Origin of the sequence: Trichodesmium erythraeum IMS101 (assembly GCF_000014265.1) — a bacterium.
Classification (GTDB): domain Bacteria; phylum Cyanobacteriota; class Cyanobacteriia; order Cyanobacteriales; family Microcoleaceae; genus Trichodesmium; species Trichodesmium erythraeum.
The window spans coordinates 57,672-115,342 of record NC_008312.1; the positions used below are offsets into that span (position 1 = coordinate 57,672).

Consider the following 57,671-nt stretch of genomic DNA (forward strand, 5'->3'; position numbering starts at 1 on the left):
ATCGGGGGTAAATTTATCGGAGAATTTAATCAGATTTCCCTTTCTATAAAATAAGCTATAGCAATCCGTGGGTAGGTTGCGACAAAATTCTATACTGAAAAAGTTTTGGGAAATTGGATATTTTACCATCTGCAAAAAACTTTAAATAACTTAACTACTTTAAAATAACTGCAAAGATAATAAAAATATCTAATAAATTTTTTGGCTTGTAACCAAATATCTTCAACAGGATTTTGCTCCGGAGCATTTGGAGCAAATGAGCGTACAGTTTATCAAGCATTCTTCTTCCGATAAGTCTTGATTAATTGTCATTAAATATTCTCTATATGCTTGAAAGTTATAATAAGTTACTCCATCCCAAAATATTGCCAATTTATTACCTGGTCTTTGCTTCTGCAAATATTTAATAAATTCCATAGTTTTTAGTATTTCCACTTCTTTAATTCTTGCACAATAAATTATTTAGTTTGATAGTCTAAAACTCGATAATAAAGTCTGTTTTTCTTTTTCATTTTTCATCGTAATTTATATTCTTTCATATGTTTTTACCTAAGTATAACCTAATATATCTCCCCATAGAAGATGACATTCATAAATCATAAATACTGTAAGCTTTTCAGCTTCTATTGCTGGTTACTATTTATTTAGCTAACAATTCCTCTATTTTTTTCTTTCAGCTTGTACTAATTTATCATTTGTAGCAGTTTTTGAATTTTTTTTCAGCTTATTTATGCTTCTTTTAAGAATTTAAAATAACTTTAGATATACTCAAAAAAAATCTCATATTGATTCTGTAAATAGCTTTTTTGACCTGATAAAATTAGGTAATATTGTTCCCTAAAATACTGATTTTTTTTTCTTCCTTTGCGACAGCCTTTAAGTCACCTTTTTCCCAATATATAGTCGTTTTAATTAAGATTTAAATAAAAATTGAGTATAATAAAATCAAGTCAAATATAAACTATTTTGAACTATGCCTTACAGTTTATAATTCAGACAAAAAGTAATAAGTTTTGTAGAAAATGGCGGTACGATTACCAAAGCAGCTCATACATTTGGGATAGCAAGATCTTCGATATATAGATGGTTATCTCGCCCAAAATTGTCAGCAACTAAGGTAAAAAGTCGTCAAAGAAAATTAGATTGGAAAGCATTAGAAAAAGATGTAAAACCAAATCCAGAGTCGCTCATTGTCAGACAGAGCTAAAAAATTTGGAGTTAATCAATCAGCTATATTTTATGCTTTAAAAATAATGGATTTTCCTTGAAAAAAAACAACTTCGTTATAGAGAAAAAAATAGAGAAGAAAGGATAAAATATTATCAGCTTTCCCTTGAAATTTTATCAAAAAATTTGGAAGTAAAAGCCTTGTATTTATTGATAAATCAGAATTTGAAGATAATCAAGACTGTATTTATGCCTGGTCAAAAAAAAGGGAAAAAAGTTTATGGTGAGCAAGAGGGAAAACGAGGTAAAAGAGGAAATTTAGTAGCCGGGAGAAGAAAAAAGGAAAAAGATTTAATAGCACCAATTATATTTAAAGGAACCCTAAATGCTGTGGGATTTGAACAATGGTTATACCAATTTCCTAAAGTCCGACTACACATAATGCTTCAAGAATAAAATCATATCCTGTACAAGAAGCAATATCTTTTTGACTAAATCCAGTTAATATATTTCTCAGGATTCTGCGTCAGAAATCTAAGGAATCGAAAACTCGATTTTTCAAGAATTTTTTCACCTCTTTCCACAGTCTTTCAATGGGATTAACTTCGGGACAATAAGGAGGTTGAAATAATAAAATGATGTGATCAGGGATAGATAAATCATTCCCTAGATGCCCTCGCCCGTTATCTAGTTGAATAATATGAATCTCTTCAGGATATGTTTGAGAAAAAAGCTCTAAAAATCTTTCAAAGCAAGGAGTATCTAGATGACTAAATTCATAAAAAAAGGAATCTCCTGTTTTTGGTTCTACTAAACCATAAAGCCATAGATATTTAAATAGCCATTGATATAAACCAATGGGCTTAACACCGCAAGCAGTAATGACTTTACCTGTTATAGTTTTTAATCCAATTCTAGTCTCGTCTTGACACCAATAGCGAATTGGCAGTTGATTTTCCGAATATTTATTAATTAACTTAATTTTCTCTTCTAGTTGAGATGAGAGTTTTTTTTAAAGTTTTCTTGAGCTTCTTTATTTTGTTTTATGTGATTTGGACGTGGAACTTTTAATTTACTTTTTAATTTATATCTGACTAATTGATGAACTGTTCGATAAGACAGCTCGATGTCAAAACAAGTCGTTAACCACTGTTGAATTTCACCATAGCTTTGGAAACCTTCCGGGTTTTGCAATTCTGCTTCTAATTTCTCGATTACATTTGGTGGAATTGAACTTGGCCTCCCTCCTAGATTTTTCTTTGGTTCTAGTAAAAGATTCAGTCCACCTGTACGATATTTCCCTAACCATTTTTGTACTGTGACTCGATTGCGTCCTAACATTATCGCAATTTCTTTTACTGTTTCTACTGTTTGAGTTTTCAACCAGTAAATAGTTTGAAGTCTTTCCTTTTCTTGAGCTGTACTCGCACTTTTTAAAAGTTTTTTGAGAGTTTCTACCGATTCATTTATCTCAATTTTTACTACTCCTGACATGGGGACATTTTCTATAATAGGTTACTTCTAAAAGTGTAGCTTAAGTTTATGAAATTAGTATTAGATAAACATTTATGACCATCATTAAAAATTCCCAGTGTACTGCTGCACGGATAATTCACCATTAATTACGAAAAAAAGTTATTATAGAATTAGTAGAAGCAGGGGGTCACCAATTACTATTTTTGCCAAAATACTCTCCTGATTTAAATGACTAAGAACATGATTTTAGTGCATTAAAAAGAGCTAGAATGTATTCACCTATCAATACATCTCTTGATAAAATTATTCGTAATTATTGCGCCAGATAGTGTCTCATTCTTATTTAAAAGAACTATATCTGAAGCATTAAACTTTCTAAACCATGAAATAATACTTAGTTTTTCCATTCGCTTTCTAAACTGCTGAGTTACATTTAATAATTATTTGTTTTCATGGCATAATTTTTTATGAAAAGATCATTTTTACTGCCAAGGCTATTTTAATTTCAAGGCTATTTTAATTTCTTTGAGCTCTTTTTTTTGATTAATAAAATCATCTAGTTCATCTATAATTTTCCTTTGTTTTCTTTTTCTTATACCTGTTATTTTTACTATTATATCTGTTGCAACCAATATGGGATTGCTATATTTTTATGGGACCAAAATGTCTTGCATAAAAGGTTAAAAAATAATGTTACAAATAATCAGGGGGATAAATCAAGAGGACTTAATCAGATTTCCCTTTCACTAAAAAAGGATATTCAAACCTTTATGATGATTTTTAATGCTAGGGGAGAAAAAATAATGCTTAACCTGGATGAAACTTCAATTATTAAGAATTAACACTCTACTAATAGCTTTTTTTAATAATTAGTATCCCAAAAGAATGTTGATTTTATAAATATTGTACGGGTTACCCTTACTGAAGAAAATGTAACAAATATTGGCGTTGCTGAATTATGGAATGAATCTGATTGAAACGGAAACATCCTGAAAATGTAGCTAGTGAATCAACAACCAAATATCATACCCCTGCATGTCCAGAGATTTAAAATAATATAATGTTTTTCGGTACAATCAGGCCAAGTAGTGTCGCAAACGCATATTTTCCCCTTCCACTCTAGTCCTGTAGGTCTTGATCAAGATTTGGTCTCGATCAGGAATAAACTGAGGGTAGACTTTATAGCGATCTTTGAGATAGAACAAGCAAGGCCATTGTCCAACTCTTGACCATAGGGAAGGGTCGGTTCAGTCACTATAGCCACCCAGCACCCAATCCAAAATTCCAGCCTTAAAATGGTTTATAGCCATCCAAACCCAGACTTTTTTTTTGAGCCTACAAAAGTTTGTAGTTCATCGAGTTCTCCTAGCTCTGGAACTGTGCCTTGTTCATAAGCATCAGGTAACTGATTACCCATCTGCAGTACTCAGCCAATCACAGTAGTGTGATATACCTTTGTGATTTCCTAAATCCCTCGAAAGCTCATGCCATTCACAGATATCTTCAGGCAAGTTCGACCAACTTCATCGCTTTAACTTTTGTGAAGCTTAGGGTTGCCTACAAACTGGCAAGAAAAACTGACACAGATATGATTTTTGTTTACCTGGTCTAATGCCATTTGGTATTCTGGACTTTATTGTATAGGAGAATCTTGAATCATTTACTCTTATATTTTGTGATTCATCCCCTATTTCAGTAACGCCGAATTATTTGTATAATATTTAATGCTAGTCTAAATAATTCAAATGTCGTTGCACAGTGACAAATGATTAGGAATATTGAGGAATGTGCTGATTTTTCAAATAATAGATAAGCAAAAAAATTGACTTGCATAACATGTCAATTGACTTGGAGTAGCATAAAGTTTTACTATGTAAGCTGGCTAAGTATTGTCAATTACGGTAGTTTTCTCCTTATACTCAGGTCATAGCTGTTTTACTGACCTTGCGCTCGCAATTCTCAATTAAGTAAGGATAAACGTTGTAGCCATAAGTAATATAAAGAAAACAAGCCCAATCTTGAATCATCTGCCACAATATTGTGAAAGTAACGGTCCAGCGATCGCCTATCACAAACTTAAGAATTCCTGACATTTGGCTATTTACGACCGTCCAAACCCAAAGTTGTTTTTTTTTGAGCGGATAAAAGTCTATAGTTCATCTATTTGAGTAGTTTCAGGATATCAAAGTTTTCTTCAAGAATCTGTGTCCCAGCAAGTCGTAACCAGTTAAGCACTGTCCAACAGAGAAATACCAGTCACTTTCTCAATAGCTCGGAATGCCATGCCGTTAAGGGACATTTTGACACACAGCTCTTTAATATCAGAACTGTAGCCCATAATGTTATGACTCCTGAGTAAAGCCTCCTGACTCAATAGTGGTCGCCTAAATTATCAGTAAAATATTAATTTTCACCTTAGCTATACTAGCCTACACTTCAATTAGGAAAGTATAGGCTTTGATTAAATATAGGGTCGCTATTGCTATTACCATTACTAGCGTAGACTTTCTCAGGCCTCTCAAACTTAGTCACAGCAACAATTTAATTGTTGACTTCTGACTTTAGTTATGGCTTTTCTAAGTAAATATACTTAAAATCCGACGAAAAAGTATATTTACTTAGCTAAAACTTAAGCAATTACCTTTTCTAAGTTTTCTTGAGTTAAGCTCATTAAAACAAATACTTTTTAATAGGACAATGGAGTATATTTACTTGGCCAAGACTTGAGTGATTACCTTCTCTAAGTTTTCTTGAGTTAAGCTCGTTAAAATAAATACTTCTTAATAGGACAATGGAGTATATTTACTTGGCCAAGACTTGAGTGATTAACTTTTCTAAGTCTTCTTGAGTTAAGCTCGTTAAAATAAATACTTCTTGAACTGTCTTTCCTTGTCTGGCAATAAGTTTAAAACCACCACGAATAGGCACTGATATTTTTAGCTTTATGTGGGGAATATGACTTTTGGATCTGCCGATAACCCCTGGAGTAACAGTTTCAATACCCTTATGTTGGGTTAATTTATCTAAAATTCGTATTAAGCCTTCAATATGGGTTGAATGATTCCAAACCAGACGACCTTTAGATTTAGATGATTTTCTCATCGGATTTTCTCCTTCTCTACATACCTAGTTTAATCTAGGGTTTGCTGAAAAAGCTGAAGAGTGAGGGCAGAAAATGGGCAATAGTTGCAGCAGATTAACTTTTTCCACTCAGATCAAGGAAAATCTAAAGTGGCCATATTAATTTATTAATTTTTTGTCGCTTTTCTCAAAGTAATATCAAGTCTGATTACGGGGCGATAACTACTTCAAAACCATTGTGGGATAAAAAAATCAGGATAAATGCATAGGAATAAAATCATTTTTTTTTGTTTTTAATAATAATAATTATTTATATGAAAAGGGGTACATTTCCTCAACATAGATAACCATTATGACTTCATTTAAATTCATTTTTATGTCAATTATTAATACTAGCTAATTGTTGGTTTTTATATGATTTGAATACTTACTTATTACTCAGTTTATTTTTATCTATTATATTTGTTGCTAATATAAATATCCTTACTTTCATTTTTTCCGTAACTATAACTTCTTCTTTTGTTTCTATTTCACTTTTTACTTGATATTTTATTTCAACTTAAAAAAATCATAATTATAAAATCTACTTTAATCTCTGCGGAATCTGGGTTAGGATTAAGATTTTTTTAATTAACTGAAATTAAATTTTCTGACGGCTATTTTGTTGAAAAATCAATCAATAAAATTTGATAGTGCGGGTGAGCAAAGCAACATTTTTGCTAAGAATAATTATCATTTTTAGGCGAACCGTAAGTTTATAAAAGAGTGAATCTTCTTTAAAACTTTTCTTTAAAACCTTATCTAGTAATAGTTTTGAGGTGCTTATAAACCCGTGTTCTTACGTACTTATTTTTAGTCCAAGAGACATAGAAATAAAGTGTTTTTTAGCTATCAAATAAAACAGGACTTCTTTGAAGATATTGTAGAAAAGTCCGACTTTAGAAGTTCGGTTGCACTGACTAGAGTAATTCCAAAATATCTTGTTAATATATAACTAATCTTAAATAGTTGTATTTATTGGAGGTAAATATTATGAATAATATTCCCGGCAGTCCTTCCAAAAATTTTTTCAGTCAATCAAATAGTAGTAATTTACTATGGCAATATGTTCAATCTATGAATCCAGAAACTGTTGCTCAACTTTCTAAGCCAGCTCCAGAAGTAGCTCAAATTATGGAACAAAATTTAAGAGGAATTTTGGGGAATTTGCCACCTGAAAATTTTTCTATGGCAATAACTACAAGTCGAGAAAACCTTGGTCAACTTCTAGCTTCTGCAATGATGAGCGGTTATTTTTTAAATCAAGCTAAACAAAGAATGGAACTTGAAAATCTGTCGATTCCTTTCACAAACGATAAAAATGAATAAGTATTCAACTTAAGATAATAATTATTCTGATTTTATGTTGTAATATTTTAGTATAAATAGATAAATAGATAATTAGTTTTTCTAGATTCAAAGCTTTGTTTTTTTTCTAGTTGACTAAGAACAATAGTATAAATATATAGAGTAGGGATAGGTTTAACTGTCAAAATAGAAATTATTATTCATCTATTATTACCTATCCCAGTAAATTTTTGTGAATTAATACTATTTTTTGATTATCACAACATTTCTAATGCTTACTTTAATTGTTTATAGAATTAAAATATTGCTGGAAAAATTGATTAACTTATCCCCAAATTCTTGGTTCGTTGGCATAACATTCCCTACAGTATGGTCACTATCAATATGTATTAACTCTACCCAAGGGGGTTTAGCTACAAATTATTAGCTATTTTGAATAGGAATTACATAATTATTTAAACCATGAAAAACTCAAACTTGCAAAGAACGTTAGATTTTTTTCCTGATAAATGCATAACCAAAATTATTTACCTATTTTAATTAAAACTTGTTTCTGGAAGTTTTATAGGTAAGACTAGAAGGTAGGTCGGCAAGATTAAATTGAGGGAATATGAGGTATAGATATAGTCATTTTCAATAAGAATGAGATACTATTTGGCACAATAATTACGAATAATTTCATTAAGAGATGTGTTTATAGGTGAATATATTCTAGCTTCTTTTAATGCACTAAAATCATGTTCTATCTGAATATTCCCCACTGATTTATGTCTCTCTTCAGGAAAAACAAGCTCGTAAGCTGACCCAAAATCTGTATAACAAACTGCACACGACCTTAAGACACCGTGGGTTAGAATTCCATAATCTATGCTGCCCCTTTTTCTCCTCTTTCCCCTAAGTAGAAACCCACAATTTCTTTAGTTTCTATATCAATCGCTAACCACAGCCATTGTTTATTATTTTTATTGCCTACAAATGAGCACATTTAATCACATTGAATAGTGATTTTACCGGTTTTTTTTAGTACATTTAATAGAGCGTGAAACCTCAGCATACTTATTATTGACGTAATTCTGGATCCATTTTTTGACACGCCTGTTACACAGATTATACCAGCAAAACTAATTTTTTCTCTATTTTAATTTATCAATCAGTTCTTGGGTTTAATTACTAATATAATCTATTTGACTATTTTCGACAAATTGTCTCTGACAATTTTGACATTGATATTTTTGTTTTTTATTGTGAATAGTCCCATTTTTGACAATATGATTACTGCCACAACTAGGACAGATTAATTTATGAATGGAAATCTGAAATATATAGATTTTTTCTTATTACTGTTATAGATAATAGCATACTTTTTTCATGATAGTTGAGCTTAATTCCTGATAGTTTGATGACTAATTATTATGTAGCGATAGCCCAGATAAAAATTTTAAATTATTAAGCCCAAAAAACTTAATCTTTTCAAGATTAATGTCAATAAATAATCATTTATATTGGCTTATCACTACATATACAGGACCACCCCTATTTTTACGCAAGTTTCTTAAACATTCTTTTTGTAAATTGTTATAACCATGTACGGACGTTGCATACAATATCCTGTTCTTTGTGCTCTATAATAATTATGAAAAGCCTTGTAAGTAGGGCTTGCTAATTACAAAGCATGTACTAATATTGGTGTTTAGCTTTTATGGATAGACAAAAGTGCCGATTTTCCGGTCTAAAAAGCTCAAAACAAACCTATACCTAGTTCAAAACGTAATATAAAAAATCATCTCACTTCTGACTTTTGATTTTTAAGTTATGCTCGAAATTAGGTAGTGTATTCAGCATTAATCTTTACATAATCATAACTAAGATCACATCCCCAAGCTTTACCACTACCAACACCGTCCCCAACTTTGACAGTGATTAATACAGTATCATCTAAGAGATATTTTCCAGCTGCCCTTTGCTTAAGATATTCCCTAGCAGCAGCTAGGTCAAAATCTAAGGGTTGCCCATTCTCCATTAGCAAAATATCTCCCAACTTTACCTGTAACTCCTTGTGATCAAATTTAACTCCGGCGCGACCCGCAGCGGCAGCTATCCTTCCCCAATTAGGGTCGCGACCAAAAATAGCTGATTTCACCAGAGAAGATCCAGCAATAGTTTTGGCAATTTTATTGGCAGATACTTCATTAGATGTTCCAGTAACTTGAACTTCTATCAGACAAGTTGCCCCCTCCCCATCCCGAGCTATCGCTTTGGCTAAATAAATACAAACCTCTGTTAACATTGCCTCCAACTTTTTTGCCTCTGCTCCCATATTAGTAATAGCAGATGTGCGAGACTGACCATTTGCCAGAGCAATAACTGTATCATTGGTACTGGTATCCCCATCAACAGTAATTTGATTGAAACTACGATTAACTGCTGTAGTTAACATGTCTTGCCATAATTGAGGAGAAACTGCTGCATCACAGGTAATAAATGACAGCATTGTTGCCATATTAGGATGGATCATACCAGAACCTTTAGCAATACCACCAATACGAACCACGCGATCGCCCATTAGAGTTTCTAGAGCTATTGACTTTGTAACTAAATCTGTCGTGACAATAGCTTTTGCTGCTGCTTCCCCTCCTTCTTGAGAAACTGTAGACACTAATTTGGGAATAGCTGCTTTGAGAGCATCCATTTTAATTCGTTGACCAATGACTCCAGTGGAAGCTAGTAAAATTAACTCTGGAGAAATATTTAGCGCTTTACCCAATTCTTTAGCACTTTCCACAGCATCCTGCCAACCTAAATCTCCTGTAGCAGCATTTGCTTGGCCAGCATTACACAAAATTGCTCTAGCACTTGGTTTATTCTCCAAACATTGGCGACAATAGTCCACACAAGCAGCTCTGACTTGAGTTGTTGTAAAGACTCCAGCAGCAATAGCATCTACGTTTGATAAAATCAAAGCCAAATCTTCTGCCCCAGAAGGTTTTAACCCCGCAGTTATTCCCGTTGCTTGATATCCTTTGGGAGCTGTTACTCCACCAGTTATTACTTGCCAGTCTGACATTTTTTTCCCTTTATTAGATAATTATGAATGGTGATTATACTAATTACTTAGGAGATACTTATTTAAACTTCATCATAAATCTAGATTTTTGGGATGGAGAAGCTTTGTTATTGGTATCTACACATTTTTAGGTTGACAAATCTCTGAAATTAAGTCTATAGAAGCAAATTCTATTAAACCCGGTAGTAATGGTTAAATTTTTAAGTGTTTTATATTTTGTTGTTCAAGCGATCGCTATATAGATTAACTTTTAAAAGTTAATACTATTGCCTAAGTCCTGATATTTGCGCTCCCAAGCTACTAATGATGCTACGATGTAATAAGGTGTTGGCGCCCTTACCACTATTATGAGTAACCCATTAGCTGATAAGTTTAGCCCTGCCTGCTTCTTGCCAATATTCTAAAGATACCTGTAATATGTAGACAACAAAGGCGACATAAGTTTTTTTCCCGTAATTCTCAATTTTTTGACAGCATCCCTTACATTCTGCTGGGTTACTTCTTCTCCCCACAACTTGGCTATCTGTTCTTGGGCTTTGTGCCCATTCTGCTCCATAAACTCTCGGATTTTTTCCAGGTCTTTAATTGTATGTTGCCCTCCTTTGATAAACCCGGGATTTTAACTTGTTATTCTCCCTCTTCTTTTCGGCACTTGAGCCAGGCACTACTAAGTATTTATACTCATACCGGACGACTTACTTCCCTCTGACTTTGTCTCTTGTCGACAGCCTCAAATAATTTTGGTTATAAATCATGGCTATAAGTTACTGGCCTGGGGTATCTATCGGCTTATCTACTCTGTATTATGTATCTACTTACTCTACCTTATAATGACTATCTCACCGAGCTAGCGCCATCTCCAGTCTAGAAATCAGGTGCATGCCTGGGTAAGTCCTAATTACTTTATTATTTTTGATTTTTAACTTTTGATATAAGAAAGTTACCTGTAAACCCGATAGTTGACTTGAGGAAATATATTATCGATCGCCTCAACCTTTTCCAACCAACCAGAGTCAATCTTTCCCTGTAGAATATCTTCATAGAGCTTGTTAAAACGCATCAAATGTGATCGTGTCCTCCGCACAGCATAAGAAACCATAGTACCCGTACTCATAATAAATGCCCAGTCTGAAGATTGAGCCAGCAATAATTCTCGGCCTGCCTGATTTAAAGCCTTTAATACCAATTCATCTTGTGCTTCGTATTGTGCCAATTCAATCATCCGTTCTGTGGCCTTATGCAAATGAGGATAAATCCAAGAATTAGTATGATTAAGCCAATATTCATGAAAACCCTTATATCCCCAACTAGACTGGGCTGGAAGACAAACTTGATGTTCAGGATGTTTCTGTAAATAATCTGCCAAATGAGTCATCCGATAAGTGCTTTGGTCATACCAAGTTTTGCGGAATAAGAAATCCAAAAACCAAGGCCCTTCATACCACCAGTGACCAAACAACTCAGCATCGTAGGGAGAAACAATTATCGGGAGTTGCTCCATAATTTGATATAAGTGCTCAACCTGACGCTCCCTATTAAACATAAAATTACCAGCGTGTTCTGCTGCTTTTTCTCTGGCCCAGTATGGGTCGTAAAGTTGTTTATCTCCTAATCCCAGACCACGACCTGTAATTTTATGGTACTTAATGCCAGTATTCTTGCGCTGGCCATCAGGCATAATATAAGGCTTAATATATTCATATTCTGCTTCCCAACCCAAATCCTTATAAAATTCTCTATATTCTGAGTCTCCTGGATATCCTACTTGGGAAGACCATACTTGTTGAGAAGATTCATGGTCTCTAGAAAAAACGGCAACTCCTGTTTCTGTAAAAATAGGAGCATAACTCCCATATCTGGGGCGAGGTCTAGCGTAGAGTACACCATGGCTATCTGTTAAGAAATAACGTATACCAGCATCTGCCAGTAATCGCTCTAGACCTTGATAATAAGCACATTCTGGCACCCAAATACCTGTGGGGCGACGACCAAAGTTTTCTTCATAATGTTGACAAGCAACTTCTATTTGGGCCCATACTGCCTGTGGATACATTTTCATTAATGGAAAGTAGCCATGGGTAGCTCCACAGGTCATAATTTCTAGGTTGTTGCTGTCTTGAAACTGCTTAAATGCAGTAATTAAGTCACCGTCATAACGTTCCCAAAGTTTCCGAACATTATTGAAATGGGTAACGTAATGTTCTGCCAGGTAGCGAAGATGACCATTGTGGATATTGTGGTCAATTTCTTTATCTGCTAATTCTTGGAGTAAGGTTAAGTGATGTTCATAGCGGCCTTGTAGCAGGGGGTCTCGTAGCATGGACACCAAGGTTGGTGTCAAACTCATGGTTAATTTAAAATTTATACCATCTCGCTTTAACCCCTCAAACATTTGGATTAGGGGGACATAAGTTTCTGTAATTGCTTCAAATAGCCACTCTTCTTCTAAAACATAATCCCTTTCTGGATGTCGCACAAAAGGGAGATGGGCATGAAGCACAAAGGAAAGATAGCCAATAGCCATAGTATCTTAATAATTAATGAACTAAAATCTAAATTGAAAAGAATTATAATATTTCCTTCGATTTTATTTAAGATTTTGACATCCTCCCCGGCCTGAAAGGACAGGGACTCCTACTGAGCCGAAGCTCCTCGGTGGATTGCCCAACTGCGACAATAATACTATAGGTTGTGTCTTCTTGCTTAATTAATTAAAGGGTCTAGACAATAATATGAATGTGGGTAAAGTTAGGATACCATGCTAACTTTTGTAAAGTAATATGATGGCTATAGATTAACCAAACTGAATATCAGCGACTGATTTCCTGAGGCCAGTATATTGAAGAAAACTTCAATTATTGATGACAAATGACTTTATTTTAGTGCCGCTAGTTCATTTATCCTTTTTGGACACATCACAGAATAATAGAATATAATTGTAGGCAATTTCTTGCTGATCTGAAGTTTTTTTTATGGCTGGCCCTACGTTTATACGGTCTGTTTAAATTCTTCTGGCTTTCACCTTTAAATGCCTGTAGATCAGTAAGTACGGATGTTCTTAGCTGAAGTGGGAAGTAAACATGAAAATTTTACTTCTTATGACGTTTTATGTCGGTTTTATGAAGCAGAATATAAGGCTAAGACTTATATACTTAACCAAAAGTGAGCTGTTGGTCAGCTCAATAACTTCTGAACTGAGTGAATTAAGATGATGATCAAAATTGAAATTCAAGGCCAAGATGCTGTCCTAGCTACTGAGGAAATGCTAGCAATTAATGGACTCCAAGGTAGCTATTAAACAATTAACGAGGTTGAGAGAGAAGGAGTATTGACAACTATTGCCACAATAGTTGGTCTTGTTGGCGGTAGTTTAACCATTGCAGAACAGCTTTACGAGTGGAAAAACAAATATCAAAAATCTCTTCACACTTCGGCCCAACCTCGTATAGAGAAAGTTTTGGTTGTTGCTCCCAATAGTGGAAAACGACTGTTACTTAAAGATGCAACTATAGAGGACATCAAAAAGATTATTGAAGATTAACTAAGGCAATAGTACAGTTATGCAAATTCTACACCTGAATCTTAAGCTAAAAGGAGATGATTCTGTTGAATTCCGTTTCTATTGGGATAACCTCCTCGAGTTTCAACCTGTTTCGCGCAGTCTAGGAGAAATCTCAGACTTAATTAAAAAGTCAGAAGCTGAGTATTATACTTACCTTCCAGTAGACTATACCCAAACAGGTCAAAATCTCTACAAATGGCTAAATGGAGATAAACGGGATCTAGACAGAGTAATTCATGATGGTTCATCAGGCGAAGGAATTGTTCTAGCAATTGCAACATTCGAAGGGCTATCACATCTACCTTGGGAACTGCTGCATAATGATGAAGATTTCTTAGTTAATTCTACACCTGCAATTGTTCCCGTTCGTTGGGTGCCTAATTCAGGAAGCATGAAAGTACTTACTATGGATGATAAACCCAAGAATGAAGCATTGAGTGTGGCATTTATGCCAGCTTCTCCTCACAATAAACCAAAATTAGACCTTGTAGAAGAGGAAATAAGTATTTTAAAAGCAAGCCAAGAGTCCCCTTTCTCTCTAGAAATAGAATATAGTGGTTGCTTGAATAAGCTGAAGGGTTTGATAAATAAACATGATAAAGGCTTTTTTGATGTGCTTCATCTAGCAGGTCATGCAGAAAACTCTTATTTGATTACAGAAACAGAATCTGGAGAGGCTAAATATAGTAGTGCTGAAGATATTGCTGATGCACTACTATTTAAAAATCCTCAACTGATTTTCTTGTCGGCTTGTCGGACTGCTTATTCACGGGAGTCATCTATTCCTTCGATGGCTGAAAGTTTAGTAAAAAATGGTTTTAAAGCAGTTTTGGGCTGGGGCGATCGGGTATTAGATACTAGCGCAATAGCGGCTGCAGAAATATTTTATCAGAATTTGTCATCAGGTTCTACAGTAACCCAAGCTTTGGCTCAAACTTATCGGAAACTAATTGAAACAGAGAAAGGTTGGCACTTGTTGCGATTATATGTCAAAGAAAGTTTACCGGGAGCATTAGTAACAGCATCGGCAACACTTGGACGAATACCACCGCATCGGAAAATAACGACTCTACCTGTAAAAAATTGTTACTATCAGCTGAAACAATGTGTATCTATCCTAAAACAAGATAGTAAAAAAGGTGTCTTGATTTTAGGAAAAAGTAATATTACTTCCTTATTTACTGATGGACTATGTGAACGTTTACCCAAGTCTAAGATTGTTAAATTGGATCAACAAATTGATGAATACGAATTCGTTAATAAACTAGCGAGTGAATTGGAAAATTCAGAGCAGCGTAATGCACTTCGTAATGCATTTCAACGCGGTGATAAACTTAAATATCCACTAAGAGATTTATTTAAAAAACGGAATGAAACTGGACTAGAACCTTTAGACATCTCCAAAAATACTCAAACATTTATCCTAACTATCTTTAGTGGTGCGATCGCTACTTATGAAGATAGTTAATTTGTACAGTTTTATGGGCATCAGAGATACTTCGTGTTACTAATTAAAATATTTATTGTACTTTGATTTATTATTTTTATCTCGGCTTTTGATGGTTTATACTAATATAAAAGAGCCAATTCTTAGTCGCACTAAATCATATATTATTAAGATTACTTTTTGATAATTATTATCTTTTAATCTGAATCTTTCTCTAGCAATTCTAAATATTTTAATTAATCTTATTATATGTTCTAAAAATATTCTCTTTCTGGCTTTTTCTTGATTTTCTTCTTTGATTTCTAGCGGCATTTCTTTTTTTCTTGGTTTCTTTTTTGGTGTAGTAGTTCTTTCTACTCCTTCATCAGCTTTATCTCCTTGAAACTTTTGTTTTTTATCAAATTTATCCTGTTGTTTTCTTAATATTTTTACATCACTTACTGGACCTTTTTCTCCTACTATTACATCTACTATTTCTGTTCCTTTTGGTGTCGTTATTATTTGATTTTTAAAAGTATAATTTTTCTTTTTTCATATTTGATATTTTTCTTGGTCTTTATATTCACTTGGTCTTTCTATACTTTGTTCTGTACTATCTACAATTAATTATAATTCTGTTAATATCTCCTTTACCCATTCCAATTCATTTTCTTTTTTTTTACTTGTTCTAATAAACTTGCTGGCAGTAATTCTCTGAGAATATCTATCCAGTAATGAAAAATATTATTAGCACTTGATTCACTTATACCAAAGTTAATTCCTAATGTTTGAAAAGTTGGTATTTGATGTAAATAAAATAACGTTAAAATTATTTCTTCTTCCTTTGTTAAATTCTTTTTTCTGACTCCACCTGCTTTAATTAATCTTTTTTCTGTTTTGGCGATCGCCTCCTTTTTCTCTGATTCTATTACTTGGGCCTTTGCTATTAATTTTATTAGCTGTTCATAAGTAATGCCAATAATTCTTTTTGTTTCTTTTGGATGATTATAAATATATTCTAAAGTTGGATTCATTTGGGAGACTTTATACATAAATGGTTTTGATAATTTTACCTTATTTTCTATTTTGGAGATGTTTAATGAAGAAAATCTCCAACCCTAACACCCAAAGTGAAGCATTAAGCCATTTAGGAGTTACCATAAAAAATCATCAGTTAAAGATTGAATTTTCTGAAACTGGGAACCCTTATGCAGAGCCAGATGGCGATCGCACAAAAGTCTCTGATACTTCAACCCAAACTGTTACGGTAGAGCTAATACTTGATACTCCTCCTCCATCTACTCTTAAACTTCAAACTGAAGTTTCTCCATTTACACAAGGGTGGTCCTGTATATGTAGTGATAAGCCAATATAAATGATTAGTTATTGACATCAATCTTGAAAACATTAAGTTTTTTATGCTTAATAATTCAAAATTTTTATCTAGGCGATCGCTACATAATAATCAGTCATTAAACTATCAAGAATTAAACTCAACTATCATGAAAAAAGTATGCTATTATCTATGACAGTAATAAGAAAAAATCTATATAATTCAGATGTCCATTCATAAATTAATCTGTCCTAGTTGTGGCAGTAATCATATTGTCAAAAATGGGACTATTCACAACAAAAAACAAAAATATCAATGTCAAAATTGTCAGAGACAATTTGTCGAAAATAGTCAAAGAGATTATATTAGTAATGAAACCAAAGAACTTATTGATAAATTAAAATAGAGAAAAAATTAGTTTAGCTGGTATAACCCGTGTAACAGGCGTGTCAGAAAAATGGCTCCAGAATTACGTCAATAATAAGTATGCTGAGGTTTCACGCTCTATTAAATGTACTAATACCAATTTCCTAAAGTCCGACTACACATAATGCTTCAAGAATAAAATCATATCCTGTACAAGAAGCAATATCTTTTTGACTAAATCCAGTTAATATATTTCTCAGGATTCTGCGTCAGAAATCTAAGGAATCGAAAACTCGATTTTTCAAGAATTTTTTCACCTCTTTCCACAGTCTTTCAATGGGATTAACTTCGGGACAATAAGGAGGTTGAAATAATAAAATGATGTGATCAGGGATAGATAAATCATTCCCTAGATGCCCTCGCCCGTTATCTAGTTGAATAATATGAATCTCTTCAGGATATGTTTGAGAAAAAAGCTCTAAAAATCTTTCAAAGCAAGGAGTATCTAGATGACTAAATTCATAAAAAAAGGAATCTCCTGTTTTTGGTTCTACTAAACCATAAAGCCATAGATATTTAAATAGCCATTGATATAAACCAATGGGCTTAACACCGCAAGCAGTAATGACTTTACCTGTTATAGTTTTTAATCCAATTCTAGTCTCGTCTTGACACCAATAGCGAATTGGCAGTTGATTTTCCGAATATTTATTAATTAACTTAATTTTCTCTTCTAGTTGAGATGAGAGTTTTTTTTAAAGTTTTCTTGAGCTTCTTTATTTTGTTTTATGTGATTTGGACGTGGAACTTTTAATTTACTTTTTAATTTATATCTGACTAATTGATGAACTGTTCGATAAGACAGCTCGATGTCAAAACAAGTCGTTAACCACTGTTGAATTTCACCATAGCTTTGGAAACCTTCCGGGTTTTGCAATTCTGCTTCTAATTTCTCGATTACATTTGGTGGAATTGAACTTGGCCTCCCTCCTAGATTTTTCTTTGGTTCTAGTAAAAGATTCAGTCCACCTGTACGATATTTCCCTAACCATTTTTGTACTGTGACTCGATTGCGTCCTAACATTATCGCAATTTCTTTTACTGTTTCTACTGTTTGAGTTTTCAACCAGTAAATAGTTTGAAGTCTTTCCTTTTCTTGAGCTGTACTCGCACTTTTTAAAAGTTTTTTGAGAGTTTCTACCGATTCATTTATCTCAATTTTTACTACTCCTGACATGGGGACATTTTCTATAATAGGTTACTTCTAAAAGTGTAGCTTAAGTTTATGAAATTAGTATAACTAAGATGACAGCTGAAGAGCTAGCAATAGATCAAGAAACTGAATAATTTAGGGTTTGCTGAAAAGGTCTTTTTAAAGAATAGGTAGGTAAGTTGTATGCAACGCCCCTACGGAGGAAAAAAAAATTTACCCACCCCTAATCTCGACGATGGAAGGATAGATGGAAGAATTGTCCCTTAATTTTTCTGCAGTGGTCAGCCCAAAATCCTAACTTTTTGAGCTCTCAGAATCGAAAAATAGACACTTTTTTCAAGTCGCAAAATGCTGAAGCCTTTATGTGTCAATGCTTTAATCTTTAATCAGAAAACCATAATTTAGCTGTAGTGATAAGTGAGTAAATCAACACAGAACTTACGCGATCAACCGTAGAAACCAAGCTTTTTCCTAGATGTCTATTGTTAAAAACAACAATTTATTTAAAAAACCGGGTTTATTTGCGCAAGTCCTAAAACATATCGGTACAAGTTTTTATTGAATGGAGAAAAAAACTTATGGTTACTCAAGCAGATCCAAACCTAAATATTTCTAAGACTGGATTAGAAGCAAATTTTTTTATTCTAGAAAAACGATCTTTCAAGAATAGACCTGATTTACTTCCAGAAAGTTCAGAAAATAATTTACCTAATGAAAAGCCTTTTGAGACTCTTTATGACGCATTTGAGAGATATAAGCGTTTAGTACTTTTGGGAGAACCGGGAGCTGGAAAAACAGTAGCTTTACAAGAATTTAAGAAAAATATATCTAAGAAAGAGAGACAGGCAGAAAATAATAGCCTGGTTATATTTGTATCCATTCAAAAATGGAAGTACCCAGCAGATATTGTTACGTTTTTAGCTAAAGAGATTGGTAAAATAGAGGAGGATTTCCGGAAAGAAATACAAACAAAAAGACTTTTATTACTTTTGGATGGATTAGATGAGTTACCTTCTAATGTGTCAAAAAGGTCAGAAAGCAGAGATGCAGAAATCATAGACTATCGCGTTCATTTTCTCTCGAAGTTATCAGATTTTTTAAGAAATTTAAATCCCAATAATATTTCAATTGTGATGACTTGTCGTAACGGGACTTTAGTGAAAAAATAGTAAAAAAAAGGGTATAATGTATACCTGATATGTATTTTACGTTAATTACTGGCCTGGGAAAAGTTTGATGAAAGAAACAACTTCAGTGGCCATGCCCTCTTGTTTCCATCGATGGTGCGATCGCTTTAACAATGTCTTTAAAACAAAAGCCCAAAAAACAGGGTTTAGGGAATATATAGGAGGATTACTCTTGAGAAAGCGATCGAAAAAACTTGTCTCAAATTGCCAACAACACTGTAGGTCACACGTACCACAAATTACGGCATTTTCTAGTTCGAGCAAATTGGTCTGTAGATGCTGTGAATGAGCGTCGTCTTCAAGTAATGTGGGAACGTCGCCAAACAAAACCTTCTCGATCCTATTGCTTTAATTATAGACGATTCAGGCCACAGAAAAAGTGGTAATTTTACTGCAGGAGTAGGGCGGCAATATATAGGAGAAATAGGAAAAACAGATAATGGTGTAGTCGTGGTGACAACTCATCTTTATGATGGAGTTAAAAGTCTACCTTTAGACATAGCTTTGTATCAGAAAGCTGATTCTTTTCCAAAAGGAAAAAAAGACCCAGAATTTGTCAAGAAACCAGACGAGTGCAATGTCTCTAGTAGATCAATGTTTGTCCAGAGGACACCAACCAGAAATTGTGTTAATTGAAATTTGGCTATGGTAACAATACATCATTCTTAAATCAACTAGAGAAAAGAAGTTTAACTTATATAGGAGGATTAGCTAAAAATCGAAAAGTCATCATTAAAAAACAAGATGACATTAAAGAGGAAATTAGATTAGACAAGCTGGCAGAAAGTATACCTCAGAAAGCTTTCAACTTAGTTCAACTAAGTACAAAAAATGCTAGAGAAGTTTGGGTAGCTACATTAGAAGTAGAAATATCTAGGATGTCAGGTCAAAAAACTATAGCTATCGTTATGAATGCTAAAAGTTTTTCTGAGGCCACTGATATTAACTATTATATCACTAATAGAGAAGACAAATATGTAACTCCTGAGTGGATATATTCTACTTATTCTCAAAGAAATTGGGTGGAAGTTTTCTACAGGGAAGCCAAAGGATGGTTAGGATTAAGAGAATATCAAGTCAGAGATAAAATCAGCCTTAAAAGGCATTTTATTTTAGTATTTTGTGCTTATACATTTATTATCTGGCATCAGTTAACAGGAGGTATAAGAAGGCGTTGGGCTAACAAACCATTAAATACGTTTACTGATACTTTAGAAGCATTTCGTACCGCAATATCTTATCGTTTTGTTGAGTGGTTAGATGAAAACATCGACGTATTTACCGCTCATAAAGAGAGTTTAGGGTTTGTTTGGGCTTGAAATTTGCTAAAGTCCCGGTAATAGAGATTATGAAGAAATACGGCGCAAAATTCAGGAAGAAAAAAAGGATTTTAAGAATATTTTTCATGGGTTAGTTGTTCTCAACCGTTTAAAAAATGATGAAATTAAAACATACTTGAAAGAGATTAATCAAAAAAAGCTGAATAATTCTTTAAATGGTGAAAAAATTGATTTTGATTTACTATGGAATACTATTCAAGTAAAGAAAGATTTGTTGGAATTAATTCGGACTCCATTTTTGCTGTATGTTCTATCATCCACTTTAGTGTCAATTTATCAACAAAATCCGAGTTCTATTTCTCAAGGGATAGAGGCTATTTATAAAGCAGTCAGTAATTTAGAAAAATTACTCGATAAATTTGTTAGAGAACAGTACAAAAGAGAGTCTGGAAAGTCCAAAATACCGATACCATGGTCACTTAATAAAGTCAAGAGATTATTAGGTCAAATTGCTGTATTAATGATGAGCGATCGCGAGCCAGATGATAATGAAATTTTGCCAGAACACTTCAATAAAGTAATTCAAATTCAAGAAGACATTAAAAAATTTATTGATTTGACTAAAAATCTATATTTATTAGAATCTGAAGAAAAAGCTAATAATCAGAACCCAACTTCAACCTATAAGTTTCGGCATTTAACACTACGTGATTATTTTGCTTTCGACTATGGTTCTAATTTTTTTGATCAACAAGAGGATAACTTCAACCAAAAATCTGAAAAATTTAAATTAGAAATAGAACCAGAACAAGTCGTAAAAGCGATTGGAAAAATCGAAAAAGAGCAAGTAGTTAAACTATTAACTAAGTTACTCGATCATCCTGATCCAGATGTACGTTACGAAGCTATAAAGTCTTTAGGGGAATTGAGAACGCTAGTATATGTTGAAGGCTATAACAGCGATTTGAAAAATCAAGTTGTCAACTACTCTCTTGATGAATTTGATAAATCCCTAATTAAAGAATATTTTAGCGAAAAGAAATATTTTGAAATCAATGATAATGAAGCCAAAAAAATATATCAGTACAGTGGTGGAAATGTTTGGATAATAGAGCAAATAGCTACCATGTTTGGTGTAGTTTCTTTAGATGAAATATTAGGTGTTGATGATGTTCCCATGCCTATCGCAGCTAAGAGTCCTGATGAACAAATTTTGGCAACAACTGTTCAACGTTTGTTACATTACTGTGTAAACAAGGAAGATAAACGCGCGGTTTACTTACTTGCCATAGCATATTGTCCAAATCCTGAATTTCTGAAATTCATGTTAGGTTGTGAAAACCTAGATGCTAAATTACAGGAATTACACAATAATTACCCATTTATCTTGCCAGAAAAACAACAGCTAGAGGAGATACATCAGAAGTTTACGAAACAATACTTACTGTCACTGAGAAATGAAAATAATTTCAACAAGTATGAAAGTGAATCTCAAAAAATAGCTAAAAATCTTAATCGTAAGGCAGCACATTATTTTCAGGATAAGATAGAAGACTTAACTGGAAAACTAACAACAGCAAAACAGCGTTTTCGGAACGAAGAGTTTCCTGATTTTATAATTAATTGGTTTTATCATAGATTCTGGCTAAGTAGTAAAGATAATGTGGAGTATATATGGAATGATATGATTCCCTATTTAGTAGAAGGGTGGCGTTATAATAATAATTTTGTGATTGAACTTTTAAAAATTGCTGGTGAGTTTGATAAAGACTATGAATTTTTCCAACTTTTCAAAGCTGTTTTCATGGAAAGAAAAGATCCGTATTCTCTTGTGAAAAAATTGGTAGAGAAATCAGATAAGACTACAAAAAAAGACGAATGGGTAGCGATCGTACTGCTTATATATTGTGATTTTCTATACGAAGAAAAGAAGTATTCAGAAGTTTTAAAAAGATGGGAACAAGCTCAAATATTTATACCTGAAGAAGCAGAAGATCTAAGAAGGTCATTTGAAAAATTACGGAGTCTATCATTTAAGCAAGAGAAGAAAAATGATTTTAAAGAAGATCAAATAGAAACAGAATCTAGTCCACCAATAGACCTCTCCAAAAATATAGATTTGGGAAAGGTGAGCTCTGATATATTATCTAGATTAGAGAAGTTAGAGAATCAGCGTAATACATTTTCTCAACAAGCAACTCAAAAGGAAGAAAAAACAGAGTTGCAGCTAAAGCAAAATTATCATCCAAATGAAGAAAAAATAGAAGAAGATAAAGAACAAAAATTTAACTCGCAGACATGGTCAGAAAAACAAGCAAATATTCCTAAGAAAGAAAAAACAGAGTCGCAGCTAAAGCAAAATTATCATCCAAATGAAGAAAAAATAGAAGAAGATAAAGAACAAAAATTTAACTCGCAGACATGGTCAGAAAAACAAGCAAATATTCTTAAGTCTGATAATGAAAAACTAATATATCAATTAAAATTTTGGCATTTGATAGTGCTAATATTCCCGTTATATATTATTATTTTAGTATTTTTCTTTTTAGTATATTTAATATATGAACAGAATAATATGCCGGAGAAAATTCAGATTAGAAATGAACAGAATAATATGCCGGAGAAAATTCAGGCTAGAAATGAACAGAATAATATGCCGGAGAAAATTCAGCCTAAAAATGAACAGGAATATAAAAAATTAAATGAACAAGAAAATGAAAATTTGATTGAGTCAGCTATTTTTTTTGCTAAGAATAATAGAGTTGATAAAGGATTGGAAAATCTATGCGAAATACCTAGAAATTCTAATTCATTTAGGGAGGCTAAACAGTGGATAAATAGATGGTCAAAAGATGATTACTGGGGTCCGCAATTACCTTCAATTATTGAAAAATTTCAAGAAGAAGGATTATCATGTCCTGCTGCAGAAGACGCAGACCTAAGAAGGTATTAACTTAATCGGATAAAAACGATTTAATATGAAAAAAAAGCATTCTATTAGTCATAGATAAAATTCATGTCTTTGACACACCAATGACTAAAGTTGCGTAAATTATTAAGGGTCATAAATTTAACCGAATAAAGTTATATTAAATAGTAAATAACAGAATAGATATAGGCAAGATAATCACGATAAACAGAAAAAATATTACTCTGGAAAAAAACAAAAATTATACATTTACTAACAATGATTATTTGTAAGGATATACAGTACCATCGGGTAAAATTGCACCTTTTAGTTGAGCATCAATAAAGCTGGCATTATTTATATTAGTATCCCGCAAATCTGCGTCTCTTAAATCAGCATTCCAAAAAATAGTTTCTGTTAAATCAGCTCCGCGTAAATTTGCCTTCTGGAGATTTGCTCCCCAAAAGTTTGTTCTCTTGAGGATAGATCTCTGTAAGTTAGCTTCTTGTAAGTTGGCACTGTCGAATTCTGCTTCTGTTAAATCTGTATTGGTAAAATTGGCTTTTTCAAGATTTGTATTAGAGAAGTCAGCATTCTGTAATACTGAACCAGTTACATTCATTTTTTTATAATTAGAATTACTGAGGTTAATCTTGGAAAGATCACAATAAAAACATTCTCTTGAGCGTTTTAAAGTTTGTGCTTGCCACTTTATGTATGCAACTACAGGTTTGGCAAAAGCTAGTGAAACTAATAGATTTATTATTAATATTTTGAGTTTGATTTTAGCCATGACAGCATTTTTTGAGTTAATAGAAAAAAATGAGATCAATAGAGAAGTATTATGGCTGAGGTTAGGAATTAGGAATAGAGAGGTAAGTTGTATGCAACGTCTGTACATAGAAAAGGGAATTAAATTAGGGTGTAATTGGAAGAATTACCGTTCTGTTAAACTTACTCAAAGCAAAAGAAGCAGGAAGTACATAAGCTTTAGAGAAGTATTATGGCTGAGGTTAGGAATTAGGAATAGAGAGGTAAGTTGTATGCAACGTCTGTACATAGAAAAGGGAATTAAATTAGGGTGTAATTGGAAGAATTACCGTTCTGCTAAACTTACTCAAACCAAAAGAAGCAGGAAGTACATAAGCTTTGGAGCTAGCTTCGGTGTTTCACACTTATACCACTGACTGTAGTCTATAACTTATCTTTGCTCTTCAGGCAACAAAATAGCCAGGAAGCTAAAGCTAGTTATTTACATTGTTTCGCGTTATCGTGAGCAGCATCAAACCCTTTTTCAAATGAAAGGAAAAATCTCTATAAATAGCTACAATTAAAATTTTTGTAGGAATTTTCAATTGAAAATTCCTACAATTGGTTCTATAATTTTAGGTATTTGTCATCCAAAAAACTTTAGAATCTCAAAGGAGAAAAGCGCCATACTTTAATTGTGTCATCAAAACTGCCACTAATTAATGTTTTTCCTCTAGGATCAAAGGTTAAATTTACCCAAGCAGAATGTCCTTTAAGGGTTCCCATCAAACCACCTGTCTTAATTTGCCAGAGTTTGATTGTACCGTCAAAATCTCCACTAGCTAAGGTTTCACCGTCTGGACTAAACTGGAGAGATTGTACTTTCTCAGAATGACCAATTAAAGTACGTTGAGAACGTCTAATTACTCTTTGAAAACTATTATTATTAATCTCCCAAAGTTTAATCGTCTTATCCCAACTACCACTAGCCAAAGTCTTACCATCGGGGCTAATAGCAACCGACCACACAGGTTTTCGGTGTCCCTTCAGTGTGCTGAGTAGTCTACCATCACGCCAATTCCATAGTTTAACAGTACCATCATTGCTACCACTAGCTAAGGTTTTGCCATCTGAACTAAAAGCAACAGACTGAACTACATCTAAATGTCCATAAAGAGTATATAACAACAAACCACTATTAATATCCCACAGTTTAATAGTTTTGTCTTTACTGACACTGGCGATCGTATTGCCGTCTGGACTAATGGCTACAGACAAAACATCTTGAAGATGACCAGATAAGGTATTTTTCAATCTACGAGTGTAAAGATTCCAAATTTTGAGCGTACTATCACCACTAGCACTAACGAGAGTACGACCATCTGGACTAATAGCAACAGACCAGATGGGTCCATCATGTCCTGATAATTGACCCAAATTTTGCCCGCTACGCAAATGCAATAGTTGAATACTCCCGTTTGTACTACCACTAGCAACAATACGACCATCGGGGCTAGTGGTGATCGACCATACTGGACCGGAAGTTGTTGCTAAAGTTCGTAGTGGAGAAAGTTTGTCTCCTACTCCTGTATATGGTTGTAATGATGGGAGTGTGTTTTTATACTCCTCCTTAATTTTTGGTCTGGGGAAACTTCGCTCTTCATTAGGAATAGTAGTAGTGTTGGAAGATGGAGAAAGTGATGGCCGAGGTTTGGCAGATGGTACACGAGAGCTAATTACTAATGATAACATAGCGATCGCTACTCCCCCCCAAATAGTTACATTCCAATTTTGTTTTTGCAGTATAACATCTGCTGGTGTTGGTCCATACTTGATATCTTTAATAACTTCTGCTGCAGACTGATATCTTTGACGATGATCTCGTTGTATCATTTTATCTAAGATACGACCAAGATGTCTACTTATGGGATGTTTCAAATAGTCTTGCCACACCCACTTTTCGGCTTTAATATCAAACAGTTCAAAGGGTGAAACCATTGTTAATAGATGCAGACAAGTTACACCTAAACTATATATATCACTGTTGGGGTAGACTTTCCCCTGTGTTTGTTCTGGGGCTGCATATTCAGCAGAACCATTAATACTTCCTATTGAGAATAAATCTCCAGTAGCGGAGATAGTTACTCCAAAATCAACTAAAACAAATTCCTGAGTATTTGTTCCTTGCTTTCTCCGACAAATTATATTTTCTGGTTTAATATCTCCATGAATCAAGTGATGGTCGTGGATCAACTCCAAAACTAGTAATAATTGATTCAATATTTGCCAAATTTTACTTTCACTAAAGACACCATATTCTATAAGTTCTGTGGCCAGATTTGAGCCTTCAATGTATTCTTGTACTAAATAATGGTGGCCATCATGTTCTATAGATGCTAATAGTTCCGGAATATGGGGATGTTTGCCAATTTTGTCTAGCTGCACTGGGTCACAGCTAAAAAATGTTGGAATAACTTCTTGACTCTGAAAAACTAGGTCCTTTATGTCGTCTAGGTTGACAAATTCTTTGATAATACACGGTGGTTTAGAAGGTTTATCGTGGTCAATAGCGAGAAATGTATGGTTCCAGACACTTTCACCCAAGGGTTTGATCACTTGGTAGCGTTCTTTGAGTATAGGTGGACATTTGGATGTTCCCACTATTGTCTCATTTTGACTGACAATATTCTTGTCAGCATCTTCTGGATTCTGGTTTTGAGAATTGATGCGATAATTCATGATCAGCAATCAATAAGCATATTTGTTCTATGATAATATTTATCAGATTTTATCTACAAACATCATGGAATAATTGGTGGTTGTATGAATTTATGGTTGTTAAAATGACAAAGAAAAATTTGTAGCAGTAATCCGATAAAATGGTTGTGACAATTCAAAAACTAAAAATAAACTCCAAAACTCCTATCCTTCTACCCACACTTATCCAAATCCCCATTCCCAAAAGTTGCCAAGTTTTGGACAACATAAAAATAGGATTGCTATAGTATCAATACCCTTAATAATATATATTATTAACTAGCTGCAAAAGTAATAATTTTTTTGTATTCTAGTTTAAACTCATAGTCACTAAAAATTAATTATGCCCCTAATCCATATCAAAAAATCTTGGGAAATTCCTGAAAGAGAAATTACACCAGAAAAAGTTTATGTAAACCGCCGTCGGTTTATGAAAAACCTGATAGGTACTGGTATAAGTTTTACTGCTTTATCTACTCTTACAAGCTGTGCTGAAAACTCAAAAAAATCTCCAACTTATGAAGCAGTAAATTTACCAAAAATTAGCAATTTTACACCTAATTATAACTTCGCTAAACTTGAAAGTTCAATAACTGATGAAGCTTTAGGAACAAAATATAATAATTTCTATGAATTTGGCGGTACTAAATCTATTTGGAAAAATGCTCAAGCTTTACCAACTGAAAATTGGCAAGTTGAAGTTACAGGTTTAGTCAAGAATTCTCGTATTTATGACATAGATGAACTACAAAAAAGGTTTCCTCTCGAAGAAAGAATATATAGATTTCGGTGTGTCGAAGCTTGGGCAATGGTAATACCTTGGCTTGGCTTTCCTATGAAGTTATTAATGGCTGATGTAGAACCAACATCAAAGGCTAAATATGTTCGTTTTACATCTTTTTATGACCCACAAATTACTAAAGGTCCGGGTTTTTGGGCAAGTGATTATCCTTGGCCTTATACGGAAGGTTTAAGAATAGATGAAATGGCTAACGAATTAGCTTTTTTTGCTATGGGAATGTATGGTAAGTTATTACCGAAACAAAATGGAGCACCTCTAAGAGAAGTTATTCCTTGGAAGTATGGTTTTAAAGGGGCAAAATCTATTGTAAAAATTGAATTTTTAGAACAAAGACCTGCAACATTTTGGAATACTCTGATACCAAATGAATATGGTTTTGAAGCAAATGTTAATCCTGAGGTTCCTCACCCTCGATGGTCACAAGCAACGGAAAGAATAGTCAGTGAAGGTGCTAGTTGGTCTTGGGAAAAACGCCCGACTTTACTTTACAATGGTTACCAAGAGTATGTTACTGATCTTTATAAAACCTATTAGGGATAGCTGTACACAATACTATAGCTTAAGGCATAAGGCGCAAAGTTAATAGTTTGTAAGGACGAAGGCTATTTCCCTGTGTATTCTGACTCTGAATAAATTTGAGATGAGCTAGAATGTCTGGCCTAATAATATTAAATAATACCAATTGCTATATCTGCTAACTATTCGATAATAGCTAGTTAAAAGCTGAATAAAAAGAAGGTAGTCCTGTATAGTAATGCTAAGATATAAAATGGTATAATTTAGACAAATACTTTTAAAAAAATCAGCAAAGATATAATAAATCCTGATTTAAAAGTGTTAGATTTAAGTAGTCAATTAAGTTGCTAAAAAAGAGTTGCACTAATACAAGATTTATGGCTAAATGTCCAAGAGAAAATTGTTCAATATTTAGAAGGATACTTAATTTTTGATGATACAGTTATTAATCAAAAATATGCGGAAAAAATTGATAGGGAAGCTAATATGAAAGAGGTACTTGTGCGACTACAATATAGTTAGTGGTAATCCTAGATATCTCAAAAAAAAAGCGATCGCCAAAGACTAAATCCTTACCTTGCCTGAATTTGATTAGCTAAATCTCCTAGTCTCCAGAATGAAAGTAAAAATTATCATTGATTAAAGATTTGCTAAAAGTAAAACAAGTTAAATTTAGGGTAAAATAATTAATTATTTTGAAAAAAATCATCAAATTAAAGGTAGTGCTAAACAAGTAATGATTAATTATAGTGATGAATAAAATACCAAATTTCACTAATGTGATTTTTCACAGATGACAAAAAGGATAAAGTTTTTCGTACTAGCCTGAATAACCTTTGTCAAAAGGGTATTATTGAGTCGTTAAATATAAGAAGTCTTTCCTGTTTCTTTTCCTACTGCTTGATGTCTTTTACTAGTTAAAACAACATTTAAGGCTGCCCAAAAATTATCTTGTGTGATCTAGCTACCGCCACCATCCTCCGCCAACACACAAGATATGATAAACAGAGAGCAAGGACAGCCACAAAACCTTAGCTGACTCTTCATCCCATGACCCAATAGAGTTGTTAGGAAATAAGATAAAATGATTCAAGAATAAATTGGCCATAAAAATGCTAAATCTTGAACGAGTCTTAAAACAGGATAGGTTACTCAGAGCATTAACACTGATTAAACGGTAAAGCATTTGAATCTTTGTTGGAGTCCTTTGATCAAATGTATGAGCAAACATTTGTATGAGCAAACATTGCACTCGCTCACCTCGTCAATGCTCTGTTGGAAGAGCCCTTTTGGCCCGTTTACGCACCAATCAAGAGAAATTGTTCTACATTCTTTTCTACTTTAAGTGTTACTCGACTTTGGATTTAGCTGGTATCTTGTTTGATATAGACTGTAGCTAAGTATATTACTGGGTTCATCGCTTACAACCTATTTTAGAAGCAGCTCTGGGAGAAAAGAAGACGCTTTCAGAGCGTTAAATTAACAGTGTCCAATAATTATTGAGGGTTTCCCTGGAGTAGAACGAGTGATAATAGATGGCACAGAACGGCTAGTACAACGACAAACTGACTCAGAAAAACAAAAACTGATTTATTTGGGAAAAAAAAGCGTCACACTCGCAAACATTTAGTCGCAGTCAATCAAAACAAGAAAGTGCTGGTATTGATCTAGGGATGAGAAGGAAAGCTACCTTGAACTTTTTAAAGCTGAATATCAAGAGGCCACTATAGAACTATGGGAAATAGATGAACATTGTTTGGGTTTAAAGTCAATTTGATGACGAGTATGGACACCTGTTGGAGTAGAACTAACTGCAGAGGTTAACTGGCGAAATAAAGTAGTTTTGGCTCTATGGGTTTGTATCTCCGTGTGGCAAAAGCAAACTAATTGGTGGCTCCTGCCCAAAGTTAATAGTCTTTGCTGAATTCAGGTATGATTTGGGAATAGAGCGATCGCTAAACTTAAAAAGAATTTATATTATTTGAATAAGAAGTTGGCACATCTCTAAATTTTAGATAGTGAATTAATAATTTAATAAAATATTTGAGCATTTCTTCGAACTTAGAATAGCAAAGATTTGAACGATGTAACCTTGCTAAATAATGTCTTATAAAGTGTATTTTACCTTTAACTCAAACCATTTATGTTTTACTAATAATTTGATCTCCATCAGGAATAAAATTTGGGTAAACTTTCTATCCATGTGTCACATAAAAATAAAATTTCCATTTACTAATAACTTCCTATAATGGAGCAAAAATTTTGGTATTATGGTTTCCTAAAACCCATGCAAAAATACCCCATTTAAAGTTTTTTACTGCTTTCCATAGCCAAATTTGGTTTTTTTTGAGCTTACAAATGTGTCCAATTCATCTAATTCTCCTATTGCTGGAGTTTCCTCTAGAGCATAACAATCAGGTAATAGTTTTCCTACTTATTTGACCAAATTAATAATTGTGGTTTGATGCATTTTCTTGACTCTTTCAATACCTCTAAACCACATAAAATTTACATACATTTTTAGACATTCTTGTTTAAGAGCTTGAGAGTAACCTCTACCATATTCATAGCATTCTATGAAGTGTCAGCCACAATAGACACTAAAAAAGTTTTGTTTTCCTTTTTTAGGACCATTTTTATTGATATGACCTAATTTACATTTAGGACATTGCATAATTTTGAATTCTAATAAGTTGACTTTTTTGGCGATCGCTCTGTCCCCAAATCATACTCTAATTCAGCAACGCTAGTTAATATTAATATTTTTAACCAAGTGTTGTCTAACTTAGCTGAACATTTTGGTAACAGAAACAGTAAGCATATGATATTAGTATCAGACAGGGCGGGTTGGCACAGTAGTTAAAAACTAAAAATTCCAGAGGCATTGCACTTGGAGTTTCTACCAGCCGATACACCTTAACTACAATTAGCAGAACGACTATAGCCAATAATTAATGAACCTATAAGTAATCAAAACGAGTGAAAATTTATCCCAGATAGGAAATATAGTCTTTGAGCGATGTATCAACTTAATGAAACAGCGTTCGCGGTAGCGTTGCGTCGCAATATCATTTATTCAGGGTCTCACTTGTTTTCATTAGTGGCCTACTGATAATCTATCAAGTGCTTGAAGAGTGGGGTTCGCGGTAGGGTTGCGTAGCAATATCTCTCAGATTTTATATAAACGATGTTACCAGACATGATATAATATTTATCCAACTACAGAAATTACCAAGCCGAGAGTAAACAACTCCCAACATGAGAATATTGTATTTATGTTTACCAAGCTGCCACTAAGTTCAGTAATTACTCAAAACCCATTTTTGCGAGCAGTCTATGATGGCTATCACAGCCTGGACAAGTTCCCTAGTATCTATGTCAAAGTGTGGGAGAAACCTTTGTAAGCGTTTGTAGTTAGAACTTAACTTGGGCATTAGATGAAAATACAGTTGCTATTTGTGCCAAGTTGATATTTTTCTAAATACAGCCTAGATAAATAAAGGGATAAATTTAATTCTGGCTCTATGGCAAGAAAAGTGTTAGTTGAGTGCGTTGGTGAATTAAGGTATGATTTGAGTTTATAGCGATCGCGATCTTAGGCAGAAAAATTATAGAATGTCCAGAATGTCAATCAACTCACATCAATAAAAATGGCCAAAAGAAAGGAAAGCAAAACTACATCTGTGTTTATTGTGGTCGTTAATTTATTGATTGCTGAAACTTATACAGTTTATAGTGATCAACTCACAGATGAATGGTTAAAATGTATGTTAATGCTATGGGTTTAAGAGGAATATCAAGAGTGAAAAAGGTACACTGTACTACAATTATCAACTTGATTAAATAAGTAGGAAAACTATTATCAAGTTCTTACTCTCCTGAAGAAACTCCTCAAGTAGGATAGCTAGAAGAATTACAGACATAATTATGCTCAAAAAAACCAAATTTGGCTATGAACGGCAATAAATCATTTTAAAAAAGGAATTTTAGAATGGGTTATTGGAAATTGTAGTGGAAAAACATTTTATCCTTTATGGGAACAAGTTAAAAAATAGGAATGTCCTCCTTTAAGTTACAGATGGATGGAAAGTATATGCCAAGGCCTATTAATGATGGGGATAAAATTATCGGCAAAACCTATATGACCATTGTAGTTGGAGAAAATACTAGACTTCGGCAATATCTTGCCAGATGACATCGAAAGACTCTTTGCTCTCACGGGGTGACAAGTAAGCTTAATGATAGATATAGTAATTATTTGAGAGAATAAATTGAATAATTAATTCAATTAAAAAAGAAAGCTTATTGAGTTTGAGAGGTAGCGATCGCCAATTCACTCTTATCTACCATCTGAGTTGAATAATTATCCAAGCTGTATGAGAATATAATATTATTAAAAAACTCACATGAATTAATTTATTGTTAATCAAAAATTACAGTCTAATTAACCACTGTATTCATCGCTTTGAGTCCCCTTTGATAATATAGTAATTTATGAGGATTAAGGCTCATTAAATTTTCTACTAATCCCCAGATAAAATCATAATTTATTGCCCAATAAATCATAGATAATTCTACAAGAAAAATACTGTTTCTTCTTTTTTTATTCTCACTTTTTCATTAGTTATTGATATATATTTTTAACCACTTTATTTTTAATTTTTTTGGACTTGAAATGAACTAATTGTGTATAAAATAGCTATTAATAAAATTAAATTACTTAATCTCGTTTCATTAGCCTTAGCTGATTTTAGATTGTAACCACAAGTTTTATATTCTTTAAAAATTGCTTCATTTCCCATTCTCTGACTATATATTTTTTTAATCTTTTCAGGAGATGATAAATTGGAGAGAATATACCATTTATCTAGAACATATTTTTGACAATATTTCTGTTTTTTATACACGAGTAAATTATATGTTTTTGCCTTCAAAATTTTGGGTAATACATGCTTCAATAATAGTTTAGTCTCACCGAAATTTACTTTTAATTCTGAGGTTTTACAATATTTTTTACTTCGTTTAATTATCGTCGATTTTGTTTTTAGAAAACAAAATATACATCTTGCTTCTGATATTTTTTCAACCAGTGAGATAGAAAAATACTATGGAACTATCTATCTGCTGTCATCATGATTTTCTGGCTTTTTAATAATCTTATAACTGGATAAATTACTGCTTTTTGTTCGGTTAAATTACTAGCTCCTTATGAGTTAAAATTTTCCAATATAATGGTATTTTCCTCTTTTTTAAAGCTAAACTAATCATTAATATATTAGTATTTTGCCACTGAGTTATATCTAAAATTAATACTAATTCTGAGGAAATACTAAATAAATTTTCTATGATTTTTTTTAACTAAAGGAAACTAAAATAAAGGTAGGCTTAACTATTTTAAAGTTAAAAACCTTTCGCATAAGTTTTCGCTTACTTTCTAATTTTATTGGTAGGGAAAAATAATTACTTAATTTTGATATCTGTACAGTTTTATGTACAGATACTTACGTATAATAATATTTGTAATGTTATTACTTGAGATGGACTCAATTTTTGCTTAATATGGCTTTTATAAAAGCCTAATATATTCACTTTTATTTATTTTTTTTGTAATTACTAACCCTTTTTTATCATATTTTTAACTATTTTCAAAACTTTTTAAATGAATAAATAATAAACTCAGATGGTGGATAAGAGTGAATTGGCGATCGCTACCTCCCAACCTCAATAAACTTTATTTTTAAATTGAATTATTATTTAACTTATTATCTCAAATAATTACTATACCTACTATTAAGCTGACTTGTCACCCCGTGAGCTCTTTGCTACTCAAAATAATTCCGAGAAGTTCAAGCATTTAATTCGCTTACTGATTCAGTAAACATCAATTTTGGGATGTTCCAGTTCCTTATAGATATTCATAGCGATCGCTATAAACTCAAATCATACCTTAATTCACCAACGCCCATAAGCATTACTATAGTTATAGTCCCAGTTAAACTTTTGGTTTCTACTTCTATATTAGCTTGATACACTCTATCACTCTTGTGTTGAGAGTAGTGATCAATTATTACCTACCCCATCATATTGAGTAAATACGAATTTTCCTTGTTGGTTTAGTACTTTGCCCTCCAATGGTTATCCGAGGGAACAGATAGTTTGACTCACACTTGCTAAATAGACAAAAGTATGTAATGGCTACTTTTGACTAAATTCTTAAATGCTCGATCACCATTTACAAGACCGTCGAAAATTGAGCCTTTTGTCATATGAAACCAAGTGTTTTATAGACTTCTGCAAAAATAGTCAAATCAATACTATAACTATCTTAATTGGAGCGATCGCTATTTCAAGAAGATAGTTAATTTTTACAGTCTCATAGGTATTAGAGATAGTTAGTATTAATATATAGCCCTAATTATAGTATTTTCACTCAAGAATTTTTTCAGAAATTATTGGCAAATTTATTAAGACAAAATAACCGTCCCTATTCCCAGTCTTACAAGTCCACAAATAGTCATTATTATTTGCGTATATTTATCAGAATTTAGCCTGAATCTTTCCTAGGCTACTCGAAATATTTTGAGTAATCTAATTACATGTTCTACAAAAATTCTTTCAGATGCCAGCTCTTTATTTTGAGACTTTTCCTTACTGGTTAATTATTGAATAGGGGCTTTTTTTTTAGGCGTTTTTATTGCTGGTTCTCCCACATAAGCTTTGTCCCTGGTAAATTTTTGCTCTTGATGGAATTTTTCTTGGGTTTCACGAAAAAAATTTATCTCACTTATTTGACCTAGTTTTCCAGCTTCGATATCAACAATATCTTTACCATTGAGTAACACAATCACCTGACTTTTTCTTGTATGACTTTTTTTCTTTCCTGAGTAATATTCTTTTTGTTTTTCAGATTTTTATAGCCTTTCTATACCCTGTTCATAGCTATCTATGATTAACTCAATATGCTGTTAAAATTTACTTAATAATTTCTTTGTCACTTGAGTTTTTTTTACCTATTCTAGGAAACTTGATGGTAACAATTACTTGTCCTGATATAATTTTTTTTTTACTATCAATTCCTAATTTTTGGTTAATTATTTCTACTATTCCCATCTCATCAATTAGTCCTGCTAGTATTCCTAAGTGGTGGATATTTTTGACTTTTATTTCTTCGCTTAAAGACATTCTTTTTATATTAGAGTTGTTGGTAAATAAGTGAAAATAAGTTAAGTTAAGAAGAAATTGACGAAGAATGCTAAATCTTAAACGGGCCTTAAAACAGGATAGGTTGCTCAGAGCATTAATACCGATTAAATCGTAAAGCATTTCAATCCTTACTCTTAACCTTTACTCAGGTATATGAGCAAACATTGAGGGATAAACCTCGTCAACGTTCTGTTGGATGAGGCCGTAAGGCTCGTTTACGGACTTTTGAGCACAAATAAATTTTTTATATTCTGTTCTATTTTAAATGCTACCCTACCTTTGATTTAGCTGGTATCTTGTTCGATATAGACCTTAGCCAGGCACATCATTGGGCTCATCGTTTACAGCCTATATTAGAAGCCGCCTTGGGAGAAAAAAAAGGCACTACCAGAACGCCAAATCAATAGTGCCCAAGCATTTATAGAGCGTTTCCCTGGAGTAGAACGAGTGGTAATGGATGGCACATAACGGCCAGTAAAACGGCCTACTGACTCAGAAACACAAAAAATAAATTATTCGGGAAAAAAAAGGGTCTATCCCGTAAACATCTAGCAGCAGTAAACCAAAATAAACAAGTGCTGGTATTAAGCCAAGATAGAGTTGGACAGTTACATGACAAGAAATTCCTAGACGAAGAAAAGTTGATAGGAAATATACATGGGGAAATACCAATTGAAGTAGATACTAGCTTTCAAGGTATTCAACAACAGTATGAAAGTATCCGCATACCCCATAAAAAACCAGAGGGAGGAGAATTAACTCAACAGCAAAAGATCGAAAATAGGACATTGAGTCAATAAGCGGGTGATATGTGAAAATGACTTCGCGGGTGTCAAGCACTATAGGGCTGTCAATCAGATTTACCGTAATTATATTGATGGATTGGACTTTCAGCTTTGCTTTATACTCTGGACAGTTTGATATACTATAGAAGGGAAGATCCATGGCAAGTTCTGAGAAAGTTTTAGTAGTGAAAATGTGGTTGATAAATCTGAAAAGCTCCGTAAGTAAAGAATAGGGCAGAAAAGGAAAAAATAGAACTATAATAATATTTGTATTTAGTGGGTGTCAATTTTTAAATTTTTGTTTCAAAATATTAAGTAAAGATGAGTTGAGAGTATTGTCTATGTTTCCATTCTTCGTTAAGTCCTGCTGTGGTGGGGACTTTTTTCAACCAGAAACTCGTAAGGCCCACCAGGAGAATAAACTTAAATTCCTTAAGTGGATGCGAGATGACTTAGAAACCAGATTGGCCGGACTTAATGCGGCTATTCAAACTATAGAACGGCAAATAAATCAAGATCAAGATCAAGCTTCCTAAGCTATCTAGAGTAGCTCCAGCTTTATTTCTTAAACTTTAACTACAGTTATCTATTTGATGGGGCGTAATATTTTTCGCCCCTTACTTTTATCTCCTAAGATTGATTTTGTTACTTGAAAGTAGGTATCTCTGAGGTAAAGTAATGACTTGCAATGCCTCAAGCCATTCTACTGTAGATGAAAGGCGCAAAGCAAATATATTAGCAAGACAGATTAAGATAATCTACTTATAAACACTTAAGAAAAAATCAACATGGAAATTAAAGTAGGTAACATACCTCAGTTGAAATGGGCCGGAGATGCTCTAGCTATTGGTTTATTTGAAGATGCTATAAAATTAACTGAAGATGCTATAGAATTAACTGAGGAAATGGCCGAATTGGACGAAATGCTATCTGGTACTTTATCTGAATTAATTAAAGAAACAGAATTTAAAGGTAAAGCGAATAGCAGTGTCTCAACTCGTGTCGGTATAAAAACCTCTATTCGGAAAATTATTGTAGTTGGCCTAGGTAAATTAGAGAAGTTCAAATTAGATTCTCTGCGCCAAGCTGCAGCTACCTGTGGACGCTTGGCAAAAAAGGAGAGATGTAAAACTTTAGGGATTAGCCTGCCAATGTGTCAGGATGCTGATTCTACAGCTATAGCTATTACAGAGGGTATTGAGTTAGCCCTCCATCAAGATAATCGTTTTAAATCTGAACCAGAAAATCTAGGGCCAGATCTAGAAAAAGTGGAGTTAATTGGTTTGGCTGCTTCTGATGAAGCGATCGCCCATGCTCGAAAAATCTGTTCAGGAGTCATCTTTGCCAGAGAACTTGTAGCAGCTCCTGCTAATTCCTGTACCCCAATAACTATGGCTGAAACTGCTCAGACCTTAGCTAAAGAGTTTGGTCTAACTCTAGAAATTTTAGAAAAAGAAGATTGTGAAAAACTAGGAATGGGAGCTTTTCTTGGAGTTGCTCAAGGTTCTGACTTGCCACCAAAATTCATTCATGTAACTTATAAACCAGAAGTTACTCCTCGTCGCAAGCTAGCAATAGTAGGAAAAGGTTTAACTTTTGACTCTGGTGGGTTAAACTTAAAAGTCTCTGGTAGTGGCATTGAAATGATGAAAATTGATATGGGTGGTGCAGGTACAACTTTTGGTACTATTAAGGCGATCGCTCAGTTAAAACCAGATGTAGAAGTTCATTTTATCAGTGCTGTAACTGAAAATATGGTTAGTGGTCACGCCATACATCCCGGTGACTTTCTGACTGCTTCCAATGGTAAAATTATTGAAGTTAATAATACAGATGCAGAGGGACGTTTGACTTTGGCAGATGCATTAGTCTTTGCTGAAAAGTTGGGAGTAGATGCAATTATAGATTTAGCGACTCTCACAGGTGCTTGTGTTGTGGCATTAGGTAATGATATTGCTGGTCTGTGGAGCCCTAATGATAATTTAGCTGCAGAAATAACAGCAGCAGCAGAAAAAGCTGGAGAGAAAATGTGGCGGATGCCTTTGGAGGAGAAATATTTCGAGGGTTTGAAAGCTATGCATGCTGATATGAAGAATACCGGTCCTCGCCCTGGTGGTGCTATTACTGCAGCTTTATTTTTGAAGCAATTTGTTAAAAATACGCCTTGGGCACATTTAGATATTGCCGGTCCGGTTTGGGTAGATACAGAAAATGGTTACAATAATCAAGGTGCAACTGGTTATGGTGTTCGGACTCTAGTGAATTGGATTTTGAGTTAGTGGGAATTAGACAAAACAGTAGCAGAAAATATACTCAAGTATAGACAAGTAAAAGTTTTGACGTCAAAAACATATAAATCCTTAATAAGTATGGGTTTTAGCCATTTTTAGGGCATTGACGCAATTCCCTTGTATAAATTGACTTTTCCAAATGCTGCACAAACAAATAGTTTTTTCCAAGAAGTACCACTAAATTAATATTCAAAATTTTGGGGTTTCCTTCACCTAATATCATGTCCGTTGGTATAGTCTAGTGTCAAAGCTAAGGAAATATCTAATTTAAGGTTTTTCCTTTTCTTGAACCTTCTCTCCTAGATAACTAGAACCTTATTTCTCCTTCCTTATTTTCCCTAATAATGATTCTACCGGACATGATATAACTGAAAAAAATACCAAAAAATTAATCAATGTAACTATTGCCCACTCCTTTCCCTGGCCAACAAATTTTGATCATATATTTATTTTCAAAAGAGAGATATTTTTGTTTACTTTCCTTAGCCAAGCAATAACTAAATTTAGAGCTGGCAAAGAAAGAGGTCAAAATTTATCCTTCTTTGAAGATAATTCAATATTTGCTGGTTCTACTATTATTGACGACTCTAAATTTGATTAGCTTCTAAAAACAATGAATAATTTATATCACGATCAAACTGCAAGGCTGTTTGTCAAACAAATCTTAAAAACGGCATGAGTTTTTAGTACCAAGCTTTCGTAACATCAATCTAATTATTGCAGTCTAAATCAGATATTCACTTATCTCAGGTAGTTATTTATACTCCACAGCTAAACGTCACTTCTGAACTAGCCATCTTCTAGGTAAAACTTCAAATTGTTGAGTATTACCCTTGACTATTTCCACTCCTGCTGAAATCAGGTCTGCGATCACCATAGCCAATTTCGATCCTCTATAACCAGACTCAGCCCAAACTAATTCGTCCTTCTGAAATATTTTCATTCTGTTCCATGACCAGGACTTTAGTCCATCAGGGTTCTCCCATATTTGCCTCACTTACCACTACTCCTAGTAGTCTTCCTTGATTAGAAAATAAGATACGACCCTTCATAATTTTTACTTTTTTACCTACTATCTAAGCCATACACCTCCCTCTTTTTGCTGTTGTTTTTACCCTATAAAAGTCAACAACTGCTGTAGTAGTTTTTGGAGTCGTACTTCTTAGACTCTTGTCTCTAACCGTAGAGTATAATTAATTTATTCCCAAACACTATATCCGTAGTATTTACGAAATTTTATTGATAAAGTTTGCAAAATTGGTAGCTTCTGGGGAAAAGAACGCTAATGAAAACCAGAGTAAAGGATATATAATATACCATTTACTACTTCTGTGAGATTAGCATTTAGTTTGGGCACTGCTTGAGAGAGGTTTCGGTAGCAGAGGTTCGAGTAGTTCCCACTCGCGAGGGCTTAGATCCCTGGCTAAAGATTTTCGCGACATTTATTTGGCAGTGATCATTATTTTTTTATTTTCCTACCTTCAATATTTCTTCATAGCCATCTTTTTTTTACAACCAGTCTCTGAGAAACTCTAACCAAATAATTACCTTCTGACAAGAAATTAAGAACTATTCTTTCATCAAAATTACCAATATTTTTCGACTCTTCAAAAACCTCTAAAATTTATATATACAATTCCATTACTATTGATATATTTAATGCTGCAACTAGTAGTCTATCTTACTAAAATTCGCCATAATTACAAACTTAACTAGAGAAATATAAAACACAAAAAACGCATATATTTTTTTTACAAAAAAGTATATTTTATTCATAAAAAATCTGCTATTTACGCTACTTTTGCACTCCAAAAACCTACAAAAATAATTAAATTTCTTCTTTCCTCCTTCCTTTTTCCTTAACTTAAATAAGACTGACATATCCACTCCAAAAGAATTCCCTTGAGATTACTATCTTGACCGACTGCGACCCGAAGACTGTCCCTCGTAATGAAAAAAATATATTGCGCGTGGGTAAGTCCTATTAAATCCTAAAAAAAATCTTATGTATATTTCAAAATATGTCATTATACATTGATAATCTGGACACAAAAGCATATATTTTACTCCAAACTATCAAGAAACTATCAAGGTATGTACGAAAAAATAACCCCCCCAACCACAGGGTCTAAAGTCACTTTCAGTAACGGCCAACCCATCGTTCCCGACGACCCTATTATCCCATTTATTAGGGGCGATGGTACTGGATTAGATTTGTGGCCAGCATCTCAAAAAGTCTTTGACGCAGCGATCGCTACTGCCTATGGAGACAAACGCAAAATTAATTGGTTTAAAATCTACGCTGGTGATGAAGCGTGTGACAAATATGGCACTTTCCAATATTTGCCGGAAGATACTCTAAATGCCATAAAAGAATATGGTATTGCCATTAAAGGTCCTTTAACAACACCCATAGGTGGAGGTATTCGTTCCCTAAATGTCGCATTGCGTCAAATTAATGATTTATATGCTTGTGTTCGTCCTTGTAGATATTACACGGGTACACCTTCTCCTCACAAAACACCGGAAAAATTAGATGTCATCATTTACCGGGAAAATACAGAAGATATTTATCTGGGAATAGAATGGCGCGAGGGAACTGATATTGCTAGCAAATTGATTGACATTTTAAATAAAGACTTAATTCCTGCTACTCTCGAACACGGCAAAAAGCAAATTCGCTTCGACTCTGGTATTGGTATTAAACCTGTAAGTAAAACTGGTTCCCAACGTTTGGTTAAACGTGCTATTCAAAATGCTTTGCGTTTACCTAAGTCCAAACAAATGGTAACTTTGGTACATAAAGGTAATATTATGAAGTACACCGAAGGCGCATTTCGTGACTGGGGTTATGAGTTAGCAACTACAGAATTTCGTCAAGAATGTGTCACTGAAAGAGAATCTTGGATTCTTTCTAATAAAGAGGAAAACCTTAATATTAGTAGTGAGGAAAATTCTCGAAAAATTGACCCTGGTTATGATGCTTTAACACCAGAAAAACAAGCAGAAATTTGCCAAGAAGTTGAGGATGTATTGGCAGCTATTTGGGATAGTCATGGGCATGGAAAATGGAAAGAGAAAATCATGGTAAATGACCGAATTGCTGATAGTATTTTCCAACAAATTCAAACTCGACCAGAGGAGTATTCTATTCTGGCAACTATGAATTTGAATGGGGATTATTTATCCGACGCAGCAGCAGCTATTGTTGGTGGTTTAGGTATGGGTCCAGGTGCTAATATTGGTGATAAATGTGCTATTTTTGAAGCCACTCATGGTACTGCTCCAAAACACGCAGGTTTAGATAGAGTAAACCCTGGTTCTTTAATTCTTTCTGGTGTAATGATGTTAGAATATATAGGCTGGCAAGAAGCTGCAGATTTGATTAAAAAAGGTATTGAGATTTCTATTTCTAATGGTGAGGTAACTTATGATTTAGCAAGATTAATGGAACCATCTGTGCCGGCTTTGAAATGTTCTGAGTTTGCTGATGCAATTATCAAGCATTTTTAAAGATTAAAATCAAGAAAAATTGTGAAAGTTTAGAGGTTGAGAAAATAGGTATTGTCTGAGGATTAATATCATGTCTTAAAAACTTTTATATATTTTGAATAGCAGGGGAGTGGGATACAAGTAAACATAATAAAAATCAACATTAAGTTAGCTAAAATTATGTAAGAATTTGTTTTCCTAGTGTTAATTACTGAAATTTATGAACTGTTCCCTAAGCATAGTATCAATGGGAATTGGTGGAAGTCAAAATTTAAAATTAATTTCTGAATAAGTTTTTCCGGCTTTAATGCTCCGCAAAAAAGGATTGACAAATGTCCGCGCTCTAAATGAATAGTTCTATAAAATAGAGTTTAGTGGTTTGTAAGTTATAATTTATTTGACCTAAAAATTAACTGCATACTTCAGAGGTTAATCTATGCCCTAAGCTGTCTTACAGAAATAATGAAAATAGCCATAATATTTTCTCATATTCAATCTGATTTAGGCGGAAAGACCATTTCTCAAAAACTTTTTTACATTTTCTTGACTGACAGTAGGGATGTTGCATACAAAGTCCGAGAGCAAAGTAGGAAATTTGCATGTTAATGTCCCGACAAAATATGGATAATTAATTTAACTGGCTAGTAACTATAAAAAATCTATGTATTAATGTTAATTACTTAATAATTCAAGTGTCACCTAAGTTGAGCATCAATACACTGTAATTAGTAGAATTTTTAGTCTGGTTTGTATACCTAATAAATTAATTATACTAAAGTTAAAGCTGGTCAAATTAAATTTTAGGTAAAATTTTCCTTATTCCCTATTTCCTATTTTTATATGTCAAATCTTCTTGAACAGGCAAAAATTGCTGCCCAAAAACAAAACTGGTCTTTAGTCAATTATTATCTACAGCAATTTATCTTAGAGAGTAAGTCAAATAAAACTCCTTTAATATTCCCAGACAACAATGTTGTTATAGATGAGGTAATTGACTTAGCAATAGAAGTTATGGAAAATGGAGATTTTCAAGAAAAATGGGATATTAATAAACTGTTTAAGCAAATTGGAAAACCAGCTATCGCTCCCTTAATTGAAATTCTTAACGCCCAAGAAGTAGATCTAGAAGAACGTTGGTTTATAACTAGGATATTGGCAGAGTTTAACACTGAAGAATTCCTAGAAGTTATGGGGAATATAGTTATTAGATCAAAGCCAAAAGATATACAGGAAATAGCAGCAGAAATAAGAGCAAATTGTGGTAATTCGGGAGTTGATTTATTAACAAATTTATTAGCAAAGCCAGAGTTAAAATTATTGGTCATTAAAGCTTTAGCTAAAATTAACTGTATTAGTATGATTCCAGCATTGTTAACTTTCGTTAAAGATGAAAATTATGAAGTGAGAATCATGGGAATTTCTGCTTTGAATAATTATTGTGACTCACGCATTCCTATTGTATTAATTTCGGCTTTAAAAGATAGAGTGGCAAAAGTTAGAAAAACAGCAGTGATTAGTTTAGCTAGTTATGCTAATTTACACCAAGAATTAGGTTTGGTGAAGTTACTACAACCCTTACTATGGGATATGGATGTTGAAGTTTCTCAACAAGCAGCGATCGCTCTGGGAAAAATTGGTACCAATTTAGCAGCAACAGCTTTATATGAACTATTAAAAACTGCCACAGTGCCAATATTTTTAAAGATAGATGCAGTGCGTGCTTTAGGTAGAATTGAAACTCAAGTATCCTTAGAATATTTGCAAAATTTACTAGAGTATAATTTCTTAGTTGAAGATTATGATATGGCACAAATTGTTAATGAAATTATCACGGCATTGGGTAAGTTAGAAAAACCTGAATTAAAACTTCAAGCAACAGATATTTTAATTGAATTTATTACCAGTCATAACTCTAATCTAGAAAATATTTGTGTGAAAAAATCTTTGGCTTTAGCTCTGGGATACTTAGGAAATATTCATGCTTTAGAATCTCTAATTCAATTATTAGAAGATGAAGATAATAGTGTTAGACTTCATTCTGTAGCAGCGATGAAACAATTAGATTCAGAAAAAGCATATCAAAGACTTATTTTTTTATCTGCACAAGCAAGCCTTAACTCACAGTTAAAAACAGGAATAGCAATAGCTCTTGCAGAATTGAATAATTAACTAAATCTGAATTATGATTAATATCATGCTCGGTTTAATAGTTATAAATAACCAAGAGAGGAGTTAGGAGTTATATCAAATCTGAGAAAATAATTAAACATTACCAGAGCATCGTGTTCTGGGTATGTTCAGTAGGGGAAACCTGTAACTCTGAGGATTTATTTAGGAATAGAAAGCTTCGAGAAATATCGGTCGAACACTTACAAGATAAAATTAACACAGTTGAAGAGGGCACATAAGGTCTTGGCTAGAATCTGGTATTATCTGTGATCAAAGGAAAAAGCCAGGTAGGAAATTATCTCCTAAATAAAAGTAATAATCATTTATCGAACAAATGAAAATTTCACAAAATCATCCAAATTTGTCAACATTTTTAAAGGCTTACTAAATTATGTGTCATAAGCAAAGCGCCAAATCTCTCTATTTTAAATTTCATTGAAAAAGCTGAATTTTTGTAAATTTTGAAATCCCTGAAATCGGGATTATTAAAATCTACAGTACACAGTCCACAGAATTCAGGCCTTGTTAGGTAAAACTTAACCCACCCCTAATACTCCTCTCCAGGGAAGTAATAAAGGTGGGTAATATTTTATTTTCTGCTTCAAACCGGGGAGTTGGCTCCAAACAGTTTACAAGCATAAATTCGGCGGGTGCAGCCCACCCTAGTTCTAACATTGACGAATCCATATTGGGATAACATAATTGTCACATTTAAGTCCTAGTCTATAATTATTCTACTGTCGGAGGACAGTTGAAAGTACAGTCCTTTGACTTTAATTCTTCATGAATATGACAGCAATTATGGTAAGTTTTGGATGATAGAAACTATTAGTTTCCCTACCCAAACCTTCTAAGTCAAGCCATGTAGATTTCATACTTAGTCATCCACAATTTGAGCCCAATCTGGGAAAGAAGGAGGAAAAAAATTAATATCGTACTCAGACTCTTCCCACTCATCAACCCATAATGGCACTACCCCTACCCCTTGTATAGGAGTTCTTGAGAATACCCTTTCCCTTGATTCAATAGTGTGAAATATCTGTTTAAGGGTATCTCCTAAATTAAGATTGAAACTTAAGAGTTCGTCCAATTCAGGGTCAAGTCGTTTGACTCTTTGTTTATCATCCTCAACCCACAAAAGTTTTAAAGACTTGAGGGATCTTGGACTAAGCTGAGAGCGATAATAAACACGCTTAAGTTGAGCTACAGGCTCCAAGCTTCTTTCTACTCTCCTAATTTGCTGTAACCGAAGAAAGTGCCACTCTGCCAAATGTTTTCGCTCTTCAGGAGGTATTTTCCCTTTGCTAGTAGCGTGTTGAAAGGCATATCTGGCACAACTACATCCAAGATTAGCTAACAAATGGATTAACTGTTTCTCTTTCGGAGTTGCTTGTCTTCTTTCTGCAGTTCTCGTAATAAGCCTTTTTCTGCGTGTAGTAGTTGTTGTATCCATTATTTTGGTCAATAATACTAATCAGAACATATTACTAGAATAATCGAAGGTAGAACTCTAATCGGTCAGAGAGAGTTCTACCAAATTCTAAATCTAGTTTAATCTGTATGAACGATTCTCCCGGAATTTATTTATACTTTCGGTGTATATTTATGGATTTGTCTCTATGACCTCTGCGTTTCCATCTTCATCATTTCCTTCGTAAGGTGGTTTATCACTAATTAATATTTGACTCTCTTCAATCGTTGTCCCATAAGATAGCCCTAAGTTCCAGGTAGTAGCCTTTGGCATTTGGCCAAATGTTAAGCCTGCGGAGGCTATTAATCCGAAAGCGATAATATTCTGTTTCATGGTAGTAGATGAACCCTGTCTAGTGCTTGGAATTAACCACTAATGCTTTTGCCACCTGTAAAAAATGGGTTTTTGCAAAAGCCCTCTTGTATTCCAAAGAATCAGTCTGTAATTATATAAGAAACATAGGCACAACCTGATGGATTACAAAAAACTGGAATTGAGGTATTAGTAGTCTTATCACTATATTCTCCTAAATCCTAATATTTGGGATGTGGATTATAAACCATTAGGGAGTTAAGCCATCAGGTAACTAGTCCATCTAGGAGTTGTCCATCAGGGGCATCTACTTTTCATCTAACTATCAGGGCGTATCTTTCATCTGCAGTTCTAAAATCGCTGTCTATTCTTTCAATAGGCAGTATTTTTTTTATGATACCAATTCCTGAACTTAATACTCAGATTGATTGTAATTATGTCATACCCAAATATTTATGTAATTGTATAAATAGTCGGCAATGAGGATATTCCTGAAGTAATTGTTGGACTAATGGTAAAGTTAGATCATAATTATACTACTCTGCTTATAGGAAAACAGGAGTCTTATTCTTTACTAATAAAATCTTACTATAAAATTCTAATTCTTTACCTGTTTCTATAACCAATTTGATTTTTGAAGCTCTTGTCCACATTGACGGGACAATTGGATATTTATGACTAATGTGTTCTTTAGGGCTAAGAGTTACCCAAGGGTTAGGGGAAATATTTTGCCAGTAGCAACAGTTGGTTTCAATTATTACTTGTCTATCGGTCTATAAGGTTTGAAAGTTTGAGGTTGACCTCTTCTACTCATAGCTCTATCAACATACGCTAGTATCATGGGTCAGAGCACCTACGACTAGGCCACCTGCAAGAGGAATAAAATCTGCTGCTGTACTTGCCTAATAACCTATAGTTTTTGGGTATGTTTCATGGTGGAGACCGATTAAATTTCCTGTAATTTCTCAGGTTTTCAGAAGTAGGGCTCAAGAGTGGCCCGAAGAAATCTCCCCCAAAATCAATACTAACTTTTCATCATCAGTAAAAACTGGGTTTTTGCAAAAGACCTCTTGTATTCTAAAGAATGAGTCTGTAATTATATAATAAGCATAGGCACAACCTGATGGATTACAAAAACCACAAAGTGAGGTGTTAGTAGTCGTATCATTTATCTTCTTCTAAAGTCCTACTATTTGGGCTCTTAATTATTAACAATTAAAACAATTAGGGAGTTAAGCCATCAGGTAACTAGTCCATCTAGGAGTTGTCCATCAAGGGCATCTAATTTTCATTTAACTATTCAGGGCGTATCTTTCATCTGCAGTTCTAAAATCGCTGTCTATTGTCCCAATAGACAGCATTTTCTAATTATACCATTTTTTCAGTCTCATGCTCATGATTATTTAATTATTTTATGCCTAAATATTTATGTAATTGTATAGATAGTCGGCAATGAGAATATTCCCGAAGTAATTTTTGGACTAATGGTAGAGTGAAATCACGGTTATACGACTCTGGTTGTAGGAAAACAGGAGTCTGATTCTTTACTAATAAAATCTTACTATAAAATTCTAATTCTTTACCTGTTTCTATAACCAATTTGATTTCTGAAGCTCTTGTCCACATTGACGGGACAAGTTGACCTCTTCTACTCATAGCTCTATCAACATACGCTAGTATCATGGGTCAGAGCACCTACGACTAGGCCACCTGCAAGAGGAATAAAATCTGCTGCTGTACTTGCCTAATAACCTATAGTTTTTGGGCATGTTTCATGGTAGAGACCGATTAAATTTCCTGTAATTTCTCAGGTTTTCAGAAGTAGGTATCAAGAGTGGCCCGAAGAAATCTCCCCCAAAATCAATACTAACTTTTCATCATCAGTAAAAACTGGGTTTTTGCAAAAGACCTCTTGTATTCTAAAGAATGAGTCTGTAATTATATAAGAAGCATAGGCACAACCTGATGGATTACAAAAACCACAAAGTGAGGTGTTAGTAGTCGTATCATTTATCTTCTTCTAAAGTCCTACTATTTGGGCTCTTAATTATTAACAATTAAAACAATTAGGGAGTTAAGCCATCAGGTAACTAGTCCATCTAGGAGTTGTCCATCAAGGGCATCTAATTTTCATTTAACTATTCAGGGCGTATCTTTCATCTGCAGTTCTAAAATCGCTGTCTATTGTCCCAATAGACAGCATTTTCTAATTATACCATTTTTTCAGTCTCATGCTCATGATTATTTAATTATTTTATGCCTAAATATTTATGTAATTGTATAGATAGTCGGCAATGAGAATATTCCTGAAGTAATTTTTGGACTAATGGTAGAGTGAAATCACGGTTATACGACTCTGGTTGTAGGAAAACAGGAGTCTTATTCTTTACTAATAAAATCTTACTATAAAATTCTAATTCTTTACCTGTTTCTATAACCAATTTGATTTTTGAAGCTCTTGTCCACATTGACGGGACAATTGGATATTTATGACTAATGTGTTCTTTAGGGCTAAGAGTTACCCAAGGGTTAGGGGAAATATTTTGCCAGTAGCAACAGTTGGTTTCAATTATTACTTGTCTATTGGTCTATAAGGTTTGAAAGTTTGAGGTTGACCTCTTCTACTCATAGCTCTATCAACATACGCTAGTATCATGGGTCAGAGCACCTACTACTAGGCCACCTGCAAGAGGAATAAAATCTGCTGCTGTACTTGCCTAATAACCTATAGTTTTTGGGTATGTTTCATGGTAGAGACCGATTAAATTTCCTGTAATTTCTCAGGTTTTCAGAAGTAAGGATAAAGAGTGGCCCGAAGAAATATTCCCCAAAATCAATACTAACTTTTCATCATCAGTAAAAACTGGGTTTTTGCAAAAGACCTCTTGTATTCTAAAGAATGAGTCTGTAATTATATAAGAAGCATAGGCACAACCTGATGGATTACAAAAACCACAAAGTGAGGTGTTAGTAGTCGTATCATTTATCTTCTTCTAAAGTCCTACTATTTGGGCTCTTAATTATTAACAATTAAAACAATTAGGGAGTTAAGCCATCAGGTAACTAGTCCATCTAGGAGTTGTCCATCAAGGGCATCTAATTTTCATTTAACTATTCAGGGCGTATCTTTCATCTGCAGTTCTAAAATCGCTGTCTATTGTCCCAATAGACAGCATTTTCTAATTATACCATTTTTTCAGTCTCATGCTCATGATTATTTAATTATTTTATGCCTAAATATTTATGTAATTGTATAGATAGTCGGCAATGAGAATATTCCCGAAGTAATTTTTGGACTAATGGTAGAGTGAAATCACGGTTATACGACTCTGGTTGTAGGAAAACAGGAGTCTTATTCTTTACTAATAAAATCTTACTATAAAATTCTAATTCTTTACCTGTTTCTATAACCAATTTGATTTTTGAAGCTCTTGTCCACACTGATGAGACAATTGGATATTTATGACTAATGTGTTCTTTAGGGCTAAGAGTTACCCAAGGGTTAGGGGAAATATTTTGCTAGTAGCAACAGTTGGTTTCAATTATTACTTGTCTATCGGTCTATAAGGTTTGAAAGTTTGAGGTTGACCTCTTCTACTCATAGCTCTATCAACATACGCTAGTATCATGGGTCAGACTACCTACTACTAGGCCACCTGCAAGAGGAATAAAATCTGCTGCTGTACCTGCCTAATAACCTATAGTTTTTGGGTATGTTTCATGGTAGAGACCGATTAAATTTCCTGTAATTTCTCAGGTTTTCAGAAGTAGGTATCAAGAGTGGCCCGAAGAAATCTCCCCCAAAATCAATACTAACTTTTCATCATCAGTAAAAACTGGGTTTTTGCAAAAGACCTCTTGTATTCTAAAGAATGAGTCTGTAATTATATAAGAAGCATAGGCACAACCTGATGGATTACAAAAACCACAAAGTGAGGTGTTAGTAGTCGTATCATTTATCTTCTTCTAAAGTCCTACTATTTGGGCTCTTAATTATTAACAATTAAAACAATTAGGGAGTTAAGCCATCAGGTAACTAGTCCATCTAGGAGTTGTCCATCAAGGGCATCTAATTTTCATTTAACTATTCAGGGCGTATCTTTCATCTGCAGTTCTAAAATCGCTGTCTATTGTCCCAATAGACAGCATTTTCTAATTATACCATTTTTTCAGTCTCATGCTCATGATTATTTAATTATTTTATGCCTAAATATTTATGTAATTGTATAGATAGTCGGCAATGAGAATATTCCCGAAGTAATTTTTGGACTAATGGTAGAGTGAAATCACGGTTATACGACTCTGGTTGTAGGAAAACAGGAGTCTTATTCTTTACTAATAAAATCTTACTATAAAATTCTAATTCTTTACCTGTTTCTATAACCAATTTGATTTTTGAAGCTCTTGTCCACACTGATGAGACAATTGGATATTTATGACTAATGTGTTCTTTAGGGCTAAGAGTTACCCAAGGGTTAGGGGAAATATTTTGCCAGTAGCAACAGTTGGTTTCAATTATTACTTGTCTATCGGTCTATAAGGTTTGAAAGTTTGAGGTTGACCTCTTCTACTCATAGCTCTATCAACATACGCTAGTATCATGGGTCAGAGCACCTACGACTAGGCCACCTGCAAGAGGAATAAAATCTGCTGCTGTACCTGCCTAATAACCTATAGTTTTTGGGTATGTTTCATGGTGGAGACCGATTAAATTTCCTGTAATTTCTCAGGTTTTCAGAAGTAGGTATCAAGAGTGGCCCGAAGAAATCTCCCCCAAAATCAATACTAACTTTTCATCATCAGTAAAAACTGGGTTTTTGCAAAAGACCTCTTGTATTCTAAAGAATGAGTCTGTAATTATATAAGAAGCATAGGCACAACCTGATGGATTACAAAAACCACAAAGTGAGGTGTTAGTAGTCGTATCATTTATCTTCTTCTAAAGTCCTACTATTTGGGCTCTTAATTATTAACAATTAAAACAATTAGGGAGTTAAGCCATCAGGTAACTAGTCCATCTAGGAGTTGTCCATCAAGGGCATCTAATTTTCATTTAACTATTCAGGGCGTATCTTTCATCTGCAGTTCTAAAATCGCTGTCTATTGTCCCAATAGACAGCATTTTCTAATTATACCATTTTTTCAGTCTCATGCTCATGATTATTTAATTATTTTATGCCTAAATATTTATGTAATTGTATAGATAGTCGGCAATGAGAATATTCCCGAAGTAATTTTTGGACTAATGGTAGAGTGAAATCACGGTTATACGACTCTGGTTGTAGGAAAACAGGAGTCTTATTCTTTACTAATAAAATCTTACTATAAAATTCTAATTCTTTACCTGTTTCTATAACCAATTTGATTTTTGAAGCTCTTGTCCACACTGATGAGACAATTGGATATTTATGACTAATGTGTTCTTTAGGGCTAAGAGTTACCCAAGGGTTAGGGGAAATATTTTGCCAGTAGCAACAGTTGGTTTCAATTATTACTTGTCTATCGGTCTATAAGGTTTGAAAGTTTGAGGTTGACCTCTTCTACTCATAGCTCTATCAACATACGCTAGTATCATGGGTCAGAGCACCTACGACTAGGCCACCTGCAAGAGGAATAAAATCTGCTGCTGTACCTGCCTAATAACCTATAGTTTTTGGGTATGTTTCATGGTGGAGACCGATTAAATTTCCTGTAATTTCTCAGGTTTTCAGAAGTAGGTATCAAGAGTGGCCCGAAGAAATCTCCCCCAAAATCAATACTAACTTTTCATCATCAGTAAAAACTGGGTTTTTGCAAAAGACCTCTTGTATTCTAAAGAATGAGTCTGTAATTATATAAGAAGCATAGGCACAACCTGATGGATTACAAAAACCACAAAGTGAGGTGTTAGTAGTCGTATCATTTATCTTCTTCTAAAGTCCTACTATTTGGGCTCTTAATTATTAACAATTAAAACAATTAGGGAGTTAAGCCATCAGGTAACTAGTCCATCTAGGAGTTGTCCATCAAGGGCATCTAATTTTCATTTAACTATTCAGGGCGTATCTTTCATCTACAGTTCTAAAATCGCTGTCTATTGTCCCAATAGGCAGCATTTTCTAATTATACCATTTTTTCAGTCTCATGCTCATGATTATTTAATTATTTTATGCCTAAATATTTGTGTAATTGTATAGATAGTCGGCAATGAGGATATTCCTGAAGTAATTTTTGGACTAATGGTAGAGTGAAATCACGGTTATACCACTCTGGTTGTAAGAAAACAGGAGTCTGATTCTTTAATAATAAAATCTTACTATAAAATTCTAATTCTTTACCTGTTTCTATAACCAATTTGATTTCTGAAGCTCTTGTCCACATTGACGGGACAATTGGATATTTATGACTAATGTGTTCTTTAGGGCTAAGAGTTACCCAAGCGTTAGGGGAAATATTTTGCCAGTAGCAACCGGAGGTTTCAATAGAAACTTGTCTACCTGTCGCTTCTATTCTGTTTATTAAAGCTGGTAGTTGTTTATGAATAAAAGGTTCGCCACCAGAAATAACAACTCTAGGAGAAAATAACTCATTAATTAACTTATCCAAAGTTTGAATTTGACGAGGTAAACTAATGCCTCCATCTGCATAACCAGTATCACAATAATGACAACCTACTGGGCAACCTGCAAGACGAATAAAATCTACTGGTGTACCTGCCCAATAACCTTCTCCTTGAATAGTTTTTTGGAATGTTTCATGGATAGGAATAATTAAATTTTCTGTCATTTTTAAGATTTTAAGAACTAGGGAGTAGGAATTAGAGAGTAGGGAAGATAGGCAGCAGAGAACAAGCAAAAAAATAAATATAAGTTGTCATTAACCTTGGCGCGCAACTACACAAAATTATTGAAAAAGTACGATGTTTATACATAGATTAGATTTCAGTTTCTTGATAAGTATCATTTATTTTGTTTACCCATTTATATTAATTCCTGATTTTAATCAATTACAGGTTTAAGTTTTTCCTTTTCAATTGTTAATTTCTTCGGCACTATAACTGCTAAAGCTAAAGGAACTATTTGAAAATAAGCCGGAGTATAAGTGACAATTTCTCCATCAGTATTAATAGGACGAGGTTTCCGAGTATAAACATTAATAAAAGAAGCAGATAAAGAACGAAAACCAAAGCTTTCTTGATATTTTCCTTGCCATATAGAAGGTAAAATACCAACAAATTGCCAACAATATTTCACTTCTAAGCTATATAAATCTAGCCTTTGGTTGTCAATTGTAGCATCATGAGCGATAGTCATTCCACCTCCATAATGTCTGCCATTTCCTACGGCAACTTGTAAAGTCTTAACTATTCTTGATTCACCATTACAACTAATTTCTGCTGTAAAAGGGTGACTTTGTAAAATCATTTTAATGGCAGCAATAGCATAAGCTAGTACACCCCACCGAAGCTTTGCTTCTTTCGTTAAATGATTAGTAATATCTACACTTAATCCAATACTAGCAACATTGAAAAAATATTTACCATTGACTAAGCCTAAGTCTATATAACGTTTTTTACCAGTAGCGATCACTCGACAAGCTTCAAATAAAGAAATAGGAATTCCTAAAGTTCTGGCTAAATCATTAGCTGTTCCTAATGGTAAAATTCCCAAAGGTAAACCTGTTTTAACCAGAGCATCTATGGCTAAATTTAATGTGCCATCCCCACCACCGATAATTATCAGATTTACCTGATTTTTATAGCTTTGAATAAAATAGTTAAAATCTTGGGGAAATTCAACTTTTTTGTAGATAATTTCTAGCCCAAAATTTTGTAAGTAAGTTAAGGCTAAATGTAGATTTTTTTTAGCTTTTCTGGCATGAAAATTTACTAATAAAAGAGCTTTTTTTGATTCTATTTTATTTAGATTCATAATTAAGTTTTGCTTAAAATGCAGAATATAAAATTATAAAGATTGATGATTATTTTGGCAATTTTAATTTTAATTAAAAACCGTAATTTTATATTTTAATAAAGATATATTGCTAGTTGCTTTGTATCTAAAAATGCCAGAAATTATATATTTTTTGGAGATATCTATTATATTTACTAAGATATTTTTGTCAAATTTTGTGATTATCCCTAAAAAACAATTTTTAATATGTTTAGACAAATAGTTGATTCAACCTGAGCAAAGTTTCACTATTGGAGCAATTCTTCTCTCGGCAGTAACTATTGATTTTTGAGAAGAACAAAAAAGGTGAGGCGCAAGTAACTTTGGTGCCGTCATAACTATGATAGTAACATTTTTTCTGTCTAATTTAAGAATTAGACTGATTGATGTTCCTGCTGATAATATAGTTTGCTCTTTTATGGTTTTCTTTCTATTTCTATTTCTCTACTTTAATTTCCATGTGAATCTGGGCAAGTTTTAATTTATTATTTTTATATTATTTGAAATTTTTTTTCTAGTAAACTACCATGTTTTTTGACTAATAGAAGTGAGTTATATAGGAAATTAGTTGGAACTTTATTGACTACTTATATAGGTGGATATATAGTTTTTTTATACTGCTCCAATTATTGAATTAAATTTAGATTGTGCGATATTTTTTAGGTACAGTAACAACAGTAGATAATTTGACTATAACCTAGTTTTTTATATTGTTATTTACTTGACTTTATCGGAAACGGGTAAAACAAATTTTTGTTGGTAATAATTTGCTTTAAGATACAAGCTTTATAAAATAAAATGAAAGGAATTGTTATGAGTTACTAACACAATAATTATCGGTTATAGAAGTGAAGTTGCATTATTATTTATATAAGCTAATTAGGACTTAATGAATAGGTTTATAGGTGAGGGGGAGAATGCAAGGAGACACGATCTAATTGGAGCTGCACGGATAAATGGGAATTACAGAGTATGTAGTCGGAAGTATTTTGTTTCAATTGTTGTCCCTCTAATACTTTAATATCTTCTATTTTGAGCAAATTATTGCAATATTATTGCACATTTTTTCCACAACAAAAGCTCTTAGTAATATTTAAGTAAATGGGTTGAGTTTTTTTCAGCGAACTGTAATTAGTTGAACTCATAAGAATACTAATAATTTAGTTTTTATAGGTGTTTAATGAATTTGGCACGATTACTTAGATAAGTTAAGAATTAGCTATTAGTGGGATTTAGGTATAATATTATGTTAGTTTTGCTAGTTTATTAGGCATTTGTAAGGTAACAATTTAATTCATCTATCTTTTTTAGTTTCTCTAGCCACAAAGTTTTCAAAATATTTCTAAAAATCAAGAGTAGCAGATTAAATTAGTGCTTTGTTAATGCAGATATTTTTTTGCTGTAATTGGAGCTAGTGCTAATATCTGGAAAGTTATAGAATTTGCACTAGTTGTATTTATTTTTCCTGGGGTAATTTTGACTGTTCATTTGCTTTTTATGTTACTAGCTAGTAAATTATTAAACTTATAATTAGCTGAGTTAGTTGTAGCAAGGAAATTTAGGATGCCCTACTACTGCTGCTATAGAATGGCAAAAGCAAAAAATTTTTATAAATTAGTTACTTTTGCCATTCTTTATCGTGTTTTTAGTTGTGCTTTAGCTAGTTTTGTTAAAGTTAATTTAGCTGATTTTTGGAATTAAAAAATGTCTGACAAACTGAATTTATATTTATTTTTGAAGCTGAAATTCATCAAATTTTACGACGTCAGAATTAGGTTTTCTAGTGTCAAAATAGTAACTACTAACTTTTCCTGTCTCTGTGTCAAAAATACTAAAAGCTGTAATATCATTACTAGCAATAAAAGCCTGATTTCTACCATTTTCATCTAGTAAAGGAGCAATAGTTGGAATTATTGCTTCTAAACCATTAGGATTACCAACTTCAGGATATTTTTCCTGATAATTTAGAGGAATATTGCGCTTTGTATTTCCTAAATAAGCTCCATAACTATTACCCACATTTGATGTTTCTAGAAAATGCATTCCACCAGGACTAATAAAACGATTCCAAAGATGAGAATGCCCGTAAAATACTAACTGTACACCAGCAGTTTCTAATAATGGTAAAACATCTCGAATAATATAGTCGTTTTGTTGGGGATATTCATAACGAATCATGGTAATTTTACCATTTTTATCTCTGTCAATATATTGGATAGGATTAGTATAAGCAGGAATAATATTTTCGCCAAGAGAATGAGGCGGATGATGAAACATAACTATTTTATATTTTGCTTGTTTAAATTCCTGACTTGCTAGTTCTTTTTCTAGCCAATTATATTGTTCGCTACCTTTAATAATAGGTTCAAAAATATGCTGACCGTAACCCCATTCAGCGGGATTATTAAAATCCTGTTTTCTTTCCCGATATTTGCCTCTAGCATTATCCTTTAAATGGGGCACTCGCCACATATTTGTGATATATAAAGCTACTAAATATATATCACCAAAAGTCAGGGCATAATAATTTTTTTTCTCTGAACTATTTTGAGGCAGACTAAAAATTTCTTGGTAAGTTTCTGTATTAAAAGAATTATTTTTTAGCCAGGTATCAGGGCTAATATTTTGAAATTTTTGTGGGTTTTGTTTATATAAATCTTTGGCAGCTTGCCTGGGATATGACTGACTAAATTGATAGTTCAAAGAAGTTTCCATGGAAAATATTCCCATAACTTCATGGTTTCCAATTGCTGGAAATAGAGGCATATTTTGGATTAATTTACCACCTTTATAAATAGTTTTTTTGCCATTTTTTTCTAATTCATAATTTGCCCTACCTTGGAGATTTGGAAAAAAAGCATTTCCTCGATTATCGTCAAACCATTCTGAGGCACGGTCGGGAATATTAACTAAATCTCCAGCAAAAAAAATAGCGTCTAATTTATCAAAAGTTTCTGTTACTTTTTGGAGATTTGCTGAACTCATTGGTTTTAATTGATGATCGGAAGTTAGGAGAATTTTTAAAGGTGTACCTGGGGTTGGTTTAGGAGCAAGATGAAAAATTTTACTTTTTATATTTTCCCCATTTTCTCTTTCACTAATAACTCGGTATGGCACATAATTATTAGGAGTTAAACCAATAACTTTGGCTTCATGTCGCCAGATATTTCGTACAATAGGTTGTTGATAAATTAAGCCTTTTTCTGTTTGTTTTCCGACAAAAGAATCTTGGTCTTCACGAGTACGACTAAGTTTAGTAGTATTTGCTTCAACAACTTGATTCAAGTTTTCACCATAAACAACAAGATTACGTTTGCCAGGAAATTCAGTAAACCAAACAACTTGTATGGAATTTTTTGTGGGAACTTGGAGAAATGGGTCTGTTAAAAATTTGGATTGATATTCTAGAGAATACATAATTATAAATAGGAAAACAACAACAATAATTAAGATACCAAAAATCCAGGGATTAAGATAATAATTTCTGGGATTTTCAAACAATTCTGGATCAGGATGGAACATAGAAATAATAAATAATTATAATGATGATTTTCTCTATATTTTCAATATTTTAATTAGATTGAATATAATTTTCAAAATTATCTTGAATTACTCTTTCATATTCAAAGGAAGGAATCTCAAATAGCCTATCTTGTACTTGCTCAGTTTTTACAGGATAATTTATCAATTTCTCTAATTTAAACGGATATCTAATCGGGCGATCGCTCAAGGCATATCTTATTTATTGAATACTAGAAAGTTGACTGGCTCCATATACTTGA

37 protein-coding genes and 17 pseudogenes are annotated in these 57,671 nt (G+C 33.3%); 19 read left to right on the forward strand and 35 right to left on the reverse strand.

Annotation, left to right across the window (positions count from 1 at the left end):
* Positions 1-55 precede the first annotated feature (55 nt).
* Positions 56-889: pseudogene (locus TERY_RS35725) on the reverse strand (IS630 family transposase); the annotation flags it as partial.
* A 117-nt stretch (positions 890-1,006) separates the two neighbouring features.
* Here TERY_RS35725 and TERY_RS35730 point away from each other — a divergent pair.
* A pseudogene (locus TERY_RS35730) lies at positions 1,007-1,614 on the forward strand (IS630 transposase-related protein); the annotation flags it as partial.
* Positions 1,615-1,693: 79 nt separating this feature from the next.
* Here TERY_RS35730 and TERY_RS26725 read toward each other — a convergent pair.
* Together TERY_RS26725 and TERY_RS00160 are read right to left on the reverse strand one after the other, a co-directional pair.
* Positions 1,694-2,149: an IS630 family transposase gene (locus TERY_RS26725; RefSeq protein WP_081432519.1), complete on the reverse strand. Its 456-nt coding sequence runs from the start codon at positions 2,147-2,149 to the stop codon at positions 1,694-1,696.
* 8 nt (positions 2,150-2,157) lie between these two features.
* Positions 2,158-2,661: a helix-turn-helix domain-containing protein gene (locus TERY_RS00160; protein WP_011609939.1), complete on the reverse strand. Its 504-nt coding sequence runs from the start codon at positions 2,659-2,661 to the stop codon at positions 2,158-2,160.
* A gap of 78 nt (positions 2,662-2,739) precedes the next feature.
* Here TERY_RS00160 and TERY_RS31900 point away from each other — a divergent pair.
* A pseudogene (locus TERY_RS31900) lies at positions 2,740-2,972 on the forward strand (transposase); the annotation flags it as partial.
* A 68-nt stretch (positions 2,973-3,040) separates the two neighbouring features.
* On the opposite strand, the pseudogene TERY_RS35735 reads toward TERY_RS31900, so the two are convergent.
* The 4 genes and pseudogenes from TERY_RS35735 to TERY_RS00170 all read right to left on the reverse strand — a co-directional run.
* Positions 3,041-3,278, reverse strand: a pseudogene (locus TERY_RS35735) (IS630 family transposase); the annotation flags it as partial.
* Between the two features lie 366 nt (positions 3,279-3,644).
* A pseudogene (locus TERY_RS35740) lies at positions 3,645-4,280 on the reverse strand (IS1 family transposase).
* A 132-nt stretch (positions 4,281-4,412) separates the two neighbouring features.
* A pseudogene (locus TERY_RS35745) lies at positions 4,413-4,978 on the reverse strand (IS1 family transposase); the annotation flags it as partial.
* A 467-nt stretch (positions 4,979-5,445) separates the two neighbouring features.
* Positions 5,446-5,745 (reverse strand): DUF2103 domain-containing protein, encoded by a 300-nt coding sequence (locus TERY_RS00170; RefSeq protein ID WP_011609960.1) that lies wholly within the window; start codon positions 5,743-5,745, stop codon positions 5,446-5,448.
* 1,011 nt (positions 5,746-6,756) lie between these two features.
* Between TERY_RS00170 and TERY_RS00175 the strand changes: the two genes are divergently transcribed.
* Positions 6,757-7,092, forward strand: coding sequence for a DUF760 domain-containing protein (locus tag TERY_RS00175; RefSeq protein WP_011609961.1), 336 nt, complete (start codon positions 6,757-6,759; stop codon positions 7,090-7,092).
* A gap of 629 nt (positions 7,093-7,721) precedes the next feature.
* Here TERY_RS00175 and TERY_RS31915 read toward each other — a convergent pair.
* The 5 genes and pseudogenes from TERY_RS31915 to TERY_RS00195 all read right to left on the reverse strand — a co-directional run.
* A pseudogene (locus TERY_RS31915) lies at positions 7,722-7,817 on the reverse strand (IS630 family transposase); the annotation flags it as partial.
* 9 nt (positions 7,818-7,826) lie between these two features.
* Positions 7,827-8,384 (reverse strand): annotated as a pseudogene (locus TERY_RS35750) (IS1 family transposase); the annotation flags it as partial.
* A 509-nt stretch (positions 8,385-8,893) separates the two neighbouring features.
* A complete protein-coding gene (argJ, locus tag TERY_RS00185) occupies positions 8,894-10,135 on the reverse strand; it encodes a bifunctional ornithine acetyltransferase/N-acetylglutamate synthase (protein ID WP_011609962.1) in 1,242 nt (413 codons plus the stop codon).
* Between the two features lie 400 nt (positions 10,136-10,535).
* Positions 10,536-10,691 (reverse strand): hypothetical protein, encoded by a 156-nt coding sequence (locus TERY_RS31920; protein ID WP_155994197.1) that lies wholly within the window; start codon positions 10,689-10,691, stop codon positions 10,536-10,538.
* 384 nt (positions 10,692-11,075) lie between these two features.
* Positions 11,076-12,659 carry a 1,4-alpha-glucan branching protein domain-containing protein gene (locus tag TERY_RS00195; RefSeq protein ID WP_011609963.1) on the reverse strand — a complete coding sequence of 528 codons (1,584 nt, stop codon included), beginning with the start codon at positions 12,657-12,659 and terminating at the stop codon, positions 11,076-11,078.
* 804 nt (positions 12,660-13,463) lie between these two features.
* Between TERY_RS00195 and TERY_RS00200 the strand changes: the two genes are divergently transcribed.
* Entirely contained in the window at positions 13,464-13,676 is a 213-nt protein-coding gene (locus TERY_RS00200; protein WP_011609964.1) for a hypothetical protein, read from the forward strand.
* Positions 13,677-13,695: 19 nt separating this feature from the next.
* Positions 13,696-15,165 carry a CHAT domain-containing protein gene (locus TERY_RS00205; protein WP_011609965.1) on the forward strand — a complete coding sequence of 490 codons (1,470 nt, stop codon included), beginning with the start codon at positions 13,696-13,698 and terminating at the stop codon, positions 15,163-15,165.
* A 96-nt stretch (positions 15,166-15,261) separates the two neighbouring features.
* Here the strand turns inward: TERY_RS00205 and TERY_RS00210 are convergent.
* Positions 15,262-15,663 (reverse strand): annotated as a pseudogene (locus TERY_RS00210) (transposase family protein); the annotation flags it as partial.
* A gap of 110 nt (positions 15,664-15,773) precedes the next feature.
* On the reverse strand, positions 15,774-16,157 hold the full coding sequence (locus TERY_RS00215; protein ID WP_044137067.1) for a helix-turn-helix domain-containing protein: 384 nt from the start codon (positions 16,155-16,157) through the stop codon (positions 15,774-15,776).
* 65 nt (positions 16,158-16,222) lie between these two features.
* Between TERY_RS00215 and TERY_RS00220 the strand changes: the two genes are divergently transcribed.
* On the forward strand, positions 16,223-16,498 hold the full coding sequence (locus TERY_RS00220) for a hypothetical protein (protein WP_155994198.1): 276 nt from the start codon (positions 16,223-16,225) through the stop codon (positions 16,496-16,498).
* Positions 16,499-16,682: 184 nt separating this feature from the next.
* Positions 16,683-16,965, forward strand: a pseudogene (locus tag TERY_RS35755) (IS1 family transposase); the annotation flags it as partial.
* Between the two features lie 126 nt (positions 16,966-17,091).
* On the opposite strand, the gene TERY_RS26750 reads toward TERY_RS35755, so the two are convergent.
* Positions 17,092-17,547, reverse strand: coding sequence for an IS630 family transposase (locus TERY_RS26750; RefSeq protein WP_081432519.1), 456 nt, complete (start codon positions 17,545-17,547; stop codon positions 17,092-17,094).
* Positions 17,548-17,555: 8 nt separating this feature from the next.
* Entirely contained in the window at positions 17,556-18,059 is a 504-nt protein-coding gene (locus TERY_RS00225) for a helix-turn-helix domain-containing protein (protein ID WP_011609939.1), read from the reverse strand.
* A 554-nt stretch (positions 18,060-18,613) separates the two neighbouring features.
* Here TERY_RS00225 and TERY_RS00230 point away from each other — a divergent pair.
* The 3 genes and pseudogenes from TERY_RS00230 (at position 18,614) to TERY_RS00240 (ending at position 23,455) form a co-directional block, all read left to right on the forward strand.
* The gene (locus TERY_RS00230; protein WP_011609969.1) at positions 18,614-19,204 is read left to right on the forward strand and encodes an NACHT domain-containing protein; all 591 of its coding nucleotides are present in this window, start codon (positions 18,614-18,616) and stop codon (positions 19,202-19,204) included.
* Between the two features lie 67 nt (positions 19,205-19,271).
* Positions 19,272-20,541: pseudogene (locus tag TERY_RS00235) on the forward strand (IS701 family transposase).
* Positions 20,542-20,827: 286 nt separating this feature from the next.
* Positions 20,828-23,455 (forward strand): HEAT repeat domain-containing protein, encoded by a 2,628-nt coding sequence (locus TERY_RS00240; RefSeq protein WP_196797172.1) that lies wholly within the window; start codon positions 20,828-20,830, stop codon positions 23,453-23,455.
* Between the two features lie 238 nt (positions 23,456-23,693).
* On the opposite strand, the gene TERY_RS34240 is transcribed toward TERY_RS00240, so the two are convergent.
* Entirely contained in the window at positions 23,694-24,203 is a 510-nt protein-coding gene (locus tag TERY_RS34240; RefSeq protein ID WP_052845724.1) for a pentapeptide repeat-containing protein, read from the reverse strand.
* Between TERY_RS34240 and TERY_RS34245 the strand changes: the two genes are divergently transcribed.
* Positions 24,124-24,597 carry a hypothetical protein gene (locus TERY_RS34245; RefSeq protein ID WP_196797174.1) on the forward strand — a complete coding sequence of 158 codons (474 nt, stop codon included), beginning with the start codon at positions 24,124-24,126 and terminating at the stop codon, positions 24,595-24,597. The two genes, TERY_RS34240 and TERY_RS34245, sit on opposite strands and share 80 nt — an antisense overlap.
* Before the next feature lie 223 nt (positions 24,598-24,820).
* On the opposite strand, the gene TERY_RS00255 is transcribed toward TERY_RS34245, so the two are convergent.
* Positions 24,821-26,899, reverse strand: coding sequence for a protein kinase domain-containing protein (locus tag TERY_RS00255; protein WP_011609973.1), 2,079 nt, complete (start codon positions 26,897-26,899; stop codon positions 24,821-24,823).
* Positions 26,900-27,260: 361 nt separating this feature from the next.
* Here TERY_RS00255 and msrP point away from each other — a divergent pair, with 361 nt between their 5' ends.
* A complete protein-coding gene (msrP, locus tag TERY_RS00260; RefSeq protein WP_011609974.1) occupies positions 27,261-28,253 on the forward strand; it encodes a protein-methionine-sulfoxide reductase catalytic subunit MsrP in 993 nt (330 codons plus the stop codon).
* 722 nt (positions 28,254-28,975) lie between these two features.
* On the opposite strand, the pseudogene TERY_RS35760 reads toward msrP, so the two are convergent.
* A pseudogene (locus tag TERY_RS35760) lies at positions 28,976-29,183 on the reverse strand (IS1 family transposase); the annotation flags it as partial.
* Between the two features lie 1,013 nt (positions 29,184-30,196).
* Positions 30,197-30,909 (reverse strand): annotated as a pseudogene (locus TERY_RS29495) (IS1 family transposase).
* 936 nt (positions 30,910-31,845) lie between these two features.
* Between TERY_RS29495 and TERY_RS35765 the strand changes: the two are divergent.
* Positions 31,846-32,427, forward strand: a pseudogene (locus tag TERY_RS35765) (IS1 family transposase); the annotation flags it as partial.
* A gap of 248 nt (positions 32,428-32,675) precedes the next feature.
* On the opposite strand, the gene TERY_RS35770 reads toward TERY_RS35765, so the two are convergent.
* The 4 genes and pseudogenes from TERY_RS35770 to TERY_RS35780 all read right to left on the reverse strand — a co-directional run.
* Positions 32,676-32,801, reverse strand: a complete 126-nt coding sequence (locus TERY_RS35770; protein WP_370496309.1) for a hypothetical protein — start codon at positions 32,799-32,801, stop codon at positions 32,676-32,678.
* A gap of 89 nt (positions 32,802-32,890) precedes the next feature.
* Complete coding sequence (locus TERY_RS31935) at positions 32,891-33,331, reverse strand: transposase (protein WP_155994625.1); 441 nt, start codon at positions 33,329-33,331, stop codon at positions 32,891-32,893.
* Positions 33,332-34,795: 1,464 nt separating this feature from the next.
* A pseudogene (locus TERY_RS35775) lies at positions 34,796-35,083 on the reverse strand (transposase family protein).
* 160 nt (positions 35,084-35,243) lie between these two features.
* A pseudogene (locus tag TERY_RS35780) lies at positions 35,244-35,417 on the reverse strand (DUF4277 domain-containing protein); the annotation flags it as partial.
* Between the two features lie 596 nt (positions 35,418-36,013).
* Here TERY_RS35780 and TERY_RS34275 point away from each other — a divergent pair.
* The 3 genes from TERY_RS34275 (at position 36,014) to TERY_RS00295 (ending at position 38,502) form a co-directional block, all read left to right on the forward strand.
* Positions 36,014-36,238: a transposase family protein gene (locus TERY_RS34275; RefSeq protein WP_370496311.1), complete on the forward strand. Its 225-nt coding sequence runs from the start codon at positions 36,014-36,016 to the stop codon at positions 36,236-36,238.
* 326 nt (positions 36,239-36,564) lie between these two features.
* Positions 36,565-36,759 carry a hypothetical protein gene (locus TERY_RS00290; protein WP_044136229.1) on the forward strand — a complete coding sequence of 65 codons (195 nt, stop codon included), beginning with the start codon at positions 36,565-36,567 and terminating at the stop codon, positions 36,757-36,759.
* Between the two features lie 252 nt (positions 36,760-37,011).
* A complete protein-coding gene (locus tag TERY_RS00295) occupies positions 37,012-38,502 on the forward strand; it encodes a leucyl aminopeptidase (RefSeq protein ID WP_011609979.1) in 1,491 nt (496 codons plus the stop codon).
* Positions 38,503-39,292: 790 nt separating this feature from the next.
* Here TERY_RS00295 and TERY_RS00300 read toward each other — a convergent pair.
* Positions 39,293-39,457, reverse strand: a complete 165-nt coding sequence (locus tag TERY_RS00300; protein ID WP_155994201.1) for a hypothetical protein — start codon at positions 39,455-39,457, stop codon at positions 39,293-39,295.
* Positions 39,458-40,608: 1,151 nt separating this feature from the next.
* On the opposite strand from TERY_RS00300, the gene TERY_RS00305 reads away from it, so the two are divergent.
* Both TERY_RS00305 and TERY_RS00310 read left to right on the forward strand, forming a co-directional pair.
* Positions 40,609-42,027 (forward strand): NADP-dependent isocitrate dehydrogenase, encoded by a 1,419-nt coding sequence (locus TERY_RS00305; protein WP_011609981.1) that lies wholly within the window; start codon positions 40,609-40,611, stop codon positions 42,025-42,027.
* A gap of 819 nt (positions 42,028-42,846) precedes the next feature.
* Complete coding sequence (locus TERY_RS00310) at positions 42,847-44,175, forward strand: HEAT repeat domain-containing protein (protein ID WP_011609982.1); 1,329 nt, start codon at positions 42,847-42,849, stop codon at positions 44,173-44,175.
* Positions 44,176-45,052: 877 nt separating this feature from the next.
* Here TERY_RS00310 and TERY_RS00315 read toward each other — a convergent pair.
* The 9 genes from TERY_RS00315 to TERY_RS00335 all read right to left on the reverse strand — a co-directional run bounded on the left by TERY_RS00315 (position 45,053) and on the right by TERY_RS00335 (position 53,868).
* Entirely contained in the window at positions 45,053-45,628 is a 576-nt protein-coding gene (locus TERY_RS00315) for a hypothetical protein (RefSeq protein ID WP_011609983.1), read from the reverse strand.
* A 150-nt stretch (positions 45,629-45,778) separates the two neighbouring features.
* The gene (locus TERY_RS00320) at positions 45,779-45,919 is read right to left on the reverse strand and encodes a hypothetical protein (protein WP_155994202.1); all 141 of its coding nucleotides are present in this window, start codon (positions 45,917-45,919) and stop codon (positions 45,779-45,781) included.
* Positions 45,920-47,365: 1,446 nt separating this feature from the next.
* A complete protein-coding gene (locus TERY_RS00325; protein ID WP_011609984.1) occupies positions 47,366-47,641 on the reverse strand; it encodes a hypothetical protein in 276 nt (91 codons plus the stop codon).
* A gap of 566 nt (positions 47,642-48,207) precedes the next feature.
* On the reverse strand, positions 48,208-48,426 hold the full coding sequence (locus tag TERY_RS29520; protein ID WP_011609985.1) for a hypothetical protein: 219 nt from the start codon (positions 48,424-48,426) through the stop codon (positions 48,208-48,210).
* 754 nt (positions 48,427-49,180) lie between these two features.
* Positions 49,181-49,399 carry a hypothetical protein gene (locus TERY_RS29525; RefSeq protein ID WP_011609986.1) on the reverse strand — a complete coding sequence of 73 codons (219 nt, stop codon included), beginning with the start codon at positions 49,397-49,399 and terminating at the stop codon, positions 49,181-49,183.
* A 754-nt stretch (positions 49,400-50,153) separates the two neighbouring features.
* Positions 50,154-50,372, reverse strand: coding sequence for a hypothetical protein (locus TERY_RS29530; protein ID WP_011609986.1), 219 nt, complete (start codon positions 50,370-50,372; stop codon positions 50,154-50,156).
* Between the two features lie 754 nt (positions 50,373-51,126).
* On the reverse strand, positions 51,127-51,345 hold the full coding sequence (locus TERY_RS29535; RefSeq protein ID WP_011609986.1) for a hypothetical protein: 219 nt from the start codon (positions 51,343-51,345) through the stop codon (positions 51,127-51,129).
* A gap of 754 nt (positions 51,346-52,099) precedes the next feature.
* Positions 52,100-52,723 carry a radical SAM protein gene (locus TERY_RS00330; RefSeq protein WP_011609987.1) on the reverse strand — a complete coding sequence of 208 codons (624 nt, stop codon included), beginning with the start codon at positions 52,721-52,723 and terminating at the stop codon, positions 52,100-52,102.
* Positions 52,724-52,935: 212 nt separating this feature from the next.
* Entirely contained in the window at positions 52,936-53,868 is a 933-nt protein-coding gene (locus TERY_RS00335; protein WP_011609988.1) for a lipid kinase, read from the reverse strand.
* 1,422 nt (positions 53,869-55,290) lie between these two features.
* Here TERY_RS00335 and TERY_RS31945 point away from each other — a divergent pair.
* A pseudogene (locus TERY_RS31945) lies at positions 55,291-55,419 on the forward strand (hypothetical protein); the annotation flags it as partial.
* 198 nt (positions 55,420-55,617) lie between these two features.
* On the opposite strand, the gene TERY_RS00340 reads toward TERY_RS31945, so the two are convergent.
* Entirely contained in the window at positions 55,618-57,411 is a 1,794-nt protein-coding gene (locus tag TERY_RS00340) for a metallophosphoesterase (protein ID WP_011609989.1), read from the reverse strand.
* Positions 57,412-57,671 lie beyond the last annotated feature (260 nt).

What these genes read in the sequence shown, in the direction of transcription:
- argJ (WP_011609962.1), bottom strand. Translation starts at nt 10,135, where the DNA reads ATGTCAGACTGGCAAGTAATAACTGGTGGAGTAACAGCTCCCAAAGGA.
- TERY_RS34240 (WP_052845724.1), bottom strand. Translation starts at nt 24,203, where the DNA reads ATGGCTAAAATCAAACTCAAAATATTAATAATAAATCTATTAGTTTCA.
- TERY_RS00300 (WP_155994201.1), bottom strand. Translation starts at nt 39,457, where the DNA reads ATGAAAATATTTCAGAAGGACGAATTAGTTTGGGCTGAGTCTGGTTAT.
- TERY_RS00220 (WP_155994198.1), top strand. Translation starts at nt 16,223, where the DNA reads ATGAAGAAAATCTCCAACCCTAACACCCAAAGTGAAGCATTAAGCCAT.
- TERY_RS00225 (WP_011609939.1), bottom strand. Translation starts at nt 18,059, where the DNA reads ATGTCAGGAGTAGTAAAAATTGAGATAAATGAATCGGTAGAAACTCTC.
- TERY_RS34245 (WP_196797174.1), top strand. Translation starts at nt 24,124, where the DNA reads ATGTATGCAACTACAGGTTTGGCAAAAGCTAGTGAAACTAATAGATTT.
- TERY_RS00295 (WP_011609979.1), top strand. Translation starts at nt 37,012, where the DNA reads ATGGAAATTAAAGTAGGTAACATACCTCAGTTGAAATGGGCCGGAGAT.
- TERY_RS00335 (WP_011609988.1), bottom strand. Translation starts at nt 53,868, where the DNA reads ATGAATCTAAATAAAATAGAATCAAAAAAAGCTCTTTTATTAGTAAAT.
- TERY_RS00340 (WP_011609989.1), bottom strand. Translation starts at nt 57,411, where the DNA reads ATGTTCCATCCTGATCCAGAATTGTTTGAAAATCCCAGAAATTATTAT.
- TERY_RS00170 (WP_011609960.1), bottom strand. Translation starts at nt 5,745, where the DNA reads ATGAGAAAATCATCTAAATCTAAAGGTCGTCTGGTTTGGAATCATTCA.
- TERY_RS00205 (WP_011609965.1), top strand. Translation starts at nt 13,696, where the DNA reads ATGCAAATTCTACACCTGAATCTTAAGCTAAAAGGAGATGATTCTGTT.
- TERY_RS00290 (WP_044136229.1), top strand. Translation starts at nt 36,565, where the DNA reads ATGTTTCCATTCTTCGTTAAGTCCTGCTGTGGTGGGGACTTTTTTCAA.
- TERY_RS00255 (WP_011609973.1), bottom strand. Translation starts at nt 26,899, where the DNA reads ATGAATTATCGCATCAATTCTCAAAACCAGAATCCAGAAGATGCTGAC.
- TERY_RS00175 (WP_011609961.1), top strand. Translation starts at nt 6,757, where the DNA reads ATGAATAATATTCCCGGCAGTCCTTCCAAAAATTTTTTCAGTCAATCA.
- TERY_RS29520 (WP_011609985.1), bottom strand. Translation starts at nt 48,426, where the DNA reads ATGTGGACAAGAGCTTCAAAAATCAAATTGGTTATAGAAACAGGTAAA.
- TERY_RS31920 (WP_155994197.1), bottom strand. Translation starts at nt 10,691, where the DNA reads ATGGAGCAGAATGGGCACAAAGCCCAAGAACAGATAGCCAAGTTGTGG.
- TERY_RS00160 (WP_011609939.1), bottom strand. Translation starts at nt 2,661, where the DNA reads ATGTCAGGAGTAGTAAAAATTGAGATAAATGAATCGGTAGAAACTCTC.
- TERY_RS00215 (WP_044137067.1), bottom strand. Translation starts at nt 16,157, where the DNA reads ATGAATCCAACTTTAGAATATATTTATAATCATCCAAAAGAAACAAAA.
- TERY_RS00325 (WP_011609984.1), bottom strand. Translation starts at nt 47,641, where the DNA reads ATGATACTAGCGTATGTTGATAGAGCTATGAGTAGAAGAGGTCAACTT.
- TERY_RS00315 (WP_011609983.1), bottom strand. Translation starts at nt 45,628, where the DNA reads ATGGATACAACAACTACTACACGCAGAAAAAGGCTTATTACGAGAACT.
- TERY_RS00320 (WP_155994202.1), bottom strand. Translation starts at nt 45,919, where the DNA reads ATGCCAAAGGCTACTACCTGGAACTTAGGGCTATCTTATGGGACAACG.
- TERY_RS35770 (WP_370496309.1), bottom strand. Translation starts at nt 32,801, where the DNA reads ATGATTTATTGGGCAATAAATTATGATTTTATCTGGGGATTAGTAGAA.
- TERY_RS00230 (WP_011609969.1), top strand. Translation starts at nt 18,614, where the DNA reads ATGGTTACTCAAGCAGATCCAAACCTAAATATTTCTAAGACTGGATTA.
- TERY_RS00195 (WP_011609963.1), bottom strand. Translation starts at nt 12,659, where the DNA reads ATGGCTATTGGCTATCTTTCCTTTGTGCTTCATGCCCATCTCCCTTTT.
- msrP (WP_011609974.1), top strand. Translation starts at nt 27,261, where the DNA reads ATGCCCCTAATCCATATCAAAAAATCTTGGGAAATTCCTGAAAGAGAA.
- TERY_RS00305 (WP_011609981.1), top strand. Translation starts at nt 40,609, where the DNA reads ATGTACGAAAAAATAACCCCCCCAACCACAGGGTCTAAAGTCACTTTC.
- TERY_RS00330 (WP_011609987.1), bottom strand. Translation starts at nt 52,723, where the DNA reads ATGACAGAAAATTTAATTATTCCTATCCATGAAACATTCCAAAAAACT.
- TERY_RS00310 (WP_011609982.1), top strand. Translation starts at nt 42,847, where the DNA reads ATGTCAAATCTTCTTGAACAGGCAAAAATTGCTGCCCAAAAACAAAAC.